Genomic DNA, 52,645 nt, shown 5'->3' on the forward strand with positions numbered 1-52,645 from the left:
GGCCTTGATGGTGATGCCGCGCTCGCGTTCGATATCCATGCTGTCGAGCACCTGCTCGGACATCTCGCGCTCGGCGAGGCCGCCGGTGGACTGGATCAGCCGGTCGGCAAGCGTCGACTTGCCGTGGTCGATGTGGGCCACGATCGAGAAGTTGCGGATATGCGAAAGGGGCGTCTTCGAAGATGTTGTGCTCATGGGCCGCATATAGCAGTGCCTTCAACCGCCGCAAAGCGGGAAATGAAGGCTTCGTTCACTATAAATCGGGCTATTCGGCGCCTGCCTCAGCATCGACGAGCGCGCCGGCATTCGGCACCTGTGCGCTCCTGATCTCGAAGCTTTCGCGCTCGGCTGCTGGCACCTCGTCGCGTTTCCTCAGTCGCATGAGCACGAAGAGCGCATAAAGTGCTGCAACCGCCATCGCCGCATAGATGAAAGTGCGCTGCCCGAACACCGGTGTCAGCAGTGTCACCAGCATCGGCACGACGGTCGCGGCGATCGACCAGGCGACCAGCATGGTGCTGGCAAGCGGCACGAAATCGGCGGGATCCGTACGGTCGTTGGCATGGGCGTTGGCGATCGAATAGACCGTCTCGATCGCGCCGGCAAAGAGCGCAAAGACCAGCATCAAGAGGATCAGATTGCTGAAGGAGGCGGAGAGCGCGAAGAAACCGGCGACAAGGATCAACAGGCAGGTGCCGATCAGCACAAGGCGTCGGTCGATCCGGTCCGACAGCGTGCCCATCGGATACTGGATGGCGATGAGCCCGAACTGCATGACGAACATCAGATTGGCGACGTCGCGCTGGCTGACATCATTGGCGGCCGCATAGATCGGCGTGAAGCCCTGCACCACCATCGACAGGCCGCCGGCGGCAAGCACGCCGATGAAGGCAACGGGGGAATTGCGCCAGACCATCGGGATATCGATGCTGACCTTGGCCGGTGCCGGCGGCGTCGGCAGCCGCGTCAGGCCGATCGGCAGAAGCGCAAGGGCGGTGAAAAAGATGGTCACGAGCGGCGGCAGGTTGCCATCGGCCGGGATCTGCCCGAACAGCCAGGCGCCGGTGCCGAGCCCGATGACATAGGCCATGTAGAACAGCGCCATCGCCTTGCCGCGCCAGTGGTTCTCACTCGCATGGTTCAGCCAGCTCTGGGCGATAATGAAGTTGGTGTTGCCGGATGCACCATAAATGCCGCGGGCGAGTACCCAGAGAAGCGGGTGCATGCCGAGCGCGATCGTCAGTGCCGAGAGGATGACAAGCGCCATCGAGCAGGAGAAGGCGCGGGCATGGCCGACGCGGCGGATCATCGGCCCCGCGATGACGCAGCCGACGAGCCCGCCGAAGGCGATCATCGTCACGGCCGCACCCGGCACCCAGTCCGGCGCGTCCGAGCGCGTCAGCGCGAAGGGCACATAGGCGAGCATCATGCCGTTGCCGATCGCGACCGAAGTCATCGAGGCAACGATACTGGCGATCGAGGTCAGCGAGGAGGGCTGCGTTGTCATGTCCAACCTGTCGATGGAAGGCCGCGCCTTCGGGCGCGCTGGCGTGATGGATGAGGACTATCTAAAGTATTGAAGTGTAAGCTTTTCTCGTTTCTGCTCACGAAGCTGCCATGATAGCCGAAAGGCCGTCGATGCGCTGTCGCCAAAGCGGCATCGCATGCCCGTATTTTCAGTCTTTCCCAGTCTTGACTCCACTATATGAGAAATGCAATCTCAAATAATGGAAAACATCACCGACCCCCTCGAACATGCCATCGGCGAGCGCATTCGCACCCTGCGCACGGAGCAGAATCTGACGCTCGACGAACTCGCCACCAGCTCCGGCGTCAGCCGGGCGATGATCTCGCGTATCGAGCGTGGTGAAGCGAGCCCGACGGCCCAGCTCCTCGCCAAGCTCTGCAGCGCGCTCAGCACCACGCTTTCAGCGCTCTTCGCCTTCGAGGCTAAGGAAGCATCTCCGCTTGCAAGGCGTGCAGACCAGCGCCTCTGGCGCGATCCGGAATCCGGCTATCTGCGCCGCTCCGTCTCGCCGGATGGCCTCGGCTCGCCGGTCGATATCGTCGAGGTCGAGTTTCCGCCGGGTGCGCGCGTCGTCTTCGAGCGGCAGCCGTCTGACCGAGGGATTACCCAACACCTCTGGCTCTTCTCCGGTCGGCTGGAACTGACAACCGAATCCGGCTCCCATTCGCTGGAAGCAGGCGACTGCCTGTTCATGGGGCTGGGGGCTGGCCACATCTTCCACAACCCTCACGATGAGCCGGCTCACTATGCCGTCGTCCTCTGCCGCACCAAGGTTTGATCATGTCCGATATCCAGATCCGTCTGCTCGATGAAACCCAGGCCCGCGCCGCCATGCCGGCGCTTGCCGAGGTACTGTCCGATTGCGTCGAGGGTGGCGCCTCGGTCGGTTTCATGCAGCCCTATCCGCCGGAATGCGCGGTTGCCTATTGGCAGGGCGTCGCCGAAGCGGTTGCCGGCGGCGACACGCTGCTGATGGTGGCGGAGGAAGCGGGCCGCATCCTCGGCACCGTGCAGGTCGGCGTTGCACAGATGCCGAACCAGCCGCACCGCGGCGATCTGAAGAAGCTGCTCGTTCATCGCGCAGCCCGCGGCAAGGGCCTGGCGCGGCGGTTGATGGAGGCTGTCGAACGCGAAGCGGCGGCGCGCGGCAAGACGCTGCTGGTGCTCGATACGGCGACCGGCAGCGAGGCGGAGGCGATCTATCCGCGCCTGGGCTGGGAGCGCGTTGGCGTCATTCCCGATTATGCGATGTGGCCGGAAGGCGGGCTCTGCGCCACCACGTTCTTCTACAAGCGGATCGCGTTGAGCGAGTGATCGACATTGGTGAAATTGCCCCTCACCCTAACCCTCTCCCCGCGGGGCGGGGAGAGGGGACGAGCCCGCCTCACAGTATTGTTGCACCGAGCCGTGGTGAGGGGGAGGTTCACGGTGCGATGCCTATTGTCGCCCGCGAGCGGGTGCCGCGAGTCTCCTTCGCCCCGCTGGCGGGGAGAAGGTGGCCGGCAGGCAGGATGAGGGGCCCCGTCGAGGTTGCGAAGTCCGAAACCTTGGGTACGGTACCGGCACCCGTCGATTGCCTTTCAGGACACCTCCCCATGCGCATCTTCTACACCGAGGATCATAAGCTCCGCGACGCTAAGACCGAGCTCTTCGGTGGCGAACTCGTGCCGCCCTTCGAGGCGCCGTTCCGTGCCGAATGGATTCTCGCGGCGGTAAGGGAAGCGGGTTTCAAAGATGTCGTCTCGCCGGAGCGTCACGAGCTCGAGGTCGCCCTTAAGCTGCACGCGCCCGATTATCTCGAGTTCCTCGAAACCGCCTGGTCGCGTTGGGTCGCCGACGGCTATCGCGGCGAAGCGATCGCGACCTGTTTCCCGGCCCGACGCATGCGCCAGCACCCGCCGAAAGATATCGACGGTGCGCTCGGCTACTATTCCTTCGCGGCGGAAACGGCGATCACCGAAGGCACCTATGCAGCTGCACGGGCGGCGATGGACTGCGCCATCTCGGCTGCCGACCACATCCATGCGGGCAACCGCGCCGCCTTCGCGCTCTGCCGTCCGCCCGGTCACCATGCGGCGATCGATCTTTATGGCGGCTATTCCTTCATCAACAATGCCGCCTGTGCCGCCCAGCGCCTGCGCGATCACGGCGCCCGCAAGGTTGCGGTGCTTGACGTCGACTTCCACCACGGCAATGGCACCCAGGATATCTTCTACGAGCGCGGAGACGTCTATTTCGCCTCGCTCCACGGCGATCCCGTCGATGCCTTCCCCTATTTCCTCGGCTTTGCTGACGAGGAGGGCGCCGGCGAGGGGCTTGGCACGACGAAGAACTATCCCTTGCCGCGTCGTACCGGCTACGATGTCTGGTCGGATGCCATGGCCGACGCGCTGTCACGCATCGCCGCCTTCGGTGCTGAGGCGCTGGTCGTCTCGCTCGGCGTCGACACTTTCGAGCGCGACCCGATCTCGTTCTTCCGGCTGACGTCTGAAGACTACATCCGCATGGGCGAGGCCCTGAAACGCTCAGGCTTGCCGGTCGTCGTCTGCATGGAGGGCGGCTACGGCGTGCCGGAAATCGGGCTCAACGTTGCCAATGTGCTGACGGGCCTCTCCGGCTGAGCACTCGTTGTTGAAAAACAGCAGTGCCCTCTATTGACCTCAACTTTACTTGAGGTCGTACGACTGCTCCTGTTCAAAAGAGATCAGAGGAAAAGAGTAATGAGCAGCCTATCGAATACGTCCGTTGTCGCGCCGCTTTACCGCATCAACAAGTACACCGTGCCGGTCGAGGCGCGGCAGCAGTTCGTCGAACTGGTGGACAAGACGCTGGCCGTCATCCGCAAGCAGGATGGCTATGTGAAGGACCTGTTCCTGGAACAGCATGCCGGCCCGGGCCAATTCGATTTCATCACCATGATCGAGTTCGCCAATGCCGACGTCGCGCCCAAGGTCGCCGCTGCACTCGGCGAGTTCGACCGCCAGCTCGGCCTCGATCGCGAGGCAATGATGAAGACGCTCGGCATCCGCACCGACTTCGCCAGCTACCGGGCCTTCGGCGGTCTGGCTGCTTGAAAAACGAATGGCCCGGCAGTCAGCCGGGCTCACCCAATGTCACGGAACGAGTTTCGTCAGGAGACGAAGAAAGACGACAGTCCCTGACCGGCGGCGAAGGCCATGTAGGCAAGCACGGTGAAATAGACAGTCGTTGCGATCAGGAATAGGTAGCCGCCGGCGACCATCAGCCCGTCGCGCTGGATGATGCCGAGCGAGAGCAGCAGGATCGCGATTCCCGGCAGTGTGTTCGACAGAGGGATGAGCCCGAGCGGGAACATCAACAGCACGCCGCCGGCCATGATCATCAGCCCGTTGAAGCGGTTCATCACCGCGCCCTGCGTCAGGAAACCCAGGCGCGGGCGGACGTAGCGATCGAGCTTGGAGACGATGCTCGCCCCCTTTTGCAGGGTCGGAACTAGCTTTTCTGTCTCGATCTTGCGGTCGAGAATGCGTTGCGGCACCCAGGGCAGGCGGTTGAGGGTGATCGATACGGAGATCAGGATGATTGCGGCGCCGAAAACGGTGCTGACGCCGGGGATCGACACCGGCAACAGGAACGGCAGCGTCAGCAGGGCGCAGAGCAACAGAAATCCCTGTTCGCCGATCTCGGTCATCAGTTCGCGCAGCGTGATCGTCTCGCCGCGAATGGAGGCAATCATGCCGTTGAGCGTGTCGCTGAGACTGCGTTGCGTGTCGCCGAACTCGATTGCCATCAAATCTGCCTCGTCTTTATCAATGAGCGGCGGCGGAAAGCCGCACACATTTATCCTGGTCGCTAGATGTCCGTCCTATCAAGGGCATGTGAAGGATCGGTTATAGTGGCCCGACCGGCACACCCGGTCCGAGCAAACCGGCATTTGCCGGTAAACCATGGCGTGATTGGGACGCCTCTTCATCTTCCTGCCGCAATCGCTAGTATGAAGCACCTTTGAGCACCAATGGGGACAACTGATTCCATGATCAAGAAATGCGCCATTCTGGCTGTTGCGGCCATCTATCTTTCGGGATGCACGACCACCGATCCCTATACGGGTGAGCAGAAGATGTCGAACACCGCCGGCGGCGCGCTGATCGGCGCGGGCCTCGGTGCAGCGACCGGTCTGCTCGTTGGCGGCAGTGCTGCCGGACGGCGCGACTCGGCGCTTGTGGGCGCCGCAATCGGCGGCCTCGGCGGCGGCCTGATCGGCAACTACATGGACAGCCAGGAAGCGGAACTGCGCGCCCAGCTTCAGGGCACCGGCGTTTCGGTCACCCGCGCCGGCGACCGCATCATCCTCAACATGCCGTCGAACATCACCTTTGCGACCGACCGCGACCAGGTGATCCCGGCCTTCTACGACACGCTGAACTCGGTAGCGATCGTGCTGCGCAAGTTCAACAAGACGATGATCGACGTCGACGGTCACACCGATGCGACCGGCAGCGCCTCCTACAACCAGGGCCTCTCCGAGCGCCGTGCCGCCTCGGTGGCCAACTACCTGGCAGGCCAGGGCGTCGACCAGCGCCGCATGTCGGCCATGGGCTACGGCAAGGAGCGTCCGATCGCTTCCAACGCGACCGAGTCCGGCCGCGCGCAGAACCGCCGCGTCGAAATCTCGATCGCGCCGATCAAGGCCTGATCGGCAGACATCGATTGCTTGCAAGGGGCTGCGCCGCGAGGCGCGGCCTTTTTCATGTCTGCTTGAAACGGTAGCGCAGCAGGCGCCCCATACGGCGCAGCATCGGGACCGCGCTGAAGAACTGGATCGCGATCCGCGCCATCGGTGACATGCGCGCGATCTGCGCGGCATCGTAGTTGTAAATGTCTTCGAGCAGTGTCAGCCCGGGCACGCCCCTCTCCAGCGACCGTGCGTCCTCGATCCCCCAACGAAGCTCAGCACCTGTTGCACGCAAGGACGGGTTGAAGCGCAGCAGTTCGATGCCGAGATGGCTGTAGGCGTCGAAGACGATCTCGCCGCCGGCAAGGCAGGTGACGACCCGTCGCAGGAGGTCCCGCACTTCCTGATCGCGAAGATAGGGCAGCACCCCTTCGGCGACGACGATCGTCGGCCGATTGTCGGGGATGCGGTCGATCCAGTCCCGCTCGGTAATGGAGGAGGCGATTGCAGTGCAGCCGACGCGATCGGGAAAGAGGCGCTGCCGCAAGGCGATGACATCCGGAAAGTCGACGTCGAACCAGGCGACGGAGGAAGGCGGATCGAGCCGCAGGATCCGCGTGTCGAGGCCGCAGCCGAGGTTGAGCACGATCGCATCCGGATGGCTCGCGATGAAAGCCCTGGTCCATCGGTCGAGCAGATAGGCGCGCATCGCGATGCCGATCGTCATGTCGTGACCGACATCAGGCGCTTTCGCCTTGCCGTCGAGGCGCCGCAACAGCTCGGCAGCAAAGCGATCGTGCAGAAGAGAATCGGGTAGTGCGCTCTCCGCAGCCTTCGCTCGAAGCGTGATCAGCAGCGTTTCGCGCACGCCATGAAGGCCGATGCCCTCGGCTTCCATCGTTTCCTCCTGACCGCGCTCCATCGAATGAGTCGGGACGCCGCAGTCTTTTCGTTGCGACCCGCCGTCGTTTCGGCGGGCCGCATTGCCCGATAGGCTCACGCCACCGTGCGTCTCGCGCGCCGTACGCGCCTGGCGGTCAGCACTGCCAGCACGGGCAGCAGCGCGAACAGACCGAAAAGCCAGGTCGTCGCGAGCGCCACGCCACCCTCCGACGACGCCTCGATCCCGGCGAGGTTGGCAGTCAGTCCGGCAAGCGCTGCGCCGAGTGCAGCGGCAAAGAGCTGGACAGTGGTGATCGAGCTCGATGCCTTCTCCGCTTCGCCCTCCGGCGCGAATTCGTAGACGGCGGTAACGATATGCGGCCAGGCAAAGCCCATGCCGAAGCCGACCGCGATGATGCCGACGCAGAGCGGCGCGGCGATCACCAGGAACTCTGCGCCTGCCATCGGCATGAACAGGGCGATCAGGGCCAGGCCGATAAAACCGAAGGCCGGACCGGCAAAGATTGTCTGTTTCGCCCGTTCTCCGTGCCAATGAGCACTTGTCATCGATCCCGCCGTCCAGCCGATCGACATCAGCGCAGCGATATAGCCGGCCACCAGTGGCGATAGCCCATGCAATTCTTGCAGCAGGTACGGCACATAGATCTCCGGCTGCAGGCCGACCATCAGCAGGGTGATCGTAGCATAAAGGGCGGCCAGCGGGGAGGTGAGTGTGAAGCTGCCGGAGGGCAGAAGCTTGCCCGTCACTCGACGTTCGACGAATAGAAGGCTCAGGAACAGGAGGATCGCAACGCCGACGCAGCCGATCTGCTCCGAGGCCATCGTGCGCGTGCTCGCGACCGAAAGCGCAAGCACGATGCCGACGAGGAGCAGGAGTTGCAGCAGAGGGAGCGGCGTGCGCTCCTCTTCGCCGGTGGCCTTGCGCGGCAGCGTCGAGAAGGCGAGTGCGGCAAGCAGCGCCGTCAGCGGCAGGAGAGACCAGAAGGCAACGCGCCAGGTGGAGAACTCGGCAAACATGCCGCCGATCGCGGGCCCGATCAAGGTCGCCGTTCCCCAGGTTGCCGAAATCAGCCCGATGGCGCGGGTCCAGAGTTCGGGCCGGAAGACCTGCCGGATCACGCCGTAGGCGAGCGCATAGAGCAGGCCGCCGCCGAAGCCCTGGATCGCGCGGCCGGCAAGCAGCATCGCCATCGAAGGGGCTGTGGCGCAGAAGAGCGTCCCCAGGCCGAAGACGAGCGCGCCGATCGCATAGGCGCCGCCGGCGCCGACGGCGCCGAGCAGCCGCGCCGACAATGCGGCGCCGAGGATCGAAGTCGCGACGAAGACGGTGGTGCTCCAGGCATAATATTCGAGCCCGCCGATCTCGCGCACGATCGACGGCATGATCGTCGTCACCACGTAGATGTTGAGCGCATGCAGCGCGACGCCGCCGCTGAGCACCAGCGAATGCACGGCGTTTTCGCCCGTCAGCAGCGCGCGCCAGCCGGCTTCCTGTGGGGGAGCGGGAGTTTTTTCAAGCATGTCAGTACCTCACGCAGGACATCGCAAGCGAACGCGCACCGGCTCATCCGGTATCGGAAGATCGCGTTCGCTCGGCGGTGCCGCTATGTCAGTGGAGCGCAGCCTCGCCAAAATGCGTGAGCTTGTCCGGGTTGCGCATGATGAAGATGTCGTTGACGTTTCCGTCACGGTCATAGCCGAAGGCGACCGTCGCGGCGATCTCGTTTTTCGCCTCGTCCCGAAGCACGATGCCGCGACCGCCATTGATGTCGCCGATTTCCCAGACGTAATGCGCCCAGTATTCGGTAAGCCGATCGATGATGAAGGCGAGCACGGTCTCCTTGCCGGAGAGCACGCCAAGCACGGTCGCCACCTTGCCGCCGCCGTCGGCCGTCAGCTTCACGTCGGCCGAAAGCAGCGTCGTAAGTCCGGCGACGTTGCCGCCGTGGATTGCCTGGTGGAACGCGGATAGCAGCTCATCCTGGCGCTCGCGCGGGGTCTGGTGCCGGGTTTTCTCCAGGCCGATATTCGTCTTGGCGCGCGATACCAGCTTGCGGGCGGCCGTCTCCTGCATGTCCAGGGTTTCCGCCACCTCGTCATAGGGCTGGCCGAAAATCTCGTGCAGCAGATACGCTGCGCGCTCCTTCGGTGTCAGCCGCTCGAGCATCAAAAGGAATGCGGTGGTGAGCGAGGAGGTCAGCGCCAGCTTCTCCTCGGCATTGTCGTCGCTTGTCGTGTGGATCGGCTCGGGCAGCCACGCGCCGACATAGTCGACGCGTTTGCGGTGCGCGGCCTTCAGCAGATCCAGGCAGCGGCGCGTGCAGGCGGTCGTCAGCCAAGCCGCCGGCGTTTCGATCGATGCCCTGTCGACCTCCTGCCATTTCAGGAACGTGTCTTGCACCGCGTCTTCTGCATCGGCGCGCGAGCCGAGGATGCGGTAGGCAAGGCCGAGGAGGCGCGGGCGCGCCTCCTCGAAGATCTGCATGTGCTGCCTGTCATTCATGTCAGTGCCTCGAAATCTGGATGCGGTTCCAAAGGTTGATCATCGCCACCGTCGAGGTGATGACGCTGATCTCCTTCTCGCTGAAGTGCTGGCGCAGCTCGGCGCGGAGCGGTGCGAAGTCGGTGCGCGGTTCGAGTTCGGTCAGCGCTTCGGTCCAGGCAAGCGCTGCCTTCTCGCGCGGTGTGAAATCATTCACCTGGTCCCAGACGATGATTCGGTCGAGCCGTTCGTTGCTCTCGCCCTCGGCGCGGGATTCCTTGGTGTGCATCTTCACGCAGAAGCCGCAGCGGTTGATCTGCGAGGCGCGCAGCTGCACGAGATTGTGGATCGTCCGGTCGAGCCCGTGCAGGTCCATGGTCTTGTGCACATCGGCGAGCGCGCCGAGCACATCCGGGATTTCCTGTTCGTAGCGGACGGCTTTCGTATCGGTCATGGTCTCAACTCCATCGTTGTTGTGTTGCCTATGACCATGTGACGATTGACGTCGAAAGCCTGTGACGCGGCTCTACGATTTTTCTCGAAAATCGCCAAGAAAAATACAGGTCCGCAATATTTAGATGAAATTTCAATGTGTTGGCGAGACGCGATTTCTCGCGGCGTATCAGGCTTTCGGCGGGTAGCTGTGCTCGCCGCCGCGAAAATCGGTGACCGTGTAGCAGCCGCCGCCATCGGCCGCGATCGTCGCGGCGCTGATGACCGCCTTGCCGTGACCACCTGGAATGTCGAGGATGTAGGTCGGCTGGCAAAGGCCGGAGACCCGGCCGCGCAGGGCTGCGACCAGCGCCTGGCCTTCCTCGATCGACAGACGGAAATGGCTGGTGCCAGGGGCCAGATCCGGGTGATGAAGATAATAGGGCTTGATCCGTGTCTCGACGAAGGCGCGCATCAGGCTAGCCAGCACATCCGCGTCGTCGTTGACGCCCCTCAAGAGCACCGACTGGCTGACCATGACGATGCCGGCATCGATCAGTCGTGCCGAGGCGGCGCGCGCCTCTTCAGTCAGCTCGCGCGGGTGGTTGGCGTGCAGAGCCACATAGGTCGCCTTGCCGTTAGCCTTCAGTGCAGCGATCAATTCGGCGTCGATGCGCGACGGCTCGACCACCGGTACGCGGGTGTGGAAGCGGACGATCTTCACATGCGGGATCGGTTTCAGCCGTTCCATGAGCTCGGTGAGCCGCCGCGGCGACAGCACCAGGGGATCGCCGCCGGTGAGGATCACCTCCCAGATTTCCTCGTGTTCGGCGATGTAGGCGATCGCCGCATCGAGTTCGGCGGGTGTCAGCGTGCCGAGCCCCTGCGGCCCGACCATCTCGCGGCGGAAGCAGAAGCGGCAATAGACCGGGCAGACATGCACGGCCTTCAAGAGCACCCGATCCGGATAGCGATGGACGATGCCGGCAACGGGACTGTGCGGCTTGTCGCCGATCGGGTCTTCGCGCTCTTCGGGAAGCAGCGTCAGCTCGGCGGCATCGGGCACGAACTGCCGGGCGATCGGATCGGCGGGATCGGTGGGATCGATGAGGCCGGCAATGACAGGGCTGATCGCAACCGCATAACGCTCGGCGACGGCGGCAACCGCGGCCTCATTGCTGCGGTCGACGAGACCTGCCTCAACGAGCTCTCGCGCAGTCTTGATCGGGCGATGTACGTTCACGGCTGCGTCTCCGCCACCGGTGCCCAGAGCACCTGGTCGATACGCGACGCACCGGTTGCAAGCATCACCAGCCGGTCGAAGCCAAGCGCAATGCCGCTCGCTTCGGGCATGATCGCGAGTGCTGCCAGGAAATCCTCGTCGAGCGGGTAGGTCTCGCCGTAGACACGCGCCTTTTCCGCCATTTCCATCTCGAAGCGCCGGCGTTGTTCGGCGGCATCCGTCAACTCGCCGAAGGCATTGGCGAGCTCGACGCCGCAGGCATAGAGCTCGAAGCGCTCGGCGACGCGCCGGTCGCGCGCGGCCGGTCGCGCCAGCGCCGCTTCGGCAGTCGGGTATTCGTCGAGGATCGTCGCACGGCCGAAGCCGAGATGCGGCTCGACCTTTTCCACGAGCACGCGGCTGAAGAGATCGGCCCAGGTGTCGTCGGAGGCGACCCGAAGTCCGGCTGCGGTCATAGCTGCGGCGAGGCGCTCGCGGTCGGTCTCGCCGTCGGCGGCGACCGAGGTCAGCAGGTCGATGCCGGCAAAGCGCTCGAAGGCGTCCGCGACGCTCAGCCGCTCGGGCTTGGCGAAGGGGTCGCAGATGTGTCCCTGGAAGGTGAATTGTTTGGCCCCGGTGGTCTCTGCCGCAAGAGCGAGGATCTCGGCGCAGTCGCGCATCAGCGCCCCGTAGCTTTCGCCGGCGCGGTACCATTCGAGCATGGTGAATTCAGGGTGATGCAGCGGTCCACGCTCGCGGTTGCGGTAGACATGGGCGAAACAGGCGATGCGCCGTTCGCCGGCGGAAAGCAGCTTCTTGCAGGCAAATTCCGGCGAGGTGTGCAGATAGAGTGGATGGCTCGATCCGTCGTGATGGAGAGCCTCCGTCGCGAAGGCGTGCAGATGCGCCTCGTTGCCGGGCGAGACCTGCAGCGTCGCCGTGTCCACCTCGATGAAATCGCGTGTCTCGAAGAACCGGCGCAGGGCCGATTGGATCCGGTTGCGGCCGAGAAGAAACGGGCGCCGGTCGGCATGGACATCGGGTGTCCACCAGGGTGAGGCATGCGACATGATCGGTTCAGTCCAGGCTTTCTTCGCGCAGACAGCGGCTCAGGCTGGCTATTTGCACGAAATTAGGGTAGTTGCGGCGCGAAATCCTTCTTTCCGCGTCCTTCAGGGCCAGTGTTTCCGGCCCGCCGTGTCGCGCATACCTCTGTTACAAGGAAGACTAATGGTCAAGGTCATCGCTTCATCTGTCCGTAAGGGCAACGTTCTCGACGTCGACGGCAAGCTCTATGTCGTGCTTACCGCCCAGAACTTCCACCCGGGCAAGGGCACGCCGGTGACCCAGGTCGACATGCGCCGCATTTCCGACGGCGTGAAGGTCTCCGAGCGCTACCGCACGACCGAACAGGTCGAGCGCGCCTTCGTCGAAGACCGCGAGCACACCTTCCTCTATGAAGATGCCGAAGGCTTCCACTTCATGAACCCGGAAAGCTATGACCAGCTGGTCATGAGCACCGACGACATCGGCGACCTCAAGGCCTACCTGCAGGAAGGCATGGCCTGCATTCTTTCGGTGCACGAAGGTCTGGCGATCGCCATCGACCTGCCGCGTCACGTGACGCTCGAAATCACCGAGACCGAGCCGGTCGTCAAGGGCCAGACGGCATCGTCGTCCTACAAGCCGGCGGTTCTCTCGAACGGCGTCCGCACGCTGGTTCCGCCGCACATCCAGGCCGGCACCCGCGTCGTCATCGCGACGGAAGACGGTTCCTACGTCGAGCGCGCCAAGGACTGAGGCTAACGCCGAATAACAGTTGAACGGGGACGGTGGCGAAGGCTGCCGTCCCCGTTTTCGTTCCGGGAAGAGCTTGATGAGCAACCAGAAATTTAAGGGGAGCATTTCGAAAAACGGGTGCTAGGATGCCGGCGCTGATACGACAGTTGTCTCAAGAGGGCCTGCATGTTCCCATTGTCGCATATGATGAAGTCGTTCATTCGCAAGGGTCGCCTGACGGTGATCGACGCCGACGGCAAGCGCCACGTCTTTTCCGGCACGCCCGGACCGGAGGTGACGATGCGGCTCACGGACAAGAAGCTCTACCGCAGCCTCGTCTTCAACGCTGAACTCGCCGCCGGCGAAGCCTATATGGACGGCACCATGCGCTTCGAGGAGGGCTCGACGCTCAGGGACTTCCTGACGCTTTTCTCGATCAATCGGCTGTCGCTCGGGTCCTATCCGATCCAGAAACTTCTGCGGGCGGTGAAGATGCGGTTCCGCAAGCGGCAGCAGGCCAATCCCAAGGGCAAGGCGCAGCAGAACGTCGCGCATCACTACGATCTCGGCAACGAATTCTACAAGCTGTTCCTCGACGAGAACATGCTCTACTCCTGCGCCTATTTCCGCGAGCCCAACGAGACGCTCGAAAAGGCCCAGCGCAACAAGCTGAGGCTGCTCGCCTCCAAGCTCTGCCTGGAACCCGGCATGAAGGTGCTGGATATCGGCTGCGGCTGGGGCGATCTCGCGATGTACCTTGCCGAGCTCGCGGATGTGCAGGTGCTCGGCGTGACGCTTTCCAAGGAGCAGCAGGCGCTTGCCACCGAACGGGCGCGGAAGGCAGGTCTAGGGGACCGGGTGCGTTTCGAGCTTAAGGATTACCGCGATGTCCAGGGGCCCTTCGACCGCATCGTTTCGGTCGGCATGTTCGAACATGTCGGCGTGCATCACTATGACGAGTTCTTCAAGAAGCTGAATGCGCTGATGCCGGATGACGGCCTCGCGGTGCTGCATTCGATCGGTCACATGAGCCCCCCCGGCATGGCGAGCTCCTGGCTTCGGAAATACATCTTCCCGGGCGCCTATTCGCCGGCGCTCTCGGAGGTCTTCGAGGTGGTCGAGCGCAACAGTCTTTGGGTCACGGATCTCGAATTCTTGCGGGTGCACTACGCCACGACGCTCGCCCATTGGGGCGCGCGCTTCGAGGCCAACCGCGACAAGGTGATCGGGCTTTATGACGAGCGCTTCGCCCGCATGTGGGAGTTCTATCTGATCAGCGCCGAGATGATGTTCCGCACCGGCAGCCAGCTCGTCTTTCACATGCAGCTCTCGCGCTCGCGCGATGCGGCGCCGATCGTGCGCGATTACATCACCGATCGTCAGCGCGATTTCATGGCCCGCGAAAAGGCGCTCGCCCTCAACCTTTGAACGGGTGATCGCCGTCGCCGTTCCAGCGCAGCCGCTTGTAGTCGAAGCCGAATTCGAGCGTCGGCTTGACGATCGCGAAGAAGGGCGAGAGGTCGAAATCCCTGGGCGTATAGAGCGAGTGGTGCCGGATGTGCAGGATCTCCTCGCGCGAATAGGTCGAGGTCGCCGCCGCCCGCCCGGGCGCGCGTGTGACTTCCGGCAGGATCGGATAGCGGATCTGCTCGAAGGCGGCAGCAATCAGCGTCGAGCAGATCGCCCGCGTCGGATCGCCGGAGCCGAAGGCAAGCAGGCGCCGCCGCCAGCGCACCGGCACCGGCGGGGTCGGCATGAAGTAGCGCAGCATGTCGAGGATGTTCTTCAGGTCATACTTCATCCCGAGCCGCGAGATCATGAAGCCGACGAGCGCCGTGCGATCATCCGGCGTCAGCGCGATCGGCCGGCAGATGCGCGTGTTGAACGACGCGTATTTCTTCAGCGGCACCGCAACACAACCCTCGCCGATATTGACCTCGATGAGTTGTGGCCGCTCGATGACCGGCAGCGTTGCCTGGTCGAGCGTCAACGGCATCTGGTCGCCGGCAAAGAACGCGGCGTGTGACCAGGTCGATTGCGTCAGATACTTGATCGCCGCCGAAACCCTCTGGTTGCCCTCGATCAGGAGAACGTCGCCCGGGCGCAGCGTGCGCGCCAGGGTTTCCTGATCGGAAGGGGTGTAGGGCTCGTAGCCGGATGTCTGCGCTTGCAGCCGCGCGGCAAGCCTGGCTCCAAGCCGATCCAGTAACGTGTCCTTGCTTTCGGAAAGCGGATAGATGGTCCTCATCGAGGCGATCGCTCCGGAAATGAAGGGAATTCGCGAGAGCCTTCATCGTGGCTCAGCCGCAACACTCTGTCGAGAGATTGTCGCATGATTGCATGGCTTTGGCCTTGACGGTGCCGTCTCGGTTTTCTATTTTTAGAATTATTCTAAAGAAGGTTTTCTCCCAATGTTTTCGCGCCTCTTCTCCCGTTCCAAACGTCCCTTTCTTTCCTTAAGCGAGCAGGAAATCCTGGCGCTCGCGATCTCGTCCGAAGAGGACGACGGACGCATCTATCTCGCCTATGCCGATGCGCTCCGGCAGCAATATCCCCATTCGGCAAAAGTGTTTGAGGAGATGGCGGAGGAAGAAAGCCACCACAGGCAGTGGTTGATCGATCTGCACGTCCAGCGCTTCGGCAGCCGCATTCCCCTTGTCCGGCGCGAACACGTGCGCGACTTCCCCGAGCGCAAGCCCGACTGGCTGATTGCCGAAATGCCGATCGAAAAGGCGCGCGAGGAAGCCGAAGCGATGGAGGAAGCGGCGCACCGTTTCTATGTCGAGGCCGCGGCGAGAACCCAGGATGCCGCCACCCGCAAGCTGCTCGGCGATCTCGCGATCGCGGAAAAATCGCATGAATCGCTCGCCCGGCGGCTTGGCGAAGAGCACACGCCCGAGGACGTGCGCGCCGAAGAGGACCAGACGTCGCGCCGCCAGTTCATCCTCACTTACGTACAGCCCGGCCTTGCCGGCCTGATGGATGGTTCGGTTTCGACGCTGGCGCCGATCTTTGCCGCCGCCTTCGCGACCCAGGATACCTGGCAGACCTTCCTCGTCGGTCTCTCGGCCTCCGTCGGCGCCGGCATCTCCATGGGCTTCACCGAGGCGGCCCACGATGACGGCAAGCTCTCCGGCCGCGGTTCGCCGATCAAGCGCGGCCTTGCCTCCGGCATCATGACCGCACTCGGCGGCCTCGGCCACGCGCTCCCCTATCTGATCCCGCATTTCTGGACGGCGACCGCCACGGCGGCGGTGATCGTCTTCTTCGAACTCTGGGCGATCGCCTTCATCCAGAACCGCTATATGGAAACACCGTTCCTGCGGGCGGCATTCCAGGTGGTGCTCGGCGGTGGCCTGGTGCTCGCGGCCGGCATCCTGATCGGCAACGCGTGACGGGTGAGCGGCAAATACGAAAAAGGGCCGGTCTGACCGGCCCTTTTTGAAACTCTTTACTTTGCTTTGGATCAGTTGCCGACCGAGCCGACGACGACTTCGGCGCCGTTCTGGATGGTGACCCAACGGCCGCTGTGGTTCGAGGCCTGGCGCTTCAGGTAGCGGTAGGGCGTGTTGGTCCAGAGCCTTACGCCGTTTTCGAGATTGTCGAGAATGAAGTCGCCCTGCGCCGTGCGCACGGTCAACACCGCATGGCCTTCGCCATCGGGCTTGCGAACGACGGTGATCAGGAGATCGCTCGCCGGGAAGCCCTTGCTCATCAGGCGCTTGCGCTTCTCAAGCACGAAGTCCTCGCAGTCGCCGGCGTTGTCCGGATAGGACCAGACTTCGTCCCTGCCGTGCAGTTCCAGGTCGGTGACCGGCGTGATCTCGCGATTGACCGCAGCATTCACCTGCCGGATGGCGGCCCAGCCGCGTTCGGTCACGCGCGGAGCAACCGTTCCCTTGGAGCGCACATTGCATTCGCTCTTGTACTTCTGGCAGAATTCGTAGTGGCCGATCGGCTGCGATGTCGCCGAGCCGGTCTGCATCCATGGAGAAGAACCTGCCTGTGCAGGAATTGCCGTGTTTGCTGAAATGAAAAGTGCGCAGAACGCCGCGATACTTCCCTTAACTCCAGTCCAAGACGCCATACAAGTCCCCTGCAACGCGGTATGCCGGGCTCTTCCTGTCCGGACGTATTCGCGCAATCCTGAGTTGAAGGCAGCTTCTTTAGGTTCGTCCCCGTCGCTGCTCTAATCGTTAATAAAGAGTTAATAGCGTCGGCGCGGCAGAGTCAATCGCCGGAATCGGGACATCGGATTTTATGGTTAAAAGCGAGACCACGCGCACGAAAACCCTTGCATCGTGGGCGGTCCACGGGGCAGCGCGGTTTTGGGGCAATTTGCGGCGGAAGGGGCGGGGCGTTCTCCCGCCCGGGCTCAGGCGAGCATCGTGCCGATGGCCTGCTTCATTTTAGCGATGTCTTCTTCACGCGAAAGGCGATGGTCGCCATCGCGGATGAGTGTCATGACGACATCGTCGGAGGGCAGGTGCTCCATCAGCCGCAGCGCATGGGTATAGGGAACGTCGGGGTCGCGCATGCCTTGCAGAATGTGCACCGGACAGCCGGTGGTGATCGTGCCCTCAAGCACCCGGTTCACGCGCCCGTCTTCGATGAGGGCGCGGGTGAAGATGTTCGGCTCCGGGCTGTACTCGGAGGGTTCCTCGAAAAAGCCGCGTTCGGCAAGCGAGGCCCTCTCCGCTTCGGTCAGGTTGGGTTCGATCAGTTCGGCGGTGAAATCCGGCGCCGGCGCAATCAGCACCAGGCCGGCGACACGGTTTCCGTCGCCACGCTGCCTGAGCTCCTGGATGACCCGCAGCGCAATCCAGCAGCCCATCGACGAGCCGATCAGCACGACGCGGCCCGGCGCCGCCCGATCAATGACCGCAAGGCTCTCCTCGAGCCAGCGCGAGATCGTGCCATCAGTGAAGGCGCCGCCGGAGGCGCCGTGGCCGGAATAGTCGAAGCGCACGCAGGCCGCGCCCCGTTCCATGGCATAGCGCTCGACCTCGACCGCCTTGGTGCCGGTCATGTCCGAACGGTAGCCGCCGAGCCAGACGAGCGTCGGCTGTCCCGATGGCTTCTCCGGGTGGCGCACGCGCATCGCGATCCTGCGCTGAGCCGCATCCGTGCCGACCTCGATGAAGCTGATTTCCGTCTCGGCTGGCGTATTGTGCATGCCCGTAATCTCCAAAAGCCCGTTTAACTGGCGATTTTCTTTCTAAAACAGATTCGCCTTGGTATCGACAGGTGGTGATTTTCCTTGAAAGCCGTGCTATTGACTCTCGCGCCGCAATTCACACATTGCCGTCGGTGACAGATTCAGGCGCTTCGTTTGTGATCGCGCCGGCGAACGAATTAAACAACATTTCGGAAATAGCTCGAGGAGAGTACGACCATTCGCAGACCGTTCAAAACGGACGCCCCCGTCAAGGAGGGACCGCGCTCAAACAAGGAAATCCGGGTGCCCCGGGTTCAGCTTATCGATGCCGAAGGCCAGAATATCGGTGCCGTCCCGATCGACCAGGCGCTCCGCATGGCGGAAGAAGCAGGTCTTGATCTGGTAGAGATCGCACCGAACTCCGAACCGCCGGTGTGCAAGATTCTGGATCTTGGCAAGCTGAAATACGCCAACCAGAAGAAGGCGGCCGAAGCGCGCAAGAAGCAGAAGATCGTCGAAATCAAAGAAATCAAGATGCGCCCGAACATCGACACGCATGACTATGACGTGAAGATGAAGGCGATGAACCGGTTCTTCGAGGACGGCGACAAGGTCAAGGTCACGCTGAAGTTCCGCGGCCGCGAAATGGCCCACCAGGAACTGGGCATGAAGCTTCTGCTCCAGGTCAAGGATGATACCCAGGCGATTGCCAAGGTGGAGGCCGAGCCGAAGCTCGAAGGCCGCCAGATGATGATGGTTCTGGCGCCGCGCTAAGCCGCCGCTGCCGTCAGTCGTAAGACCAAATTGATGAAAGCCGCCTTCCGGGCGGCTTTTTTCTTCGAGGCCGGCGGCGGCCGCCGCAGATCGCGCTCCCGCCTGGAGCATGCGCTGACGAACGTGCTAGAGGTGTATGGGGAAGCGTTCGGCCACCGCTTGCAGCGCCATCTTCGATTCCCCAGTTGCGCTTTTCGGCATGTGCGGTTATAAGCCCCCGTCCGAACGGTCCGGCAGGGCATGCCGTGGCCGTTCTTAACGCTGGAAATGGACCTCGTCTGTCCGTTTCGAATTCTTAAGAAAAATGGAGTAGCAAAATGCCCAAGATGAAGACGAAATCGTCTGCCAAGAAGCGGTTCAAGATCACCGCTACTGGCAAGGTTCGTGCAGCAGCTGCTGGCAAGCGCCACGGCATGATCAAGCGTTCCAACAAGTTCATCCGCGACGCACGTGGAACCATGGTTCTCGCGGAGCCTGATGGCAAGAAGGTCATCAAGAACTACCTGCCCAACGGTCTCTAAGACTTTCAGGCATTTTGGACACGTTAAGGAGATCATGACATGGCACGTGTAAAACGCGGCGTAACCGCTCACGCCAAGCACAAGAAGACACTCAAGGCAGCCAAGGGCTTCTACGGCCGCCGCAAGAACACCATCCGCGCTGCGAAGGCTGCGGTTGATCGTTCGAAGCAGTTCGCTTACCGCGACCGCAAGGTCAACAAGCGCAACTTCCGCGCTCTCTGGATCCAGCGCATCAACGCTGCCGTCCGCGAATTCGGCCTGACCTACGGCCGCTTCATCGACGGCCTGAACAAGGCTGGCATCGAAGTCGACCGCAAGGTTCTGTCCGACATGGCTATCCATGAGCCGGCAGCATTCGGCGCCCTCGTCGAAGCTTCCAAGAAGGCGCTTGCCTACCTCAAGGAAGCCGGCACGACAAACGAGTTTGAAAGCGCTGTCCGTTAAGCCAGCGTTTTCCCAAAACCGTACTTAAAATTCGTTGGGAAACCCGCGCTGGCAGGGCTAGCGCGGGTTTTTCTTATTTCGCGAGATGAACGTGCGAGACGATCGAAAGGAACTGCCCCGGTTCCACCTTCCGACGACGCTTCAGCCGGGCCTCCGGCTTCGTCGTCCCTGCGTCTTTGCACTGGCATTCTTTGCGACCGCGGCGCGATCACATTCCTGAAGACTTGAGCCGATATAGAACCGAACCCATTCCCGCATCGAGGCAGGACAGAATGAGCGAACTGGAAACACTGGAACGGATACTGCTGGCGGACATCGATGCCGCAGGTGATGAGGGATCGATCGAGGCCGTGCGCGTCAACGCGCTCGGCAAGAAGGGCTCGATCTCCGAGCTCCTGAAGACGCTGGGCACCATGACGCCGGAAGAGCGCCAGACCCGCGGTGCGCAGATCAACGCGCTGAAGACCACGGTCGCCGACGCGATCGCCGCCCGCAAGTCGGCGCTGAAGGATCAGGCGATCGCCGAGCGCCTGGCGCGAGAGACCGTCGACATCAGCCTGCCGGTCCGCTCGTCGCCCGCCGAGCGCGGCCGCATTCATCCGATCAGCCAGATCGTCGACGAGATCACCGCGATCTTCGGCGACATGGGTTTCTCGATTGCCGAAGGTCCGGATATCGAGACCGACTACTACAACTTCACGGCGCTGAATTTCCCGGAGGGCCACCCGGCCCGCGAGATGCACGACACCTTCTTCTTCAATCCGGATGAGAAGGGCGACCGCAAGGTGCTGCGCACGCACACCTCGCCGGTGCAGATCCGCACCATGGAAGCGCAGCAGCCGCCGATCCGCATCATCATCCCCGGCAAGACCTATCGCCAGGATTCCGACGCGACCCATTCGCCGATGTTCCACCAGGTCGAAGGCCTGGTGATCGACAAGGCGGCGAATGTCGCCAACATGCGCTGGGTGCTGGAAGAGTTCTGCAAGGCCTTCTTCGAGGTCGACCAGGTGACGATGCGCTTCCGTCCGTCGTTCTTCCCCTTCACCGAGCCGTCCTTCGAGGTCGATATCCAGTGCGACCGCTCCGGTCCGATCGTGAAGTTCGGCGAAGGCACCGACTGGATGGAAATCCTCGGCTGCGGCATGGTGCACCCGAACGTGCTGCGCTCGGGCGGGCTCGATCCTGACGAGTACCAGGGTTTTGCCTGGGGCATGGGCCTCGACCGCATCGCCATGCTGAAATACGGCATGCCTGACCTGCGTGACTTCTTCAATGCGGACGTCCGCTGGATGACCCATTACGGCTTCCGCCCGCTCGACATGCCGACGCTGTTCGGCGGTCTCTCGGCCTGATCGCGCAGCTGATCAGAGTGGATGCGCTCACATTCGTTCGCGCTTCCGCTCTTTCTTTTTGTTTTGCCGCATTTGTGCGACGTCAGGTGATGCCACCTGACTGCAAAATGCTCTAGGACACAGGTGAAATCATGAAATTCACGCTTTCCTGGCTCAAGGACCACCTTGATACCGACGCTTCGCTGGAAGAGATCTGCGCGCGGCTGACGATGATCGGGCTCGAGGTCGAGGACGTCGACGACAAGGCCGCCTTCAAGCCCTTCGTCATCGCCAAGGTCGTCTCGGCCGAGCAGCATCCGAATGCCGACAAACTGCGCGTGTTGATGGTCGACACCGGCTCGGGCGCCCCGATCCAGGTCGTCTGCGGCGCGCCGAATGCGCGCACCGGCCTCGTCGGCGCCTTTGCCGCTCCCGGAACCTACGTGCCCGGCATCGACGTGACGCTCGCCGTCGGCACCATCCGCGGTGTCGAAAGCCGCGGCATGATGTGCTCGGAAAAGGAGCTGCAGATCTCCGAAGACCACAACGGCATCATCGACCTGCCGGCTGACGCGCCGGTCGGTACGAGCTACGCCGCCTATGCCGGTCTCGACGATCCGATGATCGAGATCAACCTGACGCCGAACCGCCCGGACTGCACCAGTGTCTACGGCATTGCCCGTGACCTCGCGGCCTCCGGCCTCGGCACGCTGAAAGCACGGCCTGCGCCCTCCTTCGCCGTCGAAGGCGAAACGCCGGTGAAGCTGACGCTCGACCTCGGCGAAGACAGGCACTTGTGCCCCGGCTTCTCGTTGCGGCTCGTGCGCGGCGTCAAGAACGGCCCGTCGCCGAAGTGGATGCAGCAGCGGCTGCTGGCGATCGGCCTTCGCCCGATCAACGCTTTGGTCGACATCACCAACTACATGACCTTCGACCAGGGCCGACCGATGCACGTCTTCGACGCCGCCAAGGTCAAGGGCAACCTGACGGTCCGCCGCGCCAGGGACGGCGAGACGGTGCTGGCGCTCGACCAGCGCGAATACAAGCTCGGCCCCAACAACGTCGTCATATCGGACGAAAAGGCGATCGAATCGATCGGCGGCGTCATGGGCGGCGAGCATTCCGGCTGCGACGAGAACACCACCGACGTGCTGATCGAATCGGCGCTCTGGGATCCGATGAACATCGCCAAGACCGGCCGCACGCTCGGCATCATCACCGATGCGCGTTACCGTTTCGAGCGTGGTGTCGACCCGGAATACATGGTGCCCGGCCTTGAGCGCACCACCGAGCTCGTGCTCGAGCTCTGCGGTGGCAAGGCCGCCAAGGCGGAAGTGGTCGGCTATGCCGGCTATCAGCCGAAGATCGTCGATTTCCCGGTTTCCGAGGTGAAGCGCCTGACCGGCCTCGAGGTTTCTTCGGAAGAAAGCGTCTCGATCCTGAAGAAGCTCGGCTTCGGTGTCGAGGGTTCGGGTGAACGCTTCAAGGTTTCGGTTCCATCCTGGCGTCCGGATGTCGACGGCAAGGCCGATCTCGTCGAAGAGGTCATGCGCATCCACGGCGTCGACAACATCGTCGCCGCCCCGCTGCCGAGCCATGGCACGGTCAACGGCAAGATCCTGACGACGCTGCAGATCCGCACCCGCCTTGCCAAGCGTACGCTTGCAAGCCGCGGCATGCTGGAAGCGGTCACCTGGTCGTTCATCTCCGAGGATCAGGCAAAGCTCTTCGGCGGCGGTGCGCCGGCGCTCAAGCTCGCCAATCCGATTGCCTCGGACATGTCGGACATGCGCCCGTCGCTGCTGCCGGGTCTGTTGACGGCCGCCCAGCGCAATGCCGACAAGGGTTTTGGCGACGTCGCGATCTTCGAGGTATCCGGCACCTATGAAGGCGATACGCCGGACGCCCAGCGCCGCGTCGCTGGCGGCATCCGCCGCGGCACCGCCTCGCTGAACGGCGCCGGCCGTCTGTGGTCGAACGCGGCCAAGGGCGGTGGCAAGGCGGTCGACGTTTTCGACGCCAAGGCTGATGCGATTGCGGTGCTCGAAGCCTGCGGTGTGGCGATGGGCAACGTCCAGTTCGAGCCGGGTGGTCCCGCCTGGTACCATCCGGGCCGCTCCGGCACGATCAAGCTCGGCCCGAAGATCGTTCTCGGCACCTTCGGCGAGTTCCATCCGAAGACGCTGGAAGCGCTCGACGTCTCCGGCGCGCTCTGCGGCTTCGAGATCTATGTCGACGCCATGCCCGAACCGAAGAAGAAGGCGACCCGCACCAAGCCGGCGCTCGATCTCTCGCCGTTCCAGGCGGTCAAGCGCGACTTCGCCTTCGTCGTCGACAAGGCGGTCGAGGCCGGCGCCATCCTGCGCGCCGCTTCCGGCGCCGACCGCAAGCTGGTCACCGGCGTCAGCGTCTTCGACGTCTTCGAGGGCGCTTCGCTCGGCGAAGGCAAGAAGTCGATCGCCATCGAGGTCACCATCCAGCCGGTCGAGCGCACGCTGACCGACGAGGATTTTGAAGCGCTCACCGCCAAGATCGTCGCCAATGTGACGAAGTCGACGGGCGGCGTTCTGCGGGCGTAACCGGCTCAAGCACGTATCAATCGAAAGGGCCGCTGCGATCCAGCGGCCCTTTTCGTTTTGCGGTTCAATCCACGCGCTGCATCAGTTCGATGCGATTTCCGAAGGGATCGTGGACATAACATCTGCGGTAGCCGGCAAGCGGCTTGTCCTGGGCGATCGTCACACCGGCCGCTTCGAGCCGCAGCGTCAGGCGGTCGAGATTGTCGACGAGAAAGGCCGGGTGGGCCTTGCGTGCCGGCCTGAAGTCTTGGTCGATGCCGAGATGCAGGCGGATGCTGCCCTGTTCGAACCAGCAGCCGCCACGCGCGAGAAGATTGGCCGGCTTGCTCACCTCCGAGAGGCCGAGGAGACCGCTGTAGAAGCCGCGTGCCGCCGGTTCGGCACCCGCCGGCATGGCAAGCTGGATATGGTCGATGCCGATGAGCCTGCCCGTCGGCTCGGGTTTCTCTGGGGGTGCCGTCATCACGCGTGCTGATGGAAGACCTTGTTGACGATCACCCAGCGCCCGTCGATCTTCACCAGCGACAGATGATCGGAATAGCGTTCGCCGGCGAAACTGTCGACCACCCTCACGGTTGCAGTGTCACCGGTGATATCGATCTTCTGCACGTCCATCTCCGGCTGGGTTCCAGGGGGGGCTGCACCCGTCTCGATGATCGTCTTGATGAAGCCGTCGCGCGTCGTCCATTCGAGCGCGCCCTTGTAGTTGCCGATAATCGCCGCATCGGGGTGAAACGCCTTGCGCAGCGCGCCCTCGTTGGCAAAGGCCATGCCGTCGACATAGAGGTGCACCACCGCGCTGATCGCCTGCTCGTCGGACATTCCCGCTCCTCCGGATTTGTTGCCGTTGGTTGAGAGGTAGTGCGTCCGGCGTGAATTTCGATGGGAATCTCCCCGCCCTTCACGGGAGGCGGGGAGAAATGGAGCATTCCAGGAAAAGTGCGAAGCGGTTTTCCGTCAGGAAATGCGGTGAAATCACAGAGATAGAATGTTTCCAAGACTCCGTTTCTCCCTGGAAACGCTCAAGGTCAACGGTTGGTGAGCGCCAGCGAGGCGTCCGTGTAGCGATTGCCGGCGACAAGTGCCGGCGATAGCGCTTCGGCGAGGCGGCTGGATTCCTCGGCACTGAGCGGGATGCCTGCCGCGGCCGCATTCTGCTCCAGATGGTCGAGCTTGCGGGCGCCCGGGATAGGCACGATGAAATCACTCTGGTTGATGACCCAGGCGAGCGCGAGTTGAGCCGCGGTCACGCCTTTTTCCTCAGCCAGCGCTTGAAGCGTTTCGACCAGCCGGACGTTGGCGTCGAAATTCTCCGCCTGGAAACGCGGCAGCGAGCGCCGGAAATCGTCGGCTTCCAGATCATCGGCCTTGCGCAGCGCGCCGGTCAGCATGCCGCGCCCGAGCGGACTGTAGGGCACGAAGCCGATGCCGAGTTCGCGGCAGGTGGCGAGCACGTCCGCTTCCGGGTCACGCGACCACAGAGAATACTCGCTTTGGACAGCGGCGATCGGATGAACCTTGTGGGCCCGACGGATGGTGGCGGCACTCGCTTCGGAAAGGCCGAGGGCCCGCACCTTGCCCTCGCGCACCAATTCGGCCATGGCGCCGACGGTATCCTCGATCGGAACCTCCGGGTCGACACGATGCTGGTAATAGAGATCGATGACATCGGTTCCGAGCCGCTTGAGCGAGGCTTCGGCCACCGCCTTCGCGTGCTCCGGCCGTCCGTCGACGCCCTTGATCGCCTGGGCCGCCGGCACCCCGGCTTCGATGCGGAAGCCGAATTTGGTGGCGATCGTCACCTTGTCGCGCATGGAACCGAGCGCCTTGCCGAGCAGTTTCTCGTTTTCGAAAGGACCATAGACTTCGGCTGTGTCGAAGAAGGTGATGCCGAGGTCGACGGCGCGGTGAAGGGTGCGTATCGATTCCGCCTCATCGGCTGCGCCATAGGCGAAACTCATGCCCATGCAGCCGAGGCCGATGGTGGAGACGGTAAGGTCGTTCCCGAGTTTGCGGGTCTTCATGTCGTTTCCTTTGTCTGGCTGTCACGCGTCGGAACGAACGCGCTGGGAGGGCGCGTCTATCGTCCGAGGCATGAATTGGTGGCTGGACACCGCCGATGCGCCTGAATGGCGGGCGACGGTTCCTCGTTGCCATCGCAGACGAGCTCCTCGCTTCGTCCAGACGTTGGCGACGATTGAAGAATAGGGCCATACGCGGCGGCTGAAAATCACTGTCAATTCTCACGGGCTGTTCTATTATTTCGATCAATGAACAGAACGCAGCTCTCTCAACTCGCGGTATTGGCCGCCGTTGCCGCCCATGGCAGTTTTCGCGGGGCCGCCCGAGAACTCGGCGTGGCGCCGTCGGCCGTCAGCCACGCCGTCGGCAGCCTCGAGGCGAGCCTCGGCATTCGCCTGCTGGCGCGCACCACACGCAGCGTCGCGCCGACCGAGGTGGGGCGCCGGCTGCTGGAAAGGCTGGCGCCGGCGCTGGAAGAGATCGCCCATGCGCTGGAAGCGGCCGCCGACGCCCGCGAGCGTCCCGCCGGCAATCTGCGCATCACGGCGCCGCGGTTTGCAGCAGATCTGATCCTCGCGCCAAGGCTCGGCGCGTTCCTGGACCTCTATCCGGAGATCGTCCTGGAGATCGCCAATGAGGATGGCTTCACCGATATTGTCGAAGAAGGCTTCGACGCTGGCATCAGGCTCGGCGAAAGCCTGGAAGCCGATATGATCGCCGTCAAAGTTGGGCCTGAGCTGGAAAGCGCCGTCGTCGCTTCGCCCGACTACTTCGAGCGCCACGGCCGGCCGCAGCACCCACGCGACCTGGCGGAGCATCGTTGTATCCGCCGACGCTTCTCCAACGGCACGCTTTATCGCTGGGAGTTCGAGAAGGGCGGCGAGGAGCTGACGGTATCGGTCGAGGGCCCGCTGATCCTCGGCGAGGACCGGCCGATCATCAAGGCGGCGATGGGCGGCGCCGGCCTTGCCTATCTCTTCCTGTCGCGGGTGGAAACGGCGATCGCCGAAGGACGGCTGGAGCGTGTCATGGAAGACTGGTGCGCACCCTATGCCGGCCCCTATCTTTATTATCCAAGCCGCAGGCAGATGCGGCCGGCACTGCGCGCCTTCATCGATTTCTTCCGGCACAGCAGATAGCCGCGGTGTGGAAACGGGTGGCGCCGTTGGGCCGGATTTGGAATGCCATTGGTCTCGCACTCCGTTTGTTCGGATGAGAAAGGAAAACGATGAAGAAGCCCGGTTCGATGAAGGGTCTCGAAGATCTCGGCCGGGTACGGTTGTCCAGGAATTTCTTCTTCCGCGACTTTCTGCATTCGGAGATCGCCGATTTCTATCGCATCCCGAACATTCCTGACGATCCGGATCTCGCGATCGAGGCCGGGCGCCGCCTCTGCGAGGAGTTGCTGGAGCCGCTAGAGGCGACCTTCGGTCGCCTCGTCATTCGCTCAGGCTACCGCAACCGCGCCGTCAACGGCTTCGGCAATGCCAATGGTCTCAACTGCTCGACCAATGCCGCTTCGGCCGCCGACCATATCTGGGACATGCGCGATGCCGACGGATGCATCGGCGCCAGCGCCTGCATCGTCATCCCCTGGGTTGGGATCGCCGCGGCGATATCGGCGGCTGGCAGTCGATCGCCTGGTGGATCCACGACCATCTGCCCTATGCCTCGCTTTGCTTTTTCCCGAAGTTATGGGCCTTCAACATCCAGTGGCACGAGCGGCCGGCGCGTCGGATATCGAGTTTTATCCAACCGCGCGGGCTGCTGACGAAGGCCGGCATGGCAAATCAGGCCGGTAGCCATGCGGAGGCCTATGCCGGATTTCCGGATTTGAGGAACGTGCCGAAATTGACCTTGTAGCGCACGTGGTCGTCGGTCCCGGAGTAGCGGTCGTAGAGCCGCCGCGCCATGGCATTGTCGGCCTCGGTGTACCAGTAGAGCCGGTCCCAGCCTTTCTCCTGACAATGCGCGATGAGATCGTCGATCATTGCCCGTGCCACGCCCTGGCCGCGTGCGGCGGGATCGACATAGAGATCCTCGATGTAGCAGATCGGTTGCCGGAAGAAGGTGGCGAGCTGCTCCTGGCAGATGGCAAAGCCCACCGTCTTTTCGTCGAGGATCGCCAAGCGCGCGAAAAGCGGCGTCGAGGGATCGGTCAGCCTCTTCCAGGTGAGGTCGATGATGTCCCCGGCGAGATCGGTGCCGGAAAAGGCGACATAGCCGGCCCAGAGGCGGCGCCAGTCCGCCTCGTCGCCGGCTGTCGCAGCGCGTGTCGTCAATGCCATCGGGTTGGTTTTGCTCCCGTCATTCGCCCACATCGTTGAGCTTCCGGATCGCTTCATCCGACAGCTCCAGTGCGGCAGAACGAATGAGGCTCTCCAATTGCGCGAGGCTGGTGGCGCTGGCGATCGGCGCCGTGACGCCCTTGCGCGTCCGGATCCAGGCGAGCGCGATTTCCGCCTGGGTCGCTCCGGTGTCGGCGGCGATGTCGTCGAGCACGCCGAGGATGCGCATGCCGCGCCCGTCAAGATATTTCTCGACGCCGCTGCCGCGTGCCGAGCCTTCGAGGTCCTTGTGCGTCCGGTACTTTCCCGAGAGAAAGCCGCGCGCCAGCCCGAAATAGCTGATGACGCCGATCTCCTCGGCAATGCAGAGATCGCGCAGCGGCCCTTCGAACGCGTCGCGGTCGTAGAGATTGTATTCCGGCTGCAACACCTGATAGCGCGGCAGGCCCTGGTTTGCGGATACGTCGAGCGCCTCGCGCAGTTGCAGCGAGTTCAGGTTGGAGGCGCCGATGGCCCGGACCTTGCCCTCGGTCAGCAATTGGTCGTAGGCCGCCAGCGTCTCCTCGTAGGGCGTTTCCGGATCGGGCCAGTGGGAGAGATAGAGATCGATATGGTCGGTTTGCAGCCGCTGCAGCGAATCCTCGACCGCCTGCAGGATCCAGCGGCGCGAAAGCCCCTTGCGGTCGGGCCCGAGTTCGGAGCCGACCTTGGTGACGATGACGGCCTTGTCGCGCGACCGTCCCGACTGTTTCAGCCATTTGCCGATGATCGTCTCGGATTCGCCGCCCTGATTGCCCGGCGCCCAGGAGGAGTAGACATCAGCAGTATCGATGGCGTTGAATCCGGCATCGAAAAAGGCGTCGAGCAGCGCAAAGGAGGTCTTTTCGTCGGCGGTCCAGCCGAAGACATTGCCGCCGAAGACAAGGGGCGCAATTGTCAGGTCGGTACGGCCAAGTCTCAGTTTTTCCATGGTTTCGCTCCATTGGACTGGATGAAAGCATAACGCGATCGGGAGGATTGCGAAGGGAAAGATAGGGCAGAAAAGCTGACATTGTCACCCGTCTGCCGGGTTTTTTCTGCGAAACGCGAATCTCGGCCGGAACGGTATCAATCGCTTGATAGGTACGTACCTCGGCGCTAGTCTCGGCCGCAAAATCAGGGAGCTTCACCATGTTACGTTTCGGAATTCTGTCCACGGCCCGGATCGGCCGCGACCTCGTCGTGCCGGCCATTCAGGACGCGGAAAACTGTGTCGTTTCGGCTGTAGCCAGCCGCGACTTCGCAAAAGCCCGGGCGATGGCAGACCGCTTCTCCGCACCGCATGCCTTCGGTTCCTACGAGGAGATGCTGGCGTCCGACGTGATCGATGCGGTCTATATTCCGGTGCCGACGGCACAGCACGTGGAATGGTCGATCAAGGCGGCCGACGCCGGAAAACACGTGCTGTGCGAAAAGCCGATTGCGCTGCGGGCCTCCGAGATCGATACGCTGATTGCCGCCCGCGACCGCAACGGTGTCGTGATCGCCGAAGCCTTCATGGTCACCTACAGCCCCGTCTGGCGCAAGGTGCGCTCGCTGCTGGCCGAAGGCGCGATCGGCCGGCTGCGCCACGTCCAGGGCGCCTTCACCTATTTCAACCGCGACCCCAACAACATGCGCAATATTCCGGCGCTCGGCGGCGGTGGCCTGCCGGATATCGGTGTGTACCCGACGATCACCACCCGCTTCGTCACGGCCAAGGAGCCGCTGCGGGTGCAGGCAAGCACCGATCGCGATCCGGAATTCGGCACGGACATCTATTCGAGCGTGCGGGCAGACTTCGGCGATTTCGAGCTGAGCTTCTATATCTCCACCCAGCTCGCCGCCCGCCAGGTCATGGTCTTCCATGGCGACAAGGGCTTCATCGAGGTGAAGTCGCCCTTCAACGCCGATCGTTACGGCCGTGAGGAGGTGGAACTCACGAACCAGAACCACGCCCAGTCCCAGCTCTTCCGCTTCCAGGATGCCCGCCAGTACAAGCTTCAGGCGGAAGCCTTCTCGCGCGCCGCCAAGGGTGAGGACGAGGAAGTGGTGACGCTCGAGAATTCGCGTCTCAATCAGAAATTCATCGACGCGATCTATCGCGCCAGCGCCAAGGATGGCTGGGAGACCATCTGAGGCCATCGAAGAAGACGAGAAGGTCCGCCGGTATGACCGGCGGACGCCTTTCGCGATCTCTTGAGACCATCGTCAGGCGATCGCCGCGCGCTCCTGCGCCAGACCGCGCAGCTTGAAGAACAGGAAGTCGGCGACGCCGATCATGCCGATGACGACGAGGGCAATGCCGGCGGCGGAAAGATTGGCATAGGCCGTGAGCAGCAGCGCCAGGCTGGCCACCTGCCAGAGCACGTCACCGGCAATGCTGATGCGCGCCGAGGCCGCCACCGGGCCGCCATTGCGCGCCGCCGAGAGGTGGAATATCCCCCAGATCAACAGACCGGCACCCAACGCCTTCAACATGACAGGCGTGATGAAGGGCGTTGCGGCGGCATTGACCAGTGCAGCCAGCGGCACTGCTGCGAGGATCAGCACGGCACCGGAGGCGAGTGAGAAGGCGCCGTCGGCGAGGAAGGTCTTGTTGAGCAGGCTGCGGTTCGAGAGGGTCATCTTCGGCTCCATCCGTTTGTCGATGGCCGGATGTTGCGCCGATGACGTCATCAAACCAATTACCTCTGACGTAATGGATTTTACTCGGCCCGCGCGCCAGTTTTACGGACAAATGGAGAATCACGACACATGCAGTTTGGCGAACATCTGAAGGAATGGCGCGGACACCGCCGCATGAGCCAGCTCGACCTAGCGGTTGCCGCCGGCATTTCGGCGCGTCACCTCTCGTTCCTCGAAACCGGCCGCTCGAAACCGTCGGAAGGCATGATCCTGCGGTTGGCCTCGGTACTGGAAGTCCCGGCCCGCGACCAGGGGACACTGTTTTCGGCAGCCGGCTATCGACCGCGCATGGCGACGCGGCCGGCCGCAGGCCTGGACGCCATGCCGCCGGCCGTCGCCAATGCCATCAGGCTCATCCTGGCGCGCCACGATCCCTATCCCGGCCTGGTGCTCGACCACGAATATACGTTGCTGGTGGTCAACCCGGCGCTGGCGAGCCTCGCCACGGCGGCCGACATTCCGTTCCAGCCGGGAGAAAATTTCCTCGACACCTTCCTCGGCAACGACAATGTGCGCAAGCTGGTCGTCAATTGGGAGCCGGCGGCCGCCGATCTCGTCCAGCGCGTGCGCACGGAGGCCTGGCTGCAAGGACCGCGCAGCGGCCTCGGCAAACGCCTGGAGAAGGTCGCCTCCAATCCTGCGGTGGTGCGCGCGGTCGAGAACCATCCGGATACTGACCGCTTTCCCGTTCTTCCAATCGAACTCGATGTCGGCGGCCTTCTTCCCTGCGGACGAGGAGACCAAGGCGTTTTTCGAGCGAAAAGGATAAGTGCTAAAGCGTCCTTTGTGCGTTCGTCTGAACGCGCGGCGCTCTAGCGGCTGTCGCGCTGCAGGCCGACTGCGATGGCGCCGCATAGCATCAACGCGACGCCCATATTATAGGCGCCGATCGCTGCCGCCGCTTCGACCCAGCTGCCGCTGGCACCCGCCAAAGCCAGCAACACCGCACCGACCAGCAGGCAGACACGCGCAGAGCGCAGACCGCATGTGATGATGCCGAGGAGGAAGGAGGCGGTGACGATCATGGTCCCGGGTATCCTTACGAGTTGATGATGATCATGCCGCCGATGATCAGCGCGGCACCGAGGGCGTAGCGCAGCGTTACCGCCTCGCCGAGAAAGACGGCGGCAAGCAGCGGCACAATGCAGAAGGTGAGCGCCATGAACGAATAGGCGATCGTCAGCGGCACGGACTTGATCGTGAAGATCCAGATGATCGTGCCGATGCCGTAGACGGCCAAGGCGGTGAGCAATGTCGGGTTAAGGGCCAGCGCCAGCAGCCCTTGCGCGTTGGCATCCCCGGTCTTGGCGCTTGTCAGCTTGAAGAGGATCTGACCGGCCGAAATCAGCACCGGCGTGAAGAACAGTCCGAACCAGACGGCGGGCTGAAGATTGAGGTTCATCGCCACGTCTCACACCGCCAGAGCTTTGTCTTCGCGATAGTAGATGTCGCGGCCGATATCGATGCACTCGTGCTCGGCTGGCACCGGATGCACCGCGCGAAGGAAGGAGTGGGTATAGGGGAAGAAATTGAAGTGCGGATTGAAGGTGTAGCGATACTCGCGCTCGCGTGGCACGACAATGATCAGGCGCCGGCGGGCAATCCGTCGAAGTTCGGAGATCGCTTTGCGATAGTCGAGGATATGTTCGATGACATGGGTGCAGACGACGGTGTCGAACTCGCCATCCGCAAATGGCAGGTCCTCGATCATCGCCGCGTGATATTCCACGCCCTCGATCCGGGCCGCGTCGTCGATGGCGAAGTCGACGCCTGTCAGGCGCTTGACCTCGGGATTGGCAGCGCGGATCCGTTTCAACAGAACGCCGGTTCCGCAGCCGACGTCGCAGACGCTGTCGCCGGCGATGCTTGCGGCGATCTTGCGTACGCAGGCTTCGGAATTGTCCGTTCCCTCGTGAACCCTCGGATGGCGCCGATAGAGGTCTTCGTATTCGCGTGCCGACAGGAACGGCGCCCGTGCGCGAAACTCCGCGAGATGCGCGATGTGCTTGCCCCAGGCGAGGCTCGCCATGCCCTTGAACAGGCGCGAATCCCTGAGGATCGGCGGTATGACGTCTTCGATGATGAAGCGTATGCGGTTGGTTGTTTCCCGGTTCATCCGTGATGTTCCCGAACGATCCGTGCCTGCGTTCCGATCACCAAGTCCTCGGTCTGGGACAAAGCGAGGCCGCCCTTCGCGCTGTCGAGGGGAGCGGCCCGTGCGGCGGTTGCGATATAGTGAAGACGAAGCTGCTCGGTCCGGGCCCGTGAGACGGAATCGAGGATCAGGCCCGCCGTGAACATGATGATCGACACCATCAGCATGGCCAGCGCGAAGACCCAGGTCGGCATGCGCGGCACGAGCCCGGTGGCGAAATACTCGAGCAGCACCGGCATCATGAAACCGACGCTCGTCGAGAGGAAAGCCATGCCGATCAGTCCGAAGAACGTGAAAGGCCGCGTTTCTTTCATGAGCATTGCGAAGGTCCAGAGGATCTTGGCGCCGTCCCTGTATGTCGACAGCTTGGAATGGGAGCCGTCGGGTCTTCGGCCATAGTCCAGTTCAAGCTCTGCGACCGGCAGTTTCAGCCGCGAGGCATGGACCGACATCTCCGTCTCGATCTCGAAGCCGTTCGAAACGGCAGGGAAGCTCTTGGCGAACCGCCGCGAAAAGACCCGGTAGCCGGAGAAGATGTCGTTGAAATCCGTACCGAACATCGATCGGTAGAGAAGGTTGAAGAGCCTGTTGCCGAGCGCATGACCCTGTCTGCCCGCGTCGTTGTGGACGCCGCGCCGCGTCCCGACGACCATGTCAGCGCGCTCTGTGATCAAGGTGCGGATCAGATCTTCCGCATCCGTCGGACAATAGGTGCTGTCGCCGTCGGCCATCACATAGATGTCGGCATCGATATCGGCGAGCATCCGGCGCACCACGTGCCCCTTGCCCTGCCGGCGCTCGCGCACGACGGTCGCACCGGCAAGCATGGCCTTCAGCGCCGTGCCGTCCGTCGAATTGTTGTCGTAGACATAGATCTGCGCCGTCGGCAGTGCCGCCTGGAAGCCCTGAACCACTTGCCCGATGGTCGACGCTTCGTTGTAGCAAGGCAGCAGAACGGCGATGTTGAAACGGTCGAACATCCGGGTGGCTCGGCTCATGTTGGGTCGGCGTCATCATAGGCATCAGGGTGTTAACAAGACGCCAAGGGCCGCGTCCGTGCGCGCAACCCCCCAAATTGTCGCGGGCTTTACGCTTTTTTGAGCGCTCGTCGTTAGGTTGCGATGTGATCGAGACGGGCGAGGATCCATGGCGAACGGGACGGCGACGCTTTCTGAGGCGATTTCGAAGAACGCGCCGAGGCCGTTCTGGTCGAGCCTGCGTTCGATGGTGTTCGTCTACGGCGCTCCCACCATCCTCGTCCTTGTCGCCCGGTTCCTGATGGCGTCCGACTATGTTGGCCGCGACAATGATGATGTCATGCGTCTGGTTCAGGTCCGCGATCTCCTCGCTGGCCAGAGCTGGTTCGACCTGACGCAAGCCCGCCTCGGCCTGGAAGGCGGCACGCTGATGCACTGGTCGCGCCTCATCGACCTGCCGATCGCCGCACTCATTTCCGTCTTCAGGCCGTTCGTCGGGACGGCGCAGGCTGAAACTTTGGCCTTGGGGTTCTGGCCGATTTCGCTTGCGATCCCGTTGCTGGCGGCCATGGGCCTGGCCGGCCGTCGTGCCGGTGGCGTGGCGGCGATGCATTTCTGCCTGGGACTCACCACGATCTTCATCGTCACCACCAATCGCTTCCTTGGCGGCTCGATCGATCACCACAACGTGCAGTTGGTACTCGTCGCAGCCATGGCAGCAACGCTGGTCGATCGAGAGTTTCGCGCGTCGAGCTACGCCATTGCAGGATTGGCGGCGGCGCTGGCGATTGCCATTGGTGCGGAAACGACGCCGTTTGTGGCCGTGGTCTGCGCGGTCGTTGCCTGCCAGTGGGTTTGGGTCGGCCGACAGGCTTCGCAGGCTACCGTTGCCTTTGGCCTTTCGCTCGCTGCAAGCCTGAGCCTCTTCTTCTTCGTGACGGTACCGCCGCGCCTCTACCTAGCTGCAACCTGCGACAACCTCTCGATCGCCTTCTATTCGCTGGCGCTGACCGGAGGCGGCCTGCTGGCGCTTGCCGCCGCCACGCTAAGCCATCGGTCGACGGTCGTCCGGTGTTTTGCCCTTGGCGCTTGCGGCCTGGGGGTCATTGCCGTGGCACTGTTGGTGGCGCCGCAATGCCTGGGCAATCCCTTGGCAGCACTTGACCCGCTGCTCCGCGAGCTGTGGCTCGACAACGTCACCGAAGCGCGCTCTTTCGCAGCCGTTGCAACGGGGGAACCCGCGAGCATCGGCGCCTACTATTTCACCGGTGCCTTTGCCGCGCTTCTCTGTGCCTGGCGCATCTGGCGCCGCGATAGGGTCGATCTCAACCTCATCCTCTTCGCGCTTGTGTTTTCGAACCTGATGATTGCGCTCATCCAGGTACGCGGAATGGCCTTTTCCAATCTCCTGGCGATCGTACCGATCGCGTTGCTGCTCTCGAATCTGCGTGCCCGCTCAAACGGCGGAACGGCAGGCGTGGGCGCGTCTCTGCTCTATGTCGGCACGCTTCTCATTTCGGTTCCAGCGGTTTGGGCCATTGCCGGGGTTCTTGTCGACAAGGGAATCGGAGGAGTTGTGGCGGGTGAAACCGCAACCTCGAACGGTAAGGCGTGCCTGACAACGTCATCGCTGACCGATCTGGAAGGCTTGCCGCCGTCGTTCATTGTCGGGCCATCGGATATCGGTGCAACCCTGCTTCGCCGCACCCAGCACCGCGTGCTGAGCGCACCCTACCATCGCAATGCCGCCGGCATGCTCATGGAGCTGAAGATCGGTCTGGCACCGGCCGAGGACGCGGCGGCCATGTTGCGCCAGCTCGGACATCCGGTCCTGGCCTTCTGCGCTGCGGACGTGCAGGCGCGAATGATCGCCGCGCGGGCGCCACAAGGCTTCTATGCTGAGCTTGCCGCCGGGCGCGTGCCGGCGTTCCTTTCGCCCCTTCCGGTTTCCGAGGGTTCGCCCATTCGCCTCTATGCGCTGAAACCGTAAGCGGCGTCGGCCGCTTGGGGCGTTGGAAAGCGCAACGGATGTGCTGGCCTTCGGCGAAGGGTGCGGTAAAAGAAGCCATGGCTTCTTTCTTCGACAGCGATTCTCCGAGCAACCTCACCGAATATTCGGTGTCCGAGCTTTCGGGCTCGATCAAGCGAACGGTCGAGCAGGCCTTCGATCAGGTGCGCGTACGCGGCGAGATCTCGGGCTATCGCGGCCCGCACTCGTCGGGCCATGCCTATTTCGCGCTCAAGGACGACCGGGCGCGCATCGATGCGGTGATCTGGAAAGGCACTTTCTCGCGCCTGCGCTTCCGCCCGGAAGAGGGCATGGAGGTGATCGCGACCGGCAAGGTCACGACCTTCCCGGGCTCGTCGAAGTACCAGATCGTTATCGAATCGATGGAGCCGGCCGGTGCCGGCGCGTTGATGGCGCTCCTCGAAGAGCGCAAGCGCAAGCTGGCTGCGGAAGGGCTGTTTGATGCCAACCGCAAGCGGTCGCTGCCCTACATGCCCAAGGTGATCGGCGTCGTGACCTCGCCGACGGGCGCTGTCATTCGCGATATCCTGCACCGCATCGCCGACCGCTTTCCGGTTCATGTCGTCGTCTGGCCCGTTCGGGTCCAGGGCGACGGTTCCGGTGACGAGGTAGCGGCAGCGATCCGCGGCTTCAATGCGATCGAGCCCGGTGGGCCGATCGCCCGGCCGGACGTGCTGATCGTTGCCCGCGGCGGTGGCAGCCTTGAGGACCTCTGGGGCTTCAATGACGAGGCGGTGGTCCGGGCTGCGGCGGCTTCCGAGATCCCGCTAATTTCCGCCGTCGGTCACGAGACCGACTGGACGCTGATCGATCACGCCGCCGACCAGCGGGCGCCGACGCCGACGGGTGCGGCGGAAATGGCGGTGCCGGTCAAGGCCGATCTCGAAGCCGGGGTCTCCGGCCTCTCGGCCCGCCTCAAGGCGGCGGTCGGGCGGCAGATGGACAATCGCCGCCAGGCGGTGCGTTCACTGGCGCGCGCCCTGCCGTCGCTCGATCAGTTGTTGGCTTTGCCGCGCCGCCGCTTCGACGAGGCCGCCCTCGGCCTCGGCCGTGGCCTGCAGATGAACACCGCCAACAAGCGCCGCCAGTTCGAGCGCGTCTCGTCTGAGCTGCGTGCCGATCTTCTCAAAGGCAAATTCTCGGAGCGCCGCCAGCGTCTGGTCGATGCCATGAACAAGGCCGAGCGCATCGTCGAGCGGCAGGTGCATCGCGGCGAGGCGCGGGTCCAGGCGGCGGATGCGGCGCTGCGCGCGCTGCCCTCACGCCTCATCGGCCAGATCCATCGCGCCTCGGACCGCGTCGGAGGCCTTGCCGCCCGGTCCGACGTTGCCGTGCGCGCCGACGTGCGCCGCCTTCGCAGCGTCATCGTCGCCCAGGACCGCATCCTGCAGTCGCTCTCCTATCGCAACGTCCTGCAGCGCGGTTTCGCGCTGGTTCGCGATGCCGATGGCGGTCCTGTGCGCCAAGCGGCGGCCGTCTCCGCCGGCATGGCACTCAGCCTGGAATTCGCCGATGGCCGCGTTTCGGCGATTGCGGGCGAGGGGGAGAGCGAACCGGTTTCTCCGCCGTCGGCGCCGCGCAAGAAGCAGCAGAAGCCCACGGAGCCGGCGGCAGACCCGCCAAAGCAGGGTAGCCTGTTCTAGAGCGTTTCATCCTGCTGTCACGGAGGTGGCATAACGCCAGCGTTCGCTCCCTCGGAGATTGAGTCGGATATGGTCGAACGAGCCAAGATCATCTTCATCCATGGTGCCTCCAGCAGCGGCAAATCCACGCTGGCGCGCGCGGTCCAGGCGCAGATCGGCGAACCGTTCTGGCACGTCTCGATCGACCATCTGCGCGACTCGGGCATGCTGCCGATGGAAAGATTTCGGCGCGGAGATTTTCGCTGGAGGGACCATCGTGCCCGTTTCTTCGAAGGGTTCCATCGCTCGCTGGTTGCCTATGCTTCGGCCGGCAACAATCTCCTGCTGGAGCATATTCTCGAGGAGCCCGGCTGGGCGGCTGAGCTGGCGGTGATGTTCGAGCCCTTCGATGTCTTCTTTGTCGCGCTTCACTGTGAGCTTGCGGAACTCGTGCGACGAGAAACGCTTCGGGCCGATCGACCAATTGGCAGCGCCGCAGACGACTTTCACCGCATTCATGAGGGGCAGCGCTACGACCTTCAGCTTCATTCGCGAGACGCGGCCGAAGACAACGCGGCTAAGCTCATCTCCGCCTGGACGTTGCGCCGGTCGCCATCCGTCTTCGATGAACTCGCTCTCAAGGCTCGATCGAAAAAGGCCGTTCCGCCTCGTTAGCCGGGCAAAAGCTTGCCTTCGTTTTCGGCCCCAGCCTACGAATGAGGAACAACAGATGCATATTCTGCTCGTGCTTGCTCACCCGCTCGAAGACAGTTTTGCCGCGAACGTGGCGCGTGAAGCGCGTGCTGCTTTGGAGGCGAGCGGCCATTCCGTCGACCTGCTCGATCTCTATCGCGAGGATTTCGATCCGCGCCTGAGCATGGCGGAGCGCGGCAGCTATTTCACCGACGCCTATGATCGATCGGCAGCCGCCGACTGGATAAAGCGGCTGCAGGCAGCCGATGGCATGGTCCTTGTCTTTCCGCAATGGTGGTTCAATTTCCCGGCGATCCTCAAGGGGTTCTTCGACCGGGTCTTCGCACCGGGCGTCGCCTTCGACAACGACCCGGCCGGAGGCCGCATCATCCCGCGCCTCCACAACATCAAGGTCTTCTGGGCGCTGACCACGACAGGTTCGCCCTGGTGGGTGGTGCACCTCTATATGGGCAATCCGGTGAAGCGGCTGCTGAAACGCGGCATCGCCGCCTTTTGCGCCAAGAGGCTGAATTTCCGCATGCTCAGCCTGCACGACATGGACAGGGCGACTGACGCCAAACGCAAGGCGCACCTGGCGCGTGTCCGTCGGCTCGTCGCCCGTATCTAGCCGCAGCTACTCGAAAGCCGCGAGATACTTGCGCAGCAGCCCATCAAGCGTCGCGCGTTCCTCCGGCGAGAGCTCTGAAACGACGCGATGCTGGTTCGCCACATGGGCGGTTGCCGCTTCGTCGACGCGGCGCAGCCCTTCGTCCGTCAGGGCGATGATGACGCTGCGCCGGTCCTCTGGATTGGCGATCCGCTCGACCAGTCCCGCCTTCTCCAGCTGGTCGATGCGGTTGGTCATGGTTCCGGAGCTGACCATGGTCGTATCCAGAAGTTCGCCGGGCGAGAGCCGATAGGGTGCGCCGGAGCGGCGCAGTGTTGCCAGCACGTCGAAGCTCGAGGCCGAGAGGCCGCGTTCGGAAAACGACTTCTCGATTTCCCGGGCGATATGGGTCGAAACCCGTGACAGACGGCCAAGCAGGCCCATGGCCGACACGTCGAGATCCGGCCGTTCCCGGTGCCACTGGGCCAATATCCTGTCAACGCGATCCATCCGAAGCCTCCATCGTTTCGCCAGCTATAGGGTATCTTGACGTAGAGATAAACTATGGTAGCCTCGATTTATCTTGATATAGAGATTCTTGAGATAAAGATATGAGCAGGAACCGTAACGTCGATCTCGCCTTGACCGCACTCGCGCCGGCCATCTGGGGCAGCACTTACCTCGTAACGACCGAGTTTCTGCCATCGGGCTATCCGTTTACGGTCGCCATGCTGCGCGCGCTGCCAGCCGGGCTTCTCCTGTTGCTCATCGTCCGGCGCCTCCCTGAAGGCATCTGGTGGCCGCGTACCTTTATCCTGGGCGCTCTCAACTTCTCCTTCTTCTGGGCGATGCTGTTCGTCTCTGCTTACAGGCTACCGGGCGGCGTCGCCGCAACGGTAGGCGCCGTCCAGCCGCTGATCGTCATCCTACTGTCGCGCGTCTTTCTCGGCTCGCCGATCCGCGTACTCAGTGTTGTTGCCGGTCTGGCCGGCATTGCCGGCGTCGCCCTCCTGGTGCTGACGCCCGGCGCCGTGCTCGATCCGCTCGGCGTTCTTGCTGGCCTCGCCGGTGCCGTCTCCATGGCCTTTGGCACGGTGCTGAGCCGTCATTGGGCGCCACCGGTGCCGCCGCTCACCTTCACCGCCTGGCAATTGGCGGCGGGTGGTCTGCTGCTCGTGCCGGTGGCGCTGTTCTTCGAGCCGTCGCTACCGCCGCTGACCACGGCCAACGTCCTCGGGCTTGCCTATCTCGGCCTGATCGGCGCCGCCTTCACCTATCTGCTCTGGTTCCGCGGCCTGTCGCGCCTCGAACCGTCAGCCGTATCGCCGCTCGGCTTCCTGAGCCCGGTCGTTGCCATCCTGCTCGGCTGGGGCGTGCTTGGCGAGCATCTGACGTCGGTCCAGGCCCTCGGTATCCTCGTCGTCTTCGCCAGTGTCTGGCTCAGCCAGCGCGCACAATTGATGCCGAAGGTACGACCGGCCCGCGCCTGAGCGTGGTCTTGCAACCATAGGGCAAGCGCTTCACATTGCCGGGAACCTCAATCCCTGAGCCCTGATGACCGAGCACCTGACGCCGGCGCACTATTTCGATCTCCTCCGCTTCGCCAAGCGCCAGACCCGCCGTGCGGCCGAAGCGGAGGATTTGCTGCATGAAGCGTTGATCGTGGCGCTCAAGGCAAAGCGCTTCCCCACGTTGGTGATCGCGCCTGGTTCCGCGGTGTCATTCGCAAGCTCGCCGCGATGCAGGCGCGCACGGCCGCTCGTCGTCTTCGGCGCGAGCGACAGGCGCCTGAGCCGGAAACGCAGGGCGCGGCGGCGTCGAGCGATCCTCTAAGCTTTGCGGCCACGCTCGCGCCCAGTCTCAGGATCGTGATGCTGCTCGCCATTGCGGGTCATAACCGACTGGAGATCCGCCATCTCCTCAAGATTTCCGACGAGGCGCTGCGTCAGCGCATCCTGCTGCTGCGCCGAGCCTGGCGCGATGCCGGCCACCTCGAGACCAATCTGGAACTGACCGGGCTGCGTTATCCGCTGGATAGCGGCCGCATCCGCCAGGCGCTCCTGCCGGTGACGCGCAGCGGCCGTGCCGCCTTTGCTAGCCACGATCCCGATGGTCACCTCTTCGCGGTCAATTTTTCTTTGCGTGCGTCTCACGAAACGGCGGCCGGCGGCAACAAGCCGGTGTAACCAACAGAAAGGGAGCAACCAATGCTGTCGAAACCACGTATCGGAGCCATCTGCTACTACGTCTCTGATATCATCCGGACGGAAGCCTTCTATCGCGATGTGCTTGGTCTTGAGGTGCAGCGGATGGATGACGATGAAGCCGGCGTCTGGCTGATGGCCACCATCGAAAGCAATGTCGAGCTGATCTTCTTTGTCGCCGAAAGCAAGCCCGGCAATTCACCGATCGTCGTCTTCGATCTCGCCGAGGGTGGCATCGACGATGTGGTCGGTGGACTTGCCGAAAAGGGCACCACGATCGTCACGCCGGTGAGCCACGCGCCAGGCGGCTGGTCGGCGGAATTCGCCGATCCAGATGGCCACGTGCTGTCGCTCTACCAGTCGGCGGAGATGCCGCGTCTGAAACGCGTTGCCAACGGCTGACGGGGTCAACTCTCCAAAGGAAAGGCCGCCGCATTTTTAGCGACGGCCACCGAAACTTTCAGAATGCCCGAGTCGGGGGAGAAGCCGTGATCAGGCCCACTCGCCCTTCCGCATGACCGGAACGCGGCTGCCGTCGGCGCGCACGCCGTCGATGTCCACCTCACCCGAGCCGATCATCCAGTCGATATGGATCAAGCTTGAATTGCCGCCCTGGGCGCGGATCTGTTCCGGCGTCAGCTTGGCATCGTCGACGAAGCAGCCGGAATAGCACTGGCCGAGCGCGATGTGGCAGGAGGCGTTTTCATCGAACAGCGTGTTGTAGAAGAGGATACCGCTTGCCGAGATCGGCGAGGAATGCGGCACCAGCGCCACTTCGCCAAGCCGGCGTGCACCCTCATCTGTGTCGAGCACCTTGTTCAGCACCTCTTCGCCGCGCGAGGCCTTCGCCTCGACGATGCGGCCGCCTTCGAAGCGCACCTGGATATTGTCGATCAGCGTTCCCTGGTGCGACAGCGGCTTGGTCGAGGAGACATGGCCCTCGACGCGCAGCGCATGCGGCGTCGTGAACACTTCTTCGGTCGGGATGTTCGGGTTGCAGGTAACGCCGTTCTTGGCTTCCGACGCGCCGCCGCACCACAGATGACCATCGGCCAAGCCCACGGTCAGGTCGGTGCCGGGGCCGGTGAAGTGCAGTGCTGCGAAACGCTCGCCATTCAGCCAGGCCGAGCGCCGGGCAAGATTGGCATTGTGCTCTTTCCAGGCCGCAACCGGATCGGCGACATCGACGCGCGAGGCGGCGAAAATGGCGTTCGCAAGCTTCTCGACGGCAACGTCTTCCGGATCGTTCGGGAAGACGAGCTTTGCCCAGGACGGGTTCGGGTAGGAAACGATGTTCCAGTTGATGTCGAAGTTCGAGATCTTTTCGAGCGCCGGCTTGTAGGCGATCGAGTTCGCCTTGTTGGCGCGCGCGACCTTGGCCGGGTCCTGCGCCGACAGCATCATCGGATTGTCGCCGGAGATTGCGAGGCGCGCCGCACCGCCGGCAAAGGCCTTGGCCATGCCGTCGAAGAGCCAGTCGCTCGCCCGGTCGAAGCTTTCGTCGGGAGCGTAGGCATAGCGCGAAAGCGTCGTGTCTTCATCGGAGTAGAGTGTCGTCACCAGTCCGGCACCCGCCTTGTAGGCGTGCTTGGTGATGAGGCGGACGAGTGGCATTGCCGCCACCGGCGCGGTCATCACCAGGTCCTGGCCGCGCTGGAGCTGCAGGCCGACCTGGATCGCGACTTCCGCAAGCTTGTCGAGTTTCACCGGATCGATGGGAGTGGGCGTATTGGCGGGATAGGTCATGATCTGCCTGTCTATTGAATCGGAAGAAGAAGATTTAGAGCGCTTTGCGGCGAAAATGAAGGCTGAACGCCAGAGCTTCGTCCGGTGATCAGCGTGCCGCGCGGGCAGCCCGCACCCGTTCGACATTGCTCCGGTGCACCGCCTCGTAGGGTTCGAAATAGAGGATCGCGCCTGAGGCGATCTCCTCGGCGGCGAAATCCTTGAGCGTGCCGATAGGGGCGCCGGTCGCGATCGCATCGGTCAGCCGTTCGATGTAGAGGCGATTGGCATCGATGAGCTCCGGCCCGTAGCCGCCATCAGCTATCCTCTGGCGGTCGCCGTGAGCAGGCAGGATCCTTTCGATCGGCCATTGCCGCAGGCGCACGAGTTCGGCGACATGCGTCGCCGTCTGGTCAGCCTCGCTGATATAGGTCGTTGTATCCTCGAGCGTATCGCCGGCAAGCAGCAATTTTTCCTCGGGGAGCCAGATGACGTTGCCGTCGGCACTGTGGATGGCGAAGTGGTGCAGCTCGACTCGACGTTCGCCGACAGTGAGCGCGAGCGTCCGTTCGAACAGCCGGTTCGGCATGACGAGGGGCCGGATCGGTGGCGTCGCTGTTTCGATCTTTTCGCGGTTTTCGTGAAGTCTCTCCGCCGTCAGCTTCAGCGCGATGATCTCGCAATCGGCAAAGACAGCGTTTCCGGCGACATGGTCCTTGTGCCAATGGCTGAGCACCACGCGGATCGAGGTGACGCCGAGGCTTTCGAGGTGATTGCGGATCGCCCGGGCATGGTCGAGCGAGATATGCGTGTCATAGACCAGCGCCTCGCGGCCATCGACGATGGCATAGGAGGCGACGCCCAGTTCATAGGCGCCGTCGTCGAGCCAGTTCGGCGCCTCCGAATGAAGCCGTACGCCAGCGACACGCCCGTCGTAATAGGCAAAGACGCCGGGGTAGGGCTCCAGGATCGTCAAGGTCGAAGTCATGTCCGTCACGTTGCGCTCCTCCAGCAGGGCTTGGGCACTGTCATAGGGCAGTCCCAAGCCAAACTGAAGGACGACATGATAGACTTATCGGCCTACGCCTGCCGGGCGTTGAGCAGATAGGCGTCGTGATCCCTGAGGAACACCATCAGCCGCTCGCCGTAATCGGCCGTCACCGCCGCTTTGACGCTCGGTCGCTCGGAGAGCGCCTTGCGCCAGACACGGACGCGATCGAGCCCGTCGAAGATGCCGTGATCGGCGAGTGTGTCGAAAAGATCGAAATAGCGGAAGATCGGCGCGAAGACCGCATCGACCAGTGAAAAGCCGGCGCCGGCGAAATAAGGGCCGTCGCGCAATGCCGCCTCGATGGTCGCAAACTTGCTGGCGAGCGCCTTGCGCTTCTGCTCGTAGGTTTCCTGGTCCTTGGCAGTCTCGAAGCCCCAGAGATCCGAAAGGATCTTCGAACCAAACTCCATCCAGCCGCGATGCCGGGCGCGCTCCAGCGCATCTTCAGGGTGAAGCTTCGGGCCGGCTTGGCTTTCCTCGACGTACTCGGCGATAACGGAGCTTTCGAACAGCACGGCTTCGCCGCCTTGCTGCGGCACCTGCAGCAGCGGCACCTTGCCGAGCGGTGAGATCTTCAGGAACCAGTCGGGCTTGGCCTTGAGGTCGATATAGGTCCGCTCGAACCGAACGCCTTTTTCGTCGAGCGCGATCGACGCACGTTGCACATAGGGGCAGAGGTGGTGGCTGACGAGGGTAAGCATGGCAGTCTCCCGGTTGAACAAGTAGATGCATTTGCATGTATGTGGGCTTGATTCGATTTTCAAGATGGATGTAATTGCATCTATGACCACTGAGACAAGAAACGACGGAAAGCGTCCCGAACCGGAAACCACGGAAGCCTGGATCGGGTTGATGCGCGCGCGTGAGCGCGTGCTTGCGCGGATCGAGGCCGATTTCAAGGCTTCAGGCTTGCCGCCGCTCGGCTGGTACGACGTGTTGTGGGAGCTGGTTCAAGCGGAAGGTGGTCGTCTGCGTCCCTTCGAGATCGAGGCGCGCACGCTGCTTGCGCAATACAATCTCTCGCGCCTGATCGATCGGCTGGTGAAGGAAGGCCTGGTCCGCCGCGAAGCCTTCGACGCCGACGGACGCGGCCAATGGGTAGTGATCACGCAGGCGGGCCGGGTGATGCGCGAACGCATGTGGCAGACATATGGCCCATCGATCGAGGCCCATGTCGGCGCGAGACTGACCGAAGCAGAGGCGCGGCAACTGGCGGCGCTGCTGGCGAAGCTCAGGTAGGGCGTTTCAAGCGTGCAACGGCTTCGCGTCTTCGCAATGCCAGGTAATCGGACTGCCGCCTGTGCGCAAGTTTGCCCCTCACCCTAGCCCTCTCCCCGCAGGCGGGGAGAGAGGACGTGCCCCGCTCGCAACGCTGTCGAACGGAGACACTGTGAGGAGGAAATCGAGGGAGATACTTGCTGTTGAGGTGAGCGGTTGTCGCGAGTCTCCTTCGCCCCGCCTGCGGGGAGAAGGTGGCCGGCAGGCCGGATGAGGGGCAGCAAGCGCCGTCCTCAACTATTGAGACCAAAAGATTTTTCGAGGGCTTCCCAGGTTTCGTCCATGGCAAACGTGCCCGAGAGATAGGGGAGCGCGACATGGCCATAGAGCGGCGAAAGCTGCCACTCGGCCGTCTCCTCGTCGACGCCGGCGATCTGTTGCAGGTAGATCGTCGAGACGAGCCCGGTGCGGTCGGCGCCGGCCTTGCAGTGGATCAAGAGCGGCTTCGGCGCGTCCCGGAGGATCGCCATCAGCGCGTCGGTTTCCTTGGCGTCGATCTCCGCCGAGGCGGACATGGGAAAGTTGATGAGCCGGATACCGTTGCGCTCGGCGGCAGCAACCTCGTCGCGGTACCAGCGCTCATTCGGTTTCTCGCCACGCAGGTTGAGAATGGTGCGGATACCGTAGCCCTTGGAATAGGCGGCGATCGCCTCAGGGCTTGGCTGCGCCGAACGATAGACCTCACCAGCGACGAGCGTGTGGAAGTTGCCGGTCCATTGCAGGCCGACGAGATAGAGCGCCAAGGCTGCACCAAGCGCACCCGTGACGACGACGAGGCGTTTCAAAAGACGCTTCGCGGTGAGAAACCCTGCAGATGCCATGAGACAGACCCGACGCCGTTCGTGAGCGGACGTGCATGCGAAAGTTGCACAGTTTCATCCCGCTTCTGCGGCACGTATAAGGCATCTGCGATATTTTGATGGCGGGCGTTTCAGGCGATCAGCGCTGCCGCGATCGCCTTCAGTGCGGCCTGTGCGTCGCGCGGCGCGAGCCGGACCTGCAGCCCGCGCTGGCCGCCATTGATATAGACCTCAGCCTCGGCAAGCGCTGCCTCCTCGATCGCCGTCGGCACGAGCTTTTTCTGGCCGAACGGGCTGATGCCGCCGACATGGTAGCCGGTCAGCCGTTCGGCATCGGCCGGCTTCATCATGGCGGCCGACTTGCCGCCAAAGGCGCTAGCAAGCTTCTTCATGCTGACTTCGCGGTCGGAGGGCACGACGCAGCAGACCGGCTTACCGTCCACTTCTGCCATCAGGGTCTTCAGCACCCGGCTCGGATCTTCGCCGAGCGCTTCCGCCGCCTGCAGGCCGACGCGCTCGGCACTGGGATCGTAGTCATAGCTGTGCACGCTGAAGGCGACGCCGGCCTTCGAAAGCATCTGCGTGGCGCGCGTGGTCTTCGACATCGTTTGGCTCCGGCTCAGGTGCTACAGCGCGGCCTCGTAGAGGTCAGGCTTGAAGCCGATCAAGAGATTGCCGTCGGCCTCGAGCACCGGGCGCTTGATCATCGAGGGCTGCGCCAGCATCAGCGCAATTGCCTTTTCCTGGTCAAGGTCCTGTTTGTCGGCGTCGTCGAGCTTGCGGAAGGTCGTGCCCGGCGCGGTTCAGCACCGTTTCCCACCCGGCTTCCTTGCACCAGCGTTCGAGGTGCGGGCGGTCGATCCCCTCGGCCTTGTAGTCGTGAAAGCGATAGTCAATGCCCCGGCCTTCGAGCCAGGTGCGCGCTTTCTTCATCGTGTCGCAGTTCTTGATGCCGTAGATCGTAACCGTCATTCCATGCCCCAACATCGTCGTGAGCAACTCCGGGAAACCATCCGGAATCGCACAATTTCAAAGCGTGGCAGGAGTGATAGCGTCCCGGCGAGCCCGAGGGAAGACGCCGACCTTGCTTCAGGTCACGCCGGCGTAGCGGCCCGGCCTGTGGTTGATCGCCAGCGTCATGTTGACGACGGCCGCACCCACGACCGAAAGCACGAGGTTTGCGGGTGGCAGCACGAAGTAGGCGGCGGCAAGGATGGCGAGATCGACCGCGAGCTGGAAGTAACCGGCGCGGACGCCGAACTTTTCCTGAAGATAGATCGCTACGATGTTGATGCCGCCGAGCCCGGTGCGATGGCGGAAGAGGATGAGCAGGCCCGTGCCCATCAGTCCGCCGCCGACAACCGCCGCATAGATGGGATCGAGCCGGGCGATCTCTACCCACCCGGCCGTTAGCCGCGAAAACAGCGAGACGAGGCTGACGGCGATGAAGGTGCGCAGCGCAAACATCCAGCCGAGCCGTTTGACCGCCAAAATGTAGAAGGGCAGGTTGACGAGGGAGAAGACCAGCCAGAACTCGGCGCCGGTCGCATATTGCAGGAGCAGCGCCAGGCCCGATGTGCTGCCGCTCAAGAGCATCGCCTTGCTGTAGATGATGACGCCGAGCGACATGATCAGCGTGCCCATGAGAATCGCCAGCGCATCCTCATAGAGGCGATGGCGTTCTACCGGGGCTTCGGACACGTCGATACTGCGCTCGGCCATCTTATCCTCAGAGGCTTTTGAACTTGGCGATGACGCCCTCGACTTCGGCCGTCTTCAGGCCGGCGATGTTGATGCGGCCGGAGCCGGGCATGTAGATGCCGTGCTCGTTGCGGAGCCGCATGACATCGGCCTCTGTGAGTGGCAGCAGCGAGAACATGCCTTCCTGGCTGGCGACCGCGCCGAGCGCCTGCCAGCGATCGCGCAGGCCCTCGGCCAGCGCCCGTCGGATGTTGGTGATACGCAACCGCATGGTTTCGAGTTCTTCCTTCCAGTCGCGCTTAAGGTCGGCGTCGGAAAGGATCAAACGCACGATGGCGGCGCCATGATCCGGCGGCATCGAATAGCTGGTGCGCGCGAGGCCGGCGAGGTTGGAGCGGACCGTATCGGCCGAGGAGGACGAGGTCGTCACCGCGAAGATCGCGCCGGCGCGCTCGCGATAGAGGCCGAAGGACTTGGAGCAGGAGACGGCAACCAGCGCCTCGGGCACGACGCCGATCAGGTGGCGAAGGCCGGCGACATCCTCGTCGAGGCCACGGCCGAAACCCTGATAGGCGAGATCGACGAGCGGCAGTAGGCTGCGCTCGGCGATGACGGCGGCAAGCTCCATCCACTGTGCTTCGGTAATCACGCCGCCGCTCGGGTTGTGGCAGCTCGCATGCAGCAATACGGCGTCGCCGGCAGAGGCTCCCTGCAGCGCGGTGATCATGTTGTCGAAGAGCACCGTCTGTGTTGGTACATCGAAGAACGGGTAGCCGGCGGGTTCAAGGCCGGCCGTCTTGAAGATGCTCGCATGGTTCGGCCAGCTCGGCAGGCCGATCCAGATGCGCTTGCCGCCCATCTGATGGATGAGGTCGGCCGCGAGCCTGAGAGCGCCGGACCCCCCCGGCGTCTGCACGCCGGCAATGTGGCTGCGATCGATGGTATCGCCGCCGACCAGCGTCCAGAGATGATCGATAAAGACGAGGTCGCCTTCCGGGCCGACATAGGCCTTGCTGTCCTGGGTTTCGAGCAACCGCTTCTCGGCCGCCTTGACGGCGCGGAAGATCGGCGTGTGGCCGGTTTCGTCGCGGTAGACGCCGACGCCGAGATCGACCTTTCCGGGGCGCTCGTCCTTGCGGTAGAGCCCGATCAGGGCGAGCAACGGATCGTCGGGTTGGCGGGTCAGTGCGTCGAACATGCCGGAAAATCCCCCTTGAGTGGCAGCGATGCGTTATCGGTCGAGAATGCCTGCCGGCCGCCGTTCCTCCGGCTTGCCCTGCGACTTCCTTCTTAAGTCAGGATCAGCGCAAAATCGATGCGATTTTTGCCGCAGAAGCAATATCGACAGCGTGCTATTTGCGCAAAACTCTGCAATTGATTTGCTGATTTGCGCGTTGGAGCTTGGTTATGGTTGAAAAGGTGGCGATGGAGCTGGATCAGGTCGACCGACGCATCATCCGTCTGCTCGTCGAGGATGCGTCGTTGAGCAACAACGAGCTCGCGGCCCGGGTCGGTCTCTCGCCGGCGCCACTGTCGCGCCGCCTCGCCAGGCTCTATGCGACGGGCGTCATCCGCCAGCAGGTCGTGGTCGATCCGAAGGCGGCCGGTGTCGGCTTCCAGGCTTTCGTCGAAGTGACGCTGGAGCGCACCGCAAGCAAGGTCGGTCACCGTTTCATCGAGTTGGTCTCGCGCATGCCGGAGGTGGTGGAATGCCACACGGTCGCCGGCGACTTCGATTTTCTCCTGAAGATCGCGGTGCGCGACGTCGCCGACTACAAGCGCCTGCTATGGAGCGAGTTCGAACAGATTGCCGAGATCAAGACGCTGCGCTCGACCATCCTTCTCGATAGCCCGAAGATGACGGCCGCCACCTTGGGTGACGGCCGCTGAATGAGCCGATTGGGGATGGCTTCGCGCGTTCTCGGGATTGCGCTTAGGCTTCGAGCGGTCCCGGCTTGCGCAGGGCGTTGGAGGGCTGAGCGCAGGCGATCTTCATCAGGTCCGAACGTCGGCGTGCAAGGCGGGTCGAGACGCGGGTGACGATCAGCCCATCCTGCGGCGCGCGCACGTCGAGCGAGCCGTCGAGCCGGCCGGGACGGGTGAGAATGGTCGCGAGCAGGTCACCGGCCTTTACGCTTTCGCCGATGTCGCGATGAAACAGGATGGCGCCCGCCTCCGGCGCGCGGATCATCTCGATGTTGTCGAGGGGCGCGACGATGCCAGAGAACGGCGCGATCGCCTCTTCGTCACCGGTAACGACGCCACGGGCGACGAGGAAGCGGAAGACACCCTCTGCGTCCTTACGGGCAAGCTCCGGATAGACGTCGCGCGTGCCGCGAAGCTCGACCGTGACCGAGAGGCGTCCGGGAAGACGCGCCTTCTTCTGCCCGGTCTCATACTTCCAGGCATAGGCGACAGCCTCCTCGAAGGCGGAACTTTCGCCGTCCGAGAGGAAGACCGCTTCCATGTCGAGCGCAGAAGCGAGGTCGCCCGCCTCCGGCCAGAAGGCGTCGTCGATATAGGCGTATTGCAGCGCCTCGTCGTCGCAGTGAAGGTCGAGCATCAGGTCGGCGCCGAGCGCCATATGCAGCAGCTGGCGCTTCAACCGGTCGGTCGCCGAATAGCGATCGAGATCCTCGATGAGGTAGTCCCGGTCGGCAAGCGAGATCAGCGGAAAATCGCGGTTGAAGTTGGTGCGTGAGCCGAGGTCGAAGCGGCCCTGCAACTCGCCGAAATGCGATTGCGCCGTGCCGATCGGGTTCGCCTGCGGTACGACTGTGATGTCGCCGAGGATGGCGCCGTCTTTTTCTGCCTGCTGCAATCTTTGCAGAAGGAAATGCGCCAGCGCCGTGCCCGGCAGCTCGTTGGCGTGCAGCGCCGCCTGGATATAGGTCTTCGGTGCCGCGGCATTCCTGCCCTTGAAGCGGTAGACAGGCAGGCGCCATTCGATGCCGGACGTATCGCCGGCGATGATGATTTCGGAAATGTCCATGGGCTCCTCCCGTATCGTTTTGTTGGTGGCGCTTATCGGCATTCCAACGGCGCTCCGCAAGTCGCTAAGAACCGGGGTGCGGAATCGGGTTGCGCCGAAGTCGCTCTGGCTTTGACCGCCGGGGAAGGCCTATTGTTCCCAGAAACCGCTACAGCGCCGCGCGTCTTATGAGACGCGCAAAGGTCGCTGTAGCACTTTGAAGTGCTGCATGTTTTTGTCCTTATAATCGGCGACGATTAAAGGAAACATGCAGCGGCACAGGCAGGAGACGGCAAAATGATCCTGATCGGCCAATACGACTCTCCGTTCGTTCGTCGCGTGGGCATCGCGCTCACGCTCTACGGTATCCCCTTCGAACACCGCCCCTGGTCGTCCTTCGGCAACGCCGACGAGATTCGCGCCCACAATCCGCTGACGCGCGTGCCGACCCTGGTGCTGGACGATGGGCTGGCGCTCACCGACAGCCACATCATCCTCGACTATCTCGATAGCCTCGTTTCCGACGATCAGGTCATGTTCCCGCGAACCGAGCCGGCACGACATCGGGCACTCCGGATCGCCACGCTCGCCACCGGCCTTGGCGACAAGGCGGTCAGCCTGTTTTACGAGAAACGCCTGCACGGTGAGGTCTCGGCGCTCTGGGTCGATCGCTGCCGCCGCCAGATCGAGGAAACGCTCGGCGTGCTCGAGGCGAGCCGTGCGCAAGGCCAGAGCGAATACTGGCTCTCGGAGCGCATCGGTCATGTCGATATCGTCGTTGCGGTCGTCCTGCGGTTCCTTAACGACGTGCATGCCGATCTTGTGGCGATCTCGAACTACCCTCATCTGCAGGCACATGCGCAGAAGCTGGAAGCGCTCCCGGTGTTCCAGACGATCAGCCAGCCTTTCATTCCGCCGGCTTGAGGCTTCGGCGCGATCCGGCGAGCGGCAAAGTGCAGCAATGCCGCGCGTCGGAGAGGACGCGCGGCGATCTCGATCGGCAATGCTGGCTGGCTTCAGGCGCTCCGGCTACTCGGCATCGAGGAAGCTGCGGATCGCTTTCACCGTGGCCCCTGGTTGCTCCTCTATCAGCCAGTGGCCGGATGCCGGAATGACCACTCCCGTGACGTTTTCGGCAGCCGCGCTGGCAACGACGGCCATCGTGGGGCCGAAGGATTTTTCGCCGCCAACGGCCAGAACCGGCATGCCGAGTTTGCCTTGCTTCAGGAGGGCCTGGTTGTCGGTCGCGTCCTGGTCGAAGGCTGCGAACTGGGCGAAACCGGCGCGCATCGCCCCCGGCTGGGCATAGAGCTTGGCGTAGTGTTCGCGCGATGCTTCGTCCCACTTCTTCGGGTCGGCGGAGAATTCGTTCCAGAAGCGATCGAGATAGATGCGCTCGCGGCCGGCAACCAGGCGCTCCATGTCAGGCCCGCCAAAACGGAAGTGCCAGAGCAGCGGGTTCTTGAGGATCTCTTCCCAAGGGCCGATGCCGGGAAGCGGCGCATCCATGAGCACAAGTTTTGTCGTCCGGGACGGGTACTGCGCGGCAAATTGGTAGCCGACCATGTTGCCGATGTCGTGCGCGACAACGTCGACTTTTTCCGCCTTCAAGGCGTCGAGCACGCCGGCGATATCCTTTGCTTCGTTCTTCTTGTCGTAGCCGGTTGCCGGTTTCTCAGAGAGCCCCATGCCCCTGAGGTCGGGCACGATGACGCGGTGGTTGCGGGCAAGCTCGGCGGCAAGCGGCGCCCACATGTCGCCGGTCTCGCCATAGCCGTGCAGCAGCACGACAGTTGGCCCGGACCCGCCGATGCGGACGTGAAGGGTGGTGCCGTTGGTGGCGATGTCCTGGGTGGTGAAGGTCGCCGGATAGGGCTGAACGTCGGCCAGGGCCGGGGCGGCAAGGGCGATGGCTGCGCCGGCAATGAGGGAACGGAGCATTCTGTCTCTCCTGTTTGTCGGTATGTGCCAAAAGGCGTTTCGATAAGCAGAAAATGACATTGGAT

The 52,645-nt window shown here is 63.1% G+C and carries 59 protein-coding genes and 2 pseudogenes (1 of these 61 running past the window's edge); 28 read left to right on the forward strand and 33 right to left on the reverse strand.

Features of this window, described 5'->3' with window-relative positions; genetic code table 11:
• Together lepA and AC070A_RS09995 are read right to left on the reverse strand one after the other, a co-directional pair.
• Window positions 1-195 carry the 5' end (the start) of a translation elongation factor 4 gene (lepA, locus tag AC070A_RS09990; protein WP_375293049.1) on the reverse strand. It extends 1,632 nt beyond the left edge of the window, so only the first 195 of its 1,827 coding nucleotides appear in the window; its start codon is at window positions 193-195; the stop codon falls past the left edge of the window.
• Window positions 196-265: 70 nt separating this feature from the next.
• Window positions 266-1,507 (reverse strand): MFS transporter, encoded by a 1,242-nt coding sequence (locus AC070A_RS09995; protein ID WP_057247852.1) that lies wholly within the window; start codon window positions 1,505-1,507, stop codon window positions 266-268.
• A 220-nt stretch (window positions 1,508-1,727) separates the two neighbouring features.
• On the opposite strand from AC070A_RS09995, the gene AC070A_RS10000 reads away from it, so the two are divergent.
• The 4 genes from AC070A_RS10000 (at window position 1,728) to AC070A_RS10015 (ending at window position 4,602) form a co-directional block, all read left to right on the forward strand.
• Window positions 1,728-2,306, forward strand: a complete 579-nt coding sequence (locus AC070A_RS10000) for a helix-turn-helix domain-containing protein (RefSeq protein ID WP_082615690.1) — start codon at window positions 1,728-1,730, stop codon at window positions 2,304-2,306.
• A gap of 2 nt (window positions 2,307-2,308) precedes the next feature.
• Window positions 2,309-2,842, forward strand: a complete 534-nt coding sequence (locus AC070A_RS10005) for a GNAT family N-acetyltransferase (RefSeq protein WP_057247854.1) — start codon at window positions 2,309-2,311, stop codon at window positions 2,840-2,842.
• Between the two features lie 281 nt (window positions 2,843-3,123).
• Window positions 3,124-4,149: a histone deacetylase family protein gene (locus AC070A_RS10010; RefSeq protein WP_057247855.1), complete on the forward strand. Its 1,026-nt coding sequence runs from the start codon at window positions 3,124-3,126 to the stop codon at window positions 4,147-4,149.
• A 99-nt stretch (window positions 4,150-4,248) separates the two neighbouring features.
• Window positions 4,249-4,602 carry a hypothetical protein gene (locus AC070A_RS10015; protein WP_057247856.1) on the forward strand — a complete coding sequence of 118 codons (354 nt, stop codon included), beginning with the start codon at window positions 4,249-4,251 and terminating at the stop codon, window positions 4,600-4,602.
• A 56-nt stretch (window positions 4,603-4,658) separates the two neighbouring features.
• Here AC070A_RS10015 and AC070A_RS10020 read toward each other — a convergent pair whose 3' ends face one another.
• The gene (locus tag AC070A_RS10020) at window positions 4,659-5,297 is read right to left on the reverse strand and encodes an exopolysaccharide biosynthesis protein (RefSeq protein ID WP_057247857.1); all 639 of its coding nucleotides are present in this window, start codon (window positions 5,295-5,297) and stop codon (window positions 4,659-4,661) included.
• A gap of 243 nt (window positions 5,298-5,540) precedes the next feature.
• On the opposite strand from AC070A_RS10020, the gene AC070A_RS10025 reads away from it, so the two are divergent.
• Window positions 5,541-6,203, forward strand: coding sequence for a YiaD family glycine zipper/OmpA-like lipoprotein (locus tag AC070A_RS10025; protein ID WP_057247858.1), 663 nt, complete (start codon window positions 5,541-5,543; stop codon window positions 6,201-6,203).
• 52 nt (window positions 6,204-6,255) lie between these two features.
• Here the strand turns inward: AC070A_RS10025 and AC070A_RS10030 are convergent, their stop codons facing one another.
• From AC070A_RS10030 to epmA, 6 genes are all read right to left on the reverse strand, one after another.
• Window positions 6,256-7,080 (reverse strand): class I SAM-dependent methyltransferase, encoded by an 825-nt coding sequence (locus AC070A_RS10030; protein ID WP_057248233.1) that lies wholly within the window; start codon window positions 7,078-7,080, stop codon window positions 6,256-6,258.
• Window positions 7,081-7,178: 98 nt separating this feature from the next.
• Window positions 7,179-8,606 carry an MFS transporter gene (locus AC070A_RS10035; RefSeq protein ID WP_082615691.1) on the reverse strand — a complete coding sequence of 476 codons (1,428 nt, stop codon included), beginning with the start codon at window positions 8,604-8,606 and terminating at the stop codon, window positions 7,179-7,181.
• Window positions 8,607-8,694: 88 nt separating this feature from the next.
• Window positions 8,695-9,588: an RNA polymerase sigma factor SigJ gene (sigJ, locus tag AC070A_RS10040; RefSeq protein ID WP_057247859.1), complete on the reverse strand. Its 894-nt coding sequence runs from the start codon at window positions 9,586-9,588 to the stop codon at window positions 8,695-8,697.
• Window position 9,589: 1 nt separating this feature from the next.
• On the reverse strand, window positions 9,590-10,021 hold the full coding sequence (locus AC070A_RS10045) for a carboxymuconolactone decarboxylase family protein (protein WP_057247860.1): 432 nt from the start codon (window positions 10,019-10,021) through the stop codon (window positions 9,590-9,592).
• Between the two features lie 168 nt (window positions 10,022-10,189).
• Entirely contained in the window at window positions 10,190-11,242 is a 1,053-nt protein-coding gene (locus tag AC070A_RS10050) for a lysine-2,3-aminomutase-like protein (protein ID WP_057247861.1), read from the reverse strand.
• Entirely contained in the window at window positions 11,239-12,291 is a 1,053-nt protein-coding gene (gene epmA / locus AC070A_RS10055) for an EF-P lysine aminoacylase EpmA (RefSeq protein ID WP_113479336.1), read from the reverse strand. Before epmA ends, AC070A_RS10050 begins: the two co-directional genes overlap by 4 nt.
• Window positions 12,292-12,451: 160 nt before the next feature.
• On the opposite strand from epmA, the gene efp reads away from it, so the two are divergent.
• Together efp and AC070A_RS10065 are read left to right on the forward strand one after the other, a co-directional pair.
• Window positions 12,452-13,021 carry an elongation factor P gene (gene efp, locus AC070A_RS10060; RefSeq protein WP_057247863.1) on the forward strand — a complete coding sequence of 190 codons (570 nt, stop codon included), beginning with the start codon at window positions 12,452-12,454 and terminating at the stop codon, window positions 13,019-13,021.
• A 165-nt stretch (window positions 13,022-13,186) separates the two neighbouring features.
• Window positions 13,187-14,428 carry an SAM-dependent methyltransferase gene (locus tag AC070A_RS10065; RefSeq protein WP_093234341.1) on the forward strand — a complete coding sequence of 414 codons (1,242 nt, stop codon included), beginning with the start codon at window positions 13,187-13,189 and terminating at the stop codon, window positions 14,426-14,428.
• Here AC070A_RS10065 and AC070A_RS10070 read toward each other — a convergent pair.
• Window positions 14,418-15,248, reverse strand: a complete 831-nt coding sequence (locus AC070A_RS10070) for a C40 family peptidase (RefSeq protein WP_057247865.1) — start codon at window positions 15,246-15,248, stop codon at window positions 14,418-14,420. The genes AC070A_RS10065 and AC070A_RS10070 overlap by 11 nt on opposite strands.
• A gap of 163 nt (window positions 15,249-15,411) precedes the next feature.
• Here AC070A_RS10070 and mbfA point away from each other — a divergent pair, with 163 nt between their 5' ends.
• Entirely contained in the window at window positions 15,412-16,395 is a 984-nt protein-coding gene (gene mbfA, locus AC070A_RS10075; protein ID WP_057247866.1) for an iron exporter MbfA, read from the forward strand.
• Between the two features lie 71 nt (window positions 16,396-16,466).
• Here the strand turns inward: mbfA and AC070A_RS10080 are convergent, their stop codons facing one another.
• Together AC070A_RS10080 and AC070A_RS10085 are read right to left on the reverse strand one after the other, a co-directional pair.
• Window positions 16,467-17,087, reverse strand: a complete 621-nt coding sequence (locus AC070A_RS10080) for a transglutaminase-like cysteine peptidase (RefSeq protein ID WP_057247867.1) — start codon at window positions 17,085-17,087, stop codon at window positions 16,467-16,469.
• A gap of 288 nt (window positions 17,088-17,375) precedes the next feature.
• Window positions 17,376-18,176 carry an alpha/beta hydrolase gene (locus AC070A_RS10085; protein WP_057247868.1) on the reverse strand — a complete coding sequence of 267 codons (801 nt, stop codon included), beginning with the start codon at window positions 18,174-18,176 and terminating at the stop codon, window positions 17,376-17,378.
• A gap of 219 nt (window positions 18,177-18,395) precedes the next feature.
• On the opposite strand from AC070A_RS10085, the gene infC reads away from it, so the two are divergent.
• From infC to pheT, 5 genes are all read left to right on the forward strand, one after another.
• Window positions 18,396-18,932: a translation initiation factor IF-3 gene (gene infC, locus AC070A_RS10090; protein WP_057247869.1), complete on the forward strand. Its 537-nt coding sequence runs from the start codon at window positions 18,396-18,398 to the stop codon at window positions 18,930-18,932.
• 317 nt (window positions 18,933-19,249) lie between these two features.
• Entirely contained in the window at window positions 19,250-19,453 is a 204-nt protein-coding gene (rpmI, locus tag AC070A_RS10095) for a 50S ribosomal protein L35 (RefSeq protein WP_025425550.1), read from the forward strand.
• A gap of 39 nt (window positions 19,454-19,492) precedes the next feature.
• Window positions 19,493-19,897 carry a 50S ribosomal protein L20 gene (rplT, locus tag AC070A_RS10100; RefSeq protein ID WP_025425551.1) on the forward strand — a complete coding sequence of 135 codons (405 nt, stop codon included), beginning with the start codon at window positions 19,493-19,495 and terminating at the stop codon, window positions 19,895-19,897.
• Between the two features lie 272 nt (window positions 19,898-20,169).
• Window positions 20,170-21,252: a phenylalanine--tRNA ligase subunit alpha gene (gene pheS, locus AC070A_RS10105; protein WP_057247870.1), complete on the forward strand. Its 1,083-nt coding sequence runs from the start codon at window positions 20,170-20,172 to the stop codon at window positions 21,250-21,252.
• A 131-nt stretch (window positions 21,253-21,383) separates the two neighbouring features.
• The gene (gene pheT, locus AC070A_RS10110; protein ID WP_057247871.1) at window positions 21,384-23,810 is read left to right on the forward strand and encodes a phenylalanine--tRNA ligase subunit beta; all 2,427 of its coding nucleotides are present in this window, start codon (window positions 21,384-21,386) and stop codon (window positions 23,808-23,810) included.
• Window positions 23,811-23,874: 64 nt separating this feature from the next.
• Here the strand turns inward: pheT and AC070A_RS10115 are convergent, their stop codons facing one another.
• The 3 genes from AC070A_RS10115 to AC070A_RS10125 all read right to left on the reverse strand — a co-directional run bounded on the left by AC070A_RS10115 (window position 23,875) and on the right by AC070A_RS10125 (window position 25,834).
• Window positions 23,875-24,273, reverse strand: a complete 399-nt coding sequence (locus AC070A_RS10115) for a VOC family protein (RefSeq protein WP_492384457.1) — start codon at window positions 24,271-24,273, stop codon at window positions 23,875-23,877.
• Window positions 24,273-24,632, reverse strand: a complete 360-nt coding sequence (locus tag AC070A_RS10120) for a nuclear transport factor 2 family protein (RefSeq protein WP_057247873.1) — start codon at window positions 24,630-24,632, stop codon at window positions 24,273-24,275. The genes AC070A_RS10115 and AC070A_RS10120 overlap by 1 nt, the downstream gene beginning before the upstream one ends.
• Window positions 24,633-24,838: 206 nt before the next feature.
• Window positions 24,839-25,834, reverse strand: coding sequence for an aldo/keto reductase (locus tag AC070A_RS10125; RefSeq protein WP_057247874.1), 996 nt, complete (start codon window positions 25,832-25,834; stop codon window positions 24,839-24,841).
• Between the two features lie 246 nt (window positions 25,835-26,080).
• On the opposite strand from AC070A_RS10125, the gene AC070A_RS10130 reads away from it, so the two are divergent.
• Window positions 26,081-26,971, forward strand: a complete 891-nt coding sequence (locus AC070A_RS10130) for a LysR family transcriptional regulator (RefSeq protein ID WP_057247875.1) — start codon at window positions 26,081-26,083, stop codon at window positions 26,969-26,971.
• 89 nt (window positions 26,972-27,060) lie between these two features.
• Window positions 27,061-27,695, forward strand: a pseudogene (locus AC070A_RS10135) (hypothetical protein).
• On the opposite strand, the gene AC070A_RS10140 reads toward AC070A_RS10135, so the two are convergent.
• A complete protein-coding gene (locus AC070A_RS10140; RefSeq protein ID WP_057248235.1) occupies window positions 27,647-28,120 on the reverse strand; it encodes a GNAT family N-acetyltransferase in 474 nt (157 codons plus the stop codon). The pseudogene AC070A_RS10135 and the gene AC070A_RS10140 overlap by 49 nt on opposite strands.
• A gap of 19 nt (window positions 28,121-28,139) precedes the next feature.
• Entirely contained in the window at window positions 28,140-29,090 is a 951-nt protein-coding gene (locus tag AC070A_RS10145) for an aldo/keto reductase (RefSeq protein WP_057247877.1), read from the reverse strand.
• Window positions 29,091-29,290: 200 nt separating this feature from the next.
• On the opposite strand from AC070A_RS10145, the gene AC070A_RS10150 reads away from it, so the two are divergent.
• A complete protein-coding gene (locus AC070A_RS10150) occupies window positions 29,291-30,277 on the forward strand; it encodes a Gfo/Idh/MocA family protein (protein WP_057247878.1) in 987 nt (328 codons plus the stop codon).
• A 72-nt stretch (window positions 30,278-30,349) separates the two neighbouring features.
• On the opposite strand, the gene AC070A_RS10155 is transcribed toward AC070A_RS10150, so the two are convergent.
• Window positions 30,350-30,766 carry a hypothetical protein gene (locus tag AC070A_RS10155; RefSeq protein ID WP_244495498.1) on the reverse strand — a complete coding sequence of 139 codons (417 nt, stop codon included), beginning with the start codon at window positions 30,764-30,766 and terminating at the stop codon, window positions 30,350-30,352.
• 129 nt (window positions 30,767-30,895) lie between these two features.
• Here AC070A_RS10155 and AC070A_RS10160 point away from each other — a divergent pair, with 129 nt between their 5' ends.
• Window positions 30,896-31,642 carry a helix-turn-helix domain-containing protein gene (locus AC070A_RS10160; protein ID WP_492384458.1) on the forward strand — a complete coding sequence of 249 codons (747 nt, stop codon included), beginning with the start codon at window positions 30,896-30,898 and terminating at the stop codon, window positions 31,640-31,642.
• On the opposite strand, the gene AC070A_RS10165 is transcribed toward AC070A_RS10160, so the two are convergent.
• Genes AC070A_RS10165 through AC070A_RS10180 form a run of 4 tightly spaced genes read right to left on the reverse strand, consistent with a single transcriptional unit; the run spans window position 31,639 to window position 33,979 of the window.
• Window positions 31,639-31,851, reverse strand: coding sequence for a hypothetical protein (locus tag AC070A_RS10165; RefSeq protein WP_057247881.1), 213 nt, complete (start codon window positions 31,849-31,851; stop codon window positions 31,639-31,641). The two genes, AC070A_RS10160 and AC070A_RS10165, sit on opposite strands and share 4 nt — an antisense overlap.
• A 14-nt stretch (window positions 31,852-31,865) precedes the next feature.
• Window positions 31,866-32,228 (reverse strand): DMT family transporter, encoded by a 363-nt coding sequence (locus AC070A_RS10170; protein WP_057247882.1) that lies wholly within the window; start codon window positions 32,226-32,228, stop codon window positions 31,866-31,868.
• A gap of 9 nt (window positions 32,229-32,237) precedes the next feature.
• On the reverse strand, window positions 32,238-32,942 hold the full coding sequence (locus AC070A_RS10175; protein ID WP_057247883.1) for a class I SAM-dependent methyltransferase: 705 nt from the start codon (window positions 32,940-32,942) through the stop codon (window positions 32,238-32,240).
• Window positions 32,939-33,979, reverse strand: a complete 1,041-nt coding sequence (locus AC070A_RS10180) for a glycosyltransferase family 2 protein (protein ID WP_082615692.1) — start codon at window positions 33,977-33,979, stop codon at window positions 32,939-32,941. Before AC070A_RS10180 ends, AC070A_RS10175 begins: the two co-directional genes overlap by 4 nt.
• Window positions 33,980-34,127: 148 nt before the next feature.
• On the opposite strand from AC070A_RS10180, the gene AC070A_RS10185 reads away from it, so the two are divergent.
• The 4 genes from AC070A_RS10185 (at window position 34,128) to AC070A_RS10200 (ending at window position 38,930) form a co-directional block, all read left to right on the forward strand.
• On the forward strand, window positions 34,128-35,948 hold the full coding sequence (locus AC070A_RS10185) for a hypothetical protein (RefSeq protein WP_082615693.1): 1,821 nt from the start codon (window positions 34,128-34,130) through the stop codon (window positions 35,946-35,948).
• Window positions 35,949-36,025: 77 nt separating this feature from the next.
• Entirely contained in the window at window positions 36,026-37,630 is a 1,605-nt protein-coding gene (xseA, locus tag AC070A_RS10190; RefSeq protein ID WP_057248237.1) for an exodeoxyribonuclease VII large subunit, read from the forward strand.
• A gap of 69 nt (window positions 37,631-37,699) precedes the next feature.
• Window positions 37,700-38,284 (forward strand): chloramphenicol phosphotransferase CPT family protein, encoded by a 585-nt coding sequence (locus AC070A_RS10195; protein WP_057247884.1) that lies wholly within the window; start codon window positions 37,700-37,702, stop codon window positions 38,282-38,284.
• Between the two features lie 55 nt (window positions 38,285-38,339).
• On the forward strand, window positions 38,340-38,930 hold the full coding sequence (locus AC070A_RS10200) for an NAD(P)H-dependent oxidoreductase (protein ID WP_057247885.1): 591 nt from the start codon (window positions 38,340-38,342) through the stop codon (window positions 38,928-38,930).
• Between the two features lie 6 nt (window positions 38,931-38,936).
• Here AC070A_RS10200 and AC070A_RS10205 read toward each other — a convergent pair whose 3' ends face one another.
• Window positions 38,937-39,419 carry a MarR family winged helix-turn-helix transcriptional regulator gene (locus tag AC070A_RS10205; protein WP_057247886.1) on the reverse strand — a complete coding sequence of 161 codons (483 nt, stop codon included), beginning with the start codon at window positions 39,417-39,419 and terminating at the stop codon, window positions 38,937-38,939.
• Window positions 39,420-39,520: 101 nt separating this feature from the next.
• Here AC070A_RS10205 and AC070A_RS10210 point away from each other — a divergent pair, with 101 nt between their 5' ends.
• The 4 genes from AC070A_RS10210 to AC070A_RS10225 all read left to right on the forward strand — a co-directional run bounded on the left by AC070A_RS10210 (window position 39,521) and on the right by AC070A_RS10225 (window position 41,515).
• A complete protein-coding gene (locus AC070A_RS10210) occupies window positions 39,521-40,399 on the forward strand; it encodes an EamA family transporter (RefSeq protein ID WP_057247887.1) in 879 nt (292 codons plus the stop codon).
• Between the two features lie 64 nt (window positions 40,400-40,463).
• Window positions 40,464-40,742, forward strand: coding sequence for a sigma factor (locus AC070A_RS10215; protein WP_244495499.1), 279 nt, complete (start codon window positions 40,464-40,466; stop codon window positions 40,740-40,742).
• A 38-nt stretch (window positions 40,743-40,780) separates the two neighbouring features.
• Entirely contained in the window at window positions 40,781-41,095 is a 315-nt protein-coding gene (locus AC070A_RS10220) for a hypothetical protein (RefSeq protein WP_244495500.1), read from the forward strand.
• Between the two features lie 21 nt (window positions 41,096-41,116).
• Complete coding sequence (locus AC070A_RS10225) at window positions 41,117-41,515, forward strand: VOC family protein (protein WP_057247888.1); 399 nt, start codon at window positions 41,117-41,119, stop codon at window positions 41,513-41,515.
• A gap of 90 nt (window positions 41,516-41,605) precedes the next feature.
• Here AC070A_RS10225 and AC070A_RS10230 read toward each other — a convergent pair whose 3' ends face one another.
• The 3 genes from AC070A_RS10230 to AC070A_RS10240 form a co-directional block, all read right to left on the reverse strand.
• Window positions 41,606-42,859, reverse strand: coding sequence for an aminopeptidase (locus AC070A_RS10230; RefSeq protein WP_057247889.1), 1,254 nt, complete (start codon window positions 42,857-42,859; stop codon window positions 41,606-41,608).
• 88 nt (window positions 42,860-42,947) lie between these two features.
• Window positions 42,948-43,826: an MBL fold metallo-hydrolase gene (locus AC070A_RS10235; RefSeq protein WP_057247890.1), complete on the reverse strand. Its 879-nt coding sequence runs from the start codon at window positions 43,824-43,826 to the stop codon at window positions 42,948-42,950.
• Between the two features lie 92 nt (window positions 43,827-43,918).
• On the reverse strand, window positions 43,919-44,590 hold the full coding sequence (locus tag AC070A_RS10240) for a glutathione S-transferase family protein (RefSeq protein WP_057247891.1): 672 nt from the start codon (window positions 44,588-44,590) through the stop codon (window positions 43,919-43,921).
• Window positions 44,591-44,672: 82 nt separating this feature from the next.
• Here AC070A_RS10240 and AC070A_RS10245 point away from each other — a divergent pair, with 82 nt between their 5' ends.
• On the forward strand, window positions 44,673-45,128 hold the full coding sequence (locus AC070A_RS10245; protein ID WP_057247892.1) for a MarR family winged helix-turn-helix transcriptional regulator: 456 nt from the start codon (window positions 44,673-44,675) through the stop codon (window positions 45,126-45,128).
• 272 nt (window positions 45,129-45,400) lie between these two features.
• On the opposite strand, the gene AC070A_RS10250 is transcribed toward AC070A_RS10245, so the two are convergent.
• The 5 genes and pseudogenes from AC070A_RS10250 to tatA all read right to left on the reverse strand — a co-directional run bounded on the left by AC070A_RS10250 (window position 45,401) and on the right by tatA (window position 48,866).
• A complete protein-coding gene (locus AC070A_RS10250; protein ID WP_082615695.1) occupies window positions 45,401-45,988 on the reverse strand; it encodes a dual specificity protein phosphatase family protein in 588 nt (195 codons plus the stop codon).
• A 110-nt stretch (window positions 45,989-46,098) separates the two neighbouring features.
• On the reverse strand, window positions 46,099-46,572 hold the full coding sequence (ybaK, locus tag AC070A_RS10255; RefSeq protein WP_057247893.1) for a Cys-tRNA(Pro) deacylase: 474 nt from the start codon (window positions 46,570-46,572) through the stop codon (window positions 46,099-46,101).
• Between the two features lie 21 nt (window positions 46,573-46,593).
• Window positions 46,594-46,939, reverse strand: a pseudogene (locus tag AC070A_RS10260) (ArsC family reductase).
• A gap of 117 nt (window positions 46,940-47,056) precedes the next feature.
• Window positions 47,057-47,689: a YitT family protein gene (locus tag AC070A_RS10265; RefSeq protein WP_057247895.1), complete on the reverse strand. Its 633-nt coding sequence runs from the start codon at window positions 47,687-47,689 to the stop codon at window positions 47,057-47,059.
• 7 nt (window positions 47,690-47,696) lie between these two features.
• Window positions 47,697-48,866, reverse strand: coding sequence for a tyrosine aminotransferase (tatA, locus tag AC070A_RS10270; protein ID WP_057247896.1), 1,170 nt, complete (start codon window positions 48,864-48,866; stop codon window positions 47,697-47,699).
• A 209-nt stretch (window positions 48,867-49,075) separates the two neighbouring features.
• On the opposite strand from tatA, the gene AC070A_RS10275 reads away from it, so the two are divergent.
• Window positions 49,076-49,558, forward strand: a complete 483-nt coding sequence (locus AC070A_RS10275) for an Lrp/AsnC family transcriptional regulator (RefSeq protein ID WP_057247897.1) — start codon at window positions 49,076-49,078, stop codon at window positions 49,556-49,558.
• A gap of 43 nt (window positions 49,559-49,601) precedes the next feature.
• On the opposite strand, the gene AC070A_RS10280 is transcribed toward AC070A_RS10275, so the two are convergent.
• Window positions 49,602-50,660: a succinylglutamate desuccinylase/aspartoacylase family protein gene (locus tag AC070A_RS10280; RefSeq protein WP_057247898.1), complete on the reverse strand. Its 1,059-nt coding sequence runs from the start codon at window positions 50,658-50,660 to the stop codon at window positions 49,602-49,604.
• A gap of 276 nt (window positions 50,661-50,936) precedes the next feature.
• Between AC070A_RS10280 and AC070A_RS10285 the strand changes: the two genes are divergently transcribed.
• Entirely contained in the window at window positions 50,937-51,563 is a 627-nt protein-coding gene (locus AC070A_RS10285; protein ID WP_113479338.1) for a glutathione S-transferase family protein, read from the forward strand.
• A gap of 105 nt (window positions 51,564-51,668) precedes the next feature.
• Here the strand turns inward: AC070A_RS10285 and AC070A_RS10290 are convergent, their stop codons facing one another.
• Complete coding sequence (locus AC070A_RS10290; RefSeq protein WP_113479339.1) at window positions 51,669-52,580, reverse strand: alpha/beta fold hydrolase; 912 nt, start codon at window positions 52,578-52,580, stop codon at window positions 51,669-51,671.
• Between the last annotated feature and the right edge of the window lie 65 nt (window positions 52,581-52,645).

Source organism: Ensifer sp. GW101-20A05 (assembly GCF_059424735.1).

Coding starts and splice junctions, on each gene's coding strand:
- AC070A_RS10215 (WP_244495499.1), top strand. CDS start 40,464: ATGACCGAGCACCTGACGCCGGCGCACTATTTCGATCTCCTCCGCTTC.
- AC070A_RS10200 (WP_057247885.1), top strand. CDS start 38,340: ATGCATATTCTGCTCGTGCTTGCTCACCCGCTCGAAGACAGTTTTGCC.
- AC070A_RS10195 (WP_057247884.1), top strand. CDS start 37,700: ATGGTCGAACGAGCCAAGATCATCTTCATCCATGGTGCCTCCAGCAGC.
- epmA (WP_113479336.1), bottom strand. CDS start 12,291: ATGTCGCATGCCTCACCCTGGTGGACACCCGATGTCCATGCCGACCGG.
- AC070A_RS10175 (WP_057247883.1), bottom strand. CDS start 32,942: ATGAACCGGGAAACAACCAACCGCATACGCTTCATCATCGAAGACGTC.
- AC070A_RS10035 (WP_082615691.1), bottom strand. CDS start 8,606: ATGCTTGAAAAAACTCCCGCTCCCCCACAGGAAGCCGGCTGGCGCGCG.
- AC070A_RS10140 (WP_057248235.1), bottom strand. CDS start 28,120: ATGGCATTGACGACACGCGCTGCGACAGCCGGCGACGAGGCGGACTGG.
- AC070A_RS10230 (WP_057247889.1), bottom strand. CDS start 42,859: ATGACCTATCCCGCCAATACGCCCACTCCCATCGATCCGGTGAAACTC.
- AC070A_RS10150 (WP_057247878.1), top strand. CDS start 29,291: ATGTTACGTTTCGGAATTCTGTCCACGGCCCGGATCGGCCGCGACCTC.
- AC070A_RS10235 (WP_057247890.1), bottom strand. CDS start 43,826: ATGACTTCGACCTTGACGATCCTGGAGCCCTACCCCGGCGTCTTTGCC.
- sigJ (WP_057247859.1), bottom strand. CDS start 9,588: ATGAATGACAGGCAGCACATGCAGATCTTCGAGGAGGCGCGCCCGCGC.
- xseA (WP_057248237.1), top strand. CDS start 36,026: ATGGCTTCTTTCTTCGACAGCGATTCTCCGAGCAACCTCACCGAATAT.
- AC070A_RS10155 (WP_244495498.1), bottom strand. CDS start 30,766: ATGACCCTCTCGAACCGCAGCCTGCTCAACAAGACCTTCCTCGCCGAC.
- AC070A_RS10070 (WP_057247865.1), bottom strand. CDS start 15,248: ATGAGGACCATCTATCCGCTTTCCGAAAGCAAGGACACGTTACTGGAT.
- AC070A_RS10120 (WP_057247873.1), bottom strand. CDS start 24,632: ATGTCCGACGAGCAGGCGATCAGCGCGGTGGTGCACCTCTATGTCGAC.
- AC070A_RS10240 (WP_057247891.1), bottom strand. CDS start 44,590: ATGCTTACCCTCGTCAGCCACCACCTCTGCCCCTATGTGCAACGTGCG.
- AC070A_RS10245 (WP_057247892.1), top strand. CDS start 44,673: ATGACCACTGAGACAAGAAACGACGGAAAGCGTCCCGAACCGGAAACC.
- AC070A_RS10000 (WP_082615690.1), top strand. CDS start 1,728: ATGGAAAACATCACCGACCCCCTCGAACATGCCATCGGCGAGCGCATT.
- AC070A_RS10285 (WP_113479338.1), top strand. CDS start 50,937: ATGATCCTGATCGGCCAATACGACTCTCCGTTCGTTCGTCGCGTGGGC.
- AC070A_RS10220 (WP_244495500.1), top strand. CDS start 40,781: ATGCTGCTCGCCATTGCGGGTCATAACCGACTGGAGATCCGCCATCTC.
- AC070A_RS10045 (WP_057247860.1), bottom strand. CDS start 10,021: ATGACCGATACGAAAGCCGTCCGCTACGAACAGGAAATCCCGGATGTG.
- AC070A_RS10205 (WP_057247886.1), bottom strand. CDS start 39,419: ATGGATCGCGTTGACAGGATATTGGCCCAGTGGCACCGGGAACGGCCG.
- AC070A_RS10080 (WP_057247867.1), bottom strand. CDS start 17,087: ATGGCGTCTTGGACTGGAGTTAAGGGAAGTATCGCGGCGTTCTGCGCA.
- AC070A_RS10160 (WP_492384458.1), top strand. CDS start 30,896: ATGCAGTTTGGCGAACATCTGAAGGAATGGCGCGGACACCGCCGCATG.
- ybaK (WP_057247893.1), bottom strand. CDS start 46,572: ATGTCGAAGACCACGCGCGCCACGCAGATGCTTTCGAAGGCCGGCGTC.
- AC070A_RS10145 (WP_057247877.1), bottom strand. CDS start 29,090: ATGGAAAAACTGAGACTTGGCCGTACCGACCTGACAATTGCGCCCCTT.
- AC070A_RS10165 (WP_057247881.1), bottom strand. CDS start 31,851: ATGATCGTCACCGCCTCCTTCCTCCTCGGCATCATCACATGCGGTCTG.
- AC070A_RS10015 (WP_057247856.1), top strand. CDS start 4,249: ATGAGCAGCCTATCGAATACGTCCGTTGTCGCGCCGCTTTACCGCATC.
- efp (WP_057247863.1), top strand. CDS start 12,452: ATGGTCAAGGTCATCGCTTCATCTGTCCGTAAGGGCAACGTTCTCGAC.
- AC070A_RS10125 (WP_057247874.1), bottom strand. CDS start 25,834: ATGAAGACCCGCAAACTCGGGAACGACCTTACCGTCTCCACCATCGGC.
- AC070A_RS10020 (WP_057247857.1), bottom strand. CDS start 5,297: ATGGCAATCGAGTTCGGCGACACGCAACGCAGTCTCAGCGACACGCTC.
- AC070A_RS10275 (WP_057247897.1), top strand. CDS start 49,076: ATGGTTGAAAAGGTGGCGATGGAGCTGGATCAGGTCGACCGACGCATC.
- AC070A_RS10225 (WP_057247888.1), top strand. CDS start 41,117: ATGCTGTCGAAACCACGTATCGGAGCCATCTGCTACTACGTCTCTGAT.
- AC070A_RS10030 (WP_057248233.1), bottom strand. CDS start 7,080: ATGGAAGCCGAGGGCATCGGCCTTCATGGCGTGCGCGAAACGCTGCTG.
- AC070A_RS10265 (WP_057247895.1), bottom strand. CDS start 47,689: ATGGCCGAGCGCAGTATCGACGTGTCCGAAGCCCCGGTAGAACGCCAT.
- pheS (WP_057247870.1), top strand. CDS start 20,170: ATGAGCGAACTGGAAACACTGGAACGGATACTGCTGGCGGACATCGAT.
- mbfA (WP_057247866.1), top strand. CDS start 15,412: ATGTTTTCGCGCCTCTTCTCCCGTTCCAAACGTCCCTTTCTTTCCTTA.
- AC070A_RS10115 (WP_492384457.1), bottom strand. CDS start 24,273: ATGACGGCACCCCCAGAGAAACCCGAGCCGACGGGCAGGCTCATCGGC.
- AC070A_RS10010 (WP_057247855.1), top strand. CDS start 3,124: ATGCGCATCTTCTACACCGAGGATCATAAGCTCCGCGACGCTAAGACC.
- tatA (WP_057247896.1), bottom strand. CDS start 48,866: ATGTTCGACGCACTGACCCGCCAACCCGACGATCCGTTGCTCGCCCTG.
- AC070A_RS10005 (WP_057247854.1), top strand. CDS start 2,309: ATGTCCGATATCCAGATCCGTCTGCTCGATGAAACCCAGGCCCGCGCC.
- AC070A_RS10185 (WP_082615693.1), top strand. CDS start 34,128: ATGGCGAACGGGACGGCGACGCTTTCTGAGGCGATTTCGAAGAACGCG.
- AC070A_RS10130 (WP_057247875.1), top strand. CDS start 26,081: ATGAACAGAACGCAGCTCTCTCAACTCGCGGTATTGGCCGCCGTTGCC.
- rplT (WP_025425551.1), top strand. CDS start 19,493: ATGGCACGTGTAAAACGCGGCGTAACCGCTCACGCCAAGCACAAGAAG.
- AC070A_RS10170 (WP_057247882.1), bottom strand. CDS start 32,228: ATGAACCTCAATCTTCAGCCCGCCGTCTGGTTCGGACTGTTCTTCACG.
- pheT (WP_057247871.1), top strand. CDS start 21,384: ATGAAATTCACGCTTTCCTGGCTCAAGGACCACCTTGATACCGACGCT.
- AC070A_RS09995 (WP_057247852.1), bottom strand. CDS start 1,507: ATGACAACGCAGCCCTCCTCGCTGACCTCGATCGCCAGTATCGTTGCC.
- AC070A_RS10210 (WP_057247887.1), top strand. CDS start 39,521: ATGAGCAGGAACCGTAACGTCGATCTCGCCTTGACCGCACTCGCGCCG.
- AC070A_RS10290 (WP_113479339.1), bottom strand. CDS start 52,580: ATGCTCCGTTCCCTCATTGCCGGCGCAGCCATCGCCCTTGCCGCCCCG.
- AC070A_RS10180 (WP_082615692.1), bottom strand. CDS start 33,979: ATGAGCCGAGCCACCCGGATGTTCGACCGTTTCAACATCGCCGTTCTG.
- AC070A_RS10250 (WP_082615695.1), bottom strand. CDS start 45,988: ATGGCATCTGCAGGGTTTCTCACCGCGAAGCGTCTTTTGAAACGCCTC.
- AC070A_RS10280 (WP_057247898.1), bottom strand. CDS start 50,660: ATGGACATTTCCGAAATCATCATCGCCGGCGATACGTCCGGCATCGAA.
- AC070A_RS10085 (WP_057247868.1), bottom strand. CDS start 18,176: ATGCACAATACGCCAGCCGAGACGGAAATCAGCTTCATCGAGGTCGGC.
- AC070A_RS10065 (WP_093234341.1), top strand. CDS start 13,187: ATGTTCCCATTGTCGCATATGATGAAGTCGTTCATTCGCAAGGGTCGC.
- AC070A_RS10025 (WP_057247858.1), top strand. CDS start 5,541: ATGATCAAGAAATGCGCCATTCTGGCTGTTGCGGCCATCTATCTTTCG.
- rpmI (WP_025425550.1), top strand. CDS start 19,250: ATGCCCAAGATGAAGACGAAATCGTCTGCCAAGAAGCGGTTCAAGATC.